General features: G+C 72.5%; 37 protein-coding genes, 1 pseudogene and 2 riboswitches. Of the genes and pseudogenes, 19 read left to right on the top strand and 19 right to left on the bottom strand.

Going from position 1 to position 47288, the window contains the following annotated elements:
• The 8 genes from ACZ4V6_RS31175 to ACZ4V6_RS31140 form a co-directional block, all read right to left on the bottom strand.
• On the bottom strand, nt 1-1187 hold a 1187-nt coding region (locus tag ACZ4V6_RS31175), incomplete at its 3' end, for an ABC transporter ATP-binding protein (RefSeq protein ID WP_467833892.1).
• Nucleotides 1184-2281 (bottom strand): ABC transporter ATP-binding protein, encoded by a 1098-nt coding sequence (locus tag ACZ4V6_RS31170; protein WP_467833890.1) that lies wholly within the window; start codon nt 2279-2281, stop codon nt 1184-1186. The genes ACZ4V6_RS31175 and ACZ4V6_RS31170, both read right to left, overlap by 4 nt.
• On the bottom strand, nt 2278-3285 hold the full coding sequence (locus tag ACZ4V6_RS31165; protein ID WP_467833888.1) for an ABC transporter permease: 1008 nt from the start codon (nt 3283-3285) through the stop codon (nt 2278-2280). The genes ACZ4V6_RS31170 and ACZ4V6_RS31165 overlap by 4 nt, the downstream gene beginning before the upstream one ends.
• Before the next feature lie 69 nt (nt 3286-3354).
• On the bottom strand, nt 3355-5106 hold the full coding sequence (locus ACZ4V6_RS31160) for an ABC transporter substrate-binding protein (RefSeq protein WP_467833887.1): 1752 nt from the start codon (nt 5104-5106) through the stop codon (nt 3355-3357).
• Between the two features lie 59 nt (nt 5107-5165).
• Complete coding sequence (locus tag ACZ4V6_RS31155) at nt 5166-6164, bottom strand: ABC transporter permease (RefSeq protein WP_467833885.1); 999 nt, start codon at nt 6162-6164, stop codon at nt 5166-5168.
• Nucleotides 6165-6520: 356 nt separating this feature from the next.
• Nucleotides 6521-7306, bottom strand: a complete 786-nt coding sequence (locus ACZ4V6_RS31150; protein ID WP_467833884.1) for an enhanced serine sensitivity protein SseB C-terminal domain-containing protein — start codon at nt 7304-7306, stop codon at nt 6521-6523.
• Nucleotides 7307-7498: 192 nt separating this feature from the next.
• Nucleotides 7499-8302, bottom strand: a complete 804-nt coding sequence (locus tag ACZ4V6_RS31145; protein WP_467833882.1) for an enhanced serine sensitivity protein SseB — start codon at nt 8300-8302, stop codon at nt 7499-7501.
• An 81-nt stretch (nt 8303-8383) separates the two neighbouring features.
• Nucleotides 8384-9049, bottom strand: coding sequence for an AAA family ATPase (locus ACZ4V6_RS31140; protein WP_467833880.1), 666 nt, complete (start codon nt 9047-9049; stop codon nt 8384-8386).
• Between the two features lie 179 nt (nt 9050-9228).
• Nucleotides 9229-9322, top strand: a riboswitch (glycine riboswitch).
• Nucleotides 9323-9439: riboswitch (glycine riboswitch) on the top strand.
• A 43-nt stretch (nt 9440-9482) separates the two neighbouring features.
• Here ACZ4V6_RS31140 and gcvT point away from each other — a divergent pair.
• The 7 genes from gcvT to ACZ4V6_RS31105 all read left to right on the top strand — a co-directional run bounded on the left by gcvT (nt 9483) and on the right by ACZ4V6_RS31105 (nt 16794).
• Nucleotides 9483-10601, top strand: coding sequence for a glycine cleavage system aminomethyltransferase GcvT (gene gcvT, locus ACZ4V6_RS31135; RefSeq protein WP_467833879.1), 1119 nt, complete (start codon nt 9483-9485; stop codon nt 10599-10601).
• Nucleotides 10602-10714: 113 nt separating this feature from the next.
• Nucleotides 10715-11092, top strand: a complete 378-nt coding sequence (gene gcvH / locus ACZ4V6_RS31130) for a glycine cleavage system protein GcvH (protein ID WP_239763002.1) — start codon at nt 10715-10717, stop codon at nt 11090-11092.
• Nucleotides 11093-11106: 14 nt separating this feature from the next.
• Nucleotides 11107-12369: a serine hydroxymethyltransferase gene (gene glyA, locus ACZ4V6_RS31125; RefSeq protein WP_467833878.1), complete on the top strand. Its 1263-nt coding sequence runs from the start codon at nt 11107-11109 to the stop codon at nt 12367-12369.
• A gap of 92 nt (nt 12370-12461) precedes the next feature.
• On the top strand, nt 12462-13829 hold the full coding sequence (locus ACZ4V6_RS31120) for an L-serine ammonia-lyase (protein WP_467833877.1): 1368 nt from the start codon (nt 12462-12464) through the stop codon (nt 13827-13829).
• A 291-nt stretch (nt 13830-14120) separates the two neighbouring features.
• Nucleotides 14121-14516 carry a hypothetical protein gene (locus tag ACZ4V6_RS31115; RefSeq protein WP_467833875.1) on the top strand — a complete coding sequence of 132 codons (396 nt, stop codon included), beginning with the start codon at nt 14121-14123 and terminating at the stop codon, nt 14514-14516.
• 172 nt (nt 14517-14688) lie between these two features.
• Entirely contained in the window at nt 14689-16107 is a 1419-nt protein-coding gene (locus ACZ4V6_RS31110; RefSeq protein ID WP_467833873.1) for an MFS transporter, read from the top strand.
• Between the two features lie 129 nt (nt 16108-16236).
• Nucleotides 16237-16794 (top strand): glycoside hydrolase family 25 protein, encoded by a 558-nt coding sequence (locus tag ACZ4V6_RS31105; RefSeq protein ID WP_467833872.1) that lies wholly within the window; start codon nt 16237-16239, stop codon nt 16792-16794.
• 8 nt (nt 16795-16802) lie between these two features.
• Here the strand turns inward: ACZ4V6_RS31105 and ACZ4V6_RS31100 are convergent.
• The 3 genes and pseudogenes from ACZ4V6_RS31100 to ACZ4V6_RS31090 all read right to left on the bottom strand — a co-directional run.
• A pseudogene (locus ACZ4V6_RS31100) lies at nt 16803-17489 on the bottom strand (NADPH-dependent F420 reductase); the annotation flags it as partial.
• A 157-nt stretch (nt 17490-17646) separates the two neighbouring features.
• The gene (locus tag ACZ4V6_RS31095) at nt 17647-17859 is read right to left on the bottom strand and encodes an EF-hand domain-containing protein (protein ID WP_077799447.1); all 213 of its coding nucleotides are present in this window, start codon (nt 17857-17859) and stop codon (nt 17647-17649) included.
• A 59-nt stretch (nt 17860-17918) separates the two neighbouring features.
• Entirely contained in the window at nt 17919-18833 is a 915-nt protein-coding gene (locus ACZ4V6_RS31090) for a helix-turn-helix domain-containing protein (RefSeq protein ID WP_467833870.1), read from the bottom strand.
• A 46-nt stretch (nt 18834-18879) separates the two neighbouring features.
• Between ACZ4V6_RS31090 and ACZ4V6_RS31085 the strand changes: the two genes are divergently transcribed.
• Entirely contained in the window at nt 18880-19584 is a 705-nt protein-coding gene (locus ACZ4V6_RS31085) for a GNAT family N-acetyltransferase (protein WP_467833869.1), read from the top strand.
• Here the strand turns inward: ACZ4V6_RS31085 and ACZ4V6_RS31080 are convergent.
• From ACZ4V6_RS31080 to ACZ4V6_RS31050, 7 genes are all read right to left on the bottom strand, one after another.
• Nucleotides 19538-20149 (bottom strand): ADP-ribosyltransferase, encoded by a 612-nt coding sequence (locus tag ACZ4V6_RS31080; RefSeq protein WP_467833867.1) that lies wholly within the window; start codon nt 20147-20149, stop codon nt 19538-19540. The two genes, ACZ4V6_RS31085 and ACZ4V6_RS31080, sit on opposite strands and share 47 nt — an antisense overlap.
• Before the next feature lie 79 nt (nt 20150-20228).
• Entirely contained in the window at nt 20229-21410 is a 1182-nt protein-coding gene (locus tag ACZ4V6_RS31075; protein ID WP_467833865.1) for a YVTN family beta-propeller repeat protein, read from the bottom strand.
• Nucleotides 21410-22207 carry a polysaccharide deacetylase family protein gene (locus ACZ4V6_RS31070; RefSeq protein ID WP_467833863.1) on the bottom strand — a complete coding sequence of 266 codons (798 nt, stop codon included), beginning with the start codon at nt 22205-22207 and terminating at the stop codon, nt 21410-21412. The genes ACZ4V6_RS31075 and ACZ4V6_RS31070 overlap by 1 nt, the downstream gene beginning before the upstream one ends.
• A gap of 241 nt (nt 22208-22448) precedes the next feature.
• Nucleotides 22449-22952, bottom strand: coding sequence for an ATP-binding protein (locus ACZ4V6_RS31065; RefSeq protein ID WP_467833862.1), 504 nt, complete (start codon nt 22950-22952; stop codon nt 22449-22451).
• A 274-nt stretch (nt 22953-23226) separates the two neighbouring features.
• Nucleotides 23227-23994, bottom strand: coding sequence for an enoyl-CoA hydratase/isomerase family protein (locus ACZ4V6_RS31060; RefSeq protein ID WP_467833861.1), 768 nt, complete (start codon nt 23992-23994; stop codon nt 23227-23229).
• Nucleotides 23995-24087: 93 nt separating this feature from the next.
• Nucleotides 24088-25347, bottom strand: a complete 1260-nt coding sequence (locus ACZ4V6_RS31055) for a L,D-transpeptidase (protein WP_467833859.1) — start codon at nt 25345-25347, stop codon at nt 24088-24090.
• 143 nt (nt 25348-25490) lie between these two features.
• Nucleotides 25491-26732: a L,D-transpeptidase gene (locus ACZ4V6_RS31050; RefSeq protein WP_467833857.1), complete on the bottom strand. Its 1242-nt coding sequence runs from the start codon at nt 26730-26732 to the stop codon at nt 25491-25493.
• Nucleotides 26733-26894: 162 nt separating this feature from the next.
• Here ACZ4V6_RS31050 and glgX point away from each other — a divergent pair, with 162 nt between their 5' ends.
• The 10 genes from glgX (at nt 26895) to ACZ4V6_RS31000 (ending at nt 43514) form a co-directional block, all read left to right on the top strand.
• Entirely contained in the window at nt 26895-29153 is a 2259-nt protein-coding gene (glgX, locus tag ACZ4V6_RS31045; protein WP_467833856.1) for a glycogen debranching protein GlgX, read from the top strand.
• Nucleotides 29154-29481: 328 nt separating this feature from the next.
• Entirely contained in the window at nt 29482-29577 is a 96-nt protein-coding gene (locus ACZ4V6_RS31040) for a putative leader peptide (protein ID WP_467833854.1), read from the top strand.
• Between the two features lie 58 nt (nt 29578-29635).
• Entirely contained in the window at nt 29636-31036 is a 1401-nt protein-coding gene (locus ACZ4V6_RS31035) for a sulfatase family protein (protein ID WP_467833852.1), read from the top strand.
• A gap of 130 nt (nt 31037-31166) precedes the next feature.
• The gene (locus ACZ4V6_RS31030) at nt 31167-33080 is read left to right on the top strand and encodes an ABC transporter ATP-binding protein (RefSeq protein ID WP_467833850.1); all 1914 of its coding nucleotides are present in this window, start codon (nt 31167-31169) and stop codon (nt 33078-33080) included.
• A complete protein-coding gene (locus ACZ4V6_RS31025; RefSeq protein ID WP_467833849.1) occupies nt 33077-34945 on the top strand; it encodes an ABC transporter ATP-binding protein in 1869 nt (622 codons plus the stop codon). The genes ACZ4V6_RS31030 and ACZ4V6_RS31025 overlap by 4 nt, the downstream gene beginning before the upstream one ends.
• Complete coding sequence (locus ACZ4V6_RS31020; RefSeq protein ID WP_467833847.1) at nt 34942-36852, top strand: ABC transporter ATP-binding protein; 1911 nt, start codon at nt 34942-34944, stop codon at nt 36850-36852. Before ACZ4V6_RS31025 ends, ACZ4V6_RS31020 begins: the two co-directional genes overlap by 4 nt.
• Nucleotides 36849-38645 carry an ABC transporter ATP-binding protein gene (locus ACZ4V6_RS31015; protein WP_467833845.1) on the top strand — a complete coding sequence of 599 codons (1797 nt, stop codon included), beginning with the start codon at nt 36849-36851 and terminating at the stop codon, nt 38643-38645. The genes ACZ4V6_RS31020 and ACZ4V6_RS31015 overlap by 4 nt, the downstream gene beginning before the upstream one ends.
• Nucleotides 38646-38937: 292 nt before the next feature.
• Nucleotides 38938-40965 carry a M4 family metallopeptidase gene (locus ACZ4V6_RS31010; protein ID WP_467833843.1) on the top strand — a complete coding sequence of 676 codons (2028 nt, stop codon included), beginning with the start codon at nt 38938-38940 and terminating at the stop codon, nt 40963-40965.
• A 309-nt stretch (nt 40966-41274) separates the two neighbouring features.
• Nucleotides 41275-42924: a M4 family metallopeptidase gene (locus ACZ4V6_RS31005; RefSeq protein ID WP_467833841.1), complete on the top strand. Its 1650-nt coding sequence runs from the start codon at nt 41275-41277 to the stop codon at nt 42922-42924.
• An 80-nt stretch (nt 42925-43004) separates the two neighbouring features.
• On the top strand, nt 43005-43514 hold the full coding sequence (locus ACZ4V6_RS31000; RefSeq protein WP_467833839.1) for a DUF1990 family protein: 510 nt from the start codon (nt 43005-43007) through the stop codon (nt 43512-43514).
• A gap of 28 nt (nt 43515-43542) precedes the next feature.
• On the opposite strand, the gene ACZ4V6_RS30995 is transcribed toward ACZ4V6_RS31000, so the two are convergent.
• Entirely contained in the window at nt 43543-46161 is a 2619-nt protein-coding gene (locus tag ACZ4V6_RS30995; RefSeq protein ID WP_467833976.1) for a glycosyltransferase family 1 protein, read from the bottom strand.
• 452 nt (nt 46162-46613) lie between these two features.
• On the opposite strand from ACZ4V6_RS30995, the gene ACZ4V6_RS30990 reads away from it, so the two are divergent.
• A partial coding sequence (locus ACZ4V6_RS30990) for a maltotransferase domain-containing protein (protein WP_467833838.1) occupies nt 46614-47288 on the top strand: 675 nt, incomplete at its 3' end.

Here is a 47288-nt window from a genome sequence, read left to right as displayed (position 1 = left end):
TCGGTCCCCGCGCTCTCCGCGCTCTCCGTCTCCGCGGCCACCGCCGCCGAGGTCTGCGCGGACTTCGCCAGGGCATCCTCCGAGACCGTCTCCGCCGCCTCCTTGGCGGCGGTCAGCAGGACGACGTCCTGCGGTGCCTGGTCCTCGAAGTTCTCCGGGTGGTGGCAGGCCACCCGCTGGCCCGGCCGCAGCTCCTTCAGCGGCGGCTCGGTGGTCTTGCAGATCTGCGTCGCCTTCCAGCACCGGGTGTGGAAGCGGCAGCCGCTCGGCGGGGCGATCGGCGAGGGCACGTCGCCGCGGAGCAGGATGCGCTCGCTCTTGGCGCCCCGGCGCTTCGGGTCCGGCACCGGCACGGCCGACAGCAGGGCCTTGGTGTACGGGTGCATGGGCGCCTCGTACAGCGAGGTGCGGTCGGCGAGCTCGACGATCTTGCCGAGGTACATCACCGCGATCCGGTCCGAGACGTGCCGGACGACGGACAGGTCGTGCGCGATGATCACGTACGTCAGGCCGAGCTCCTGCTGGAGGTCGTCCATGAGGTTGACGACCTGCGCCTGGATGGAGACGTCCAGCGCGGAGACGGGCTCGTCCGCGACGACCAGCTTCGGCTTCAGGGCGAGCGCGCGGGCGATGCCGATGCGCTGGCGCTGGCCGCCGGAGAACTCGTGCGGGTAGCGGTTGTAGTGCTCGGGGCTCAGGCCCACCAGCTCCAGGAGCCGCTGGACCTCCTTCTTCACCCCGCCCTCGGGCTCCACGCCCTGGAGGCGGAACGGCGCCGAGACGATGCCGCCGATGGTGTGGCGCGGGTTCAGCGAACCGTACGGGTCCTGGAAGATCATCTGGATGTCCCGCCGCAGCGGACGCATCCCGGCCGTGTTCAGCCGCGTGATGTCCTTGCCCTCGAAGTGGATCGAGCCGCCCGTCGGGTCCTGGAGCCGGGTGATGACCCGGCCCATGGTCGACTTGCCGCAGCCCGACTCGCCGACCACACCGAGGGTCTCGCCCTTGCGCACCTCGAAGTCGATGCCGTCGACGGCCTTGACCGCACCGGTCTGGCGCCGCAGGAGGCCCTTGCGGATCGGGAAGTGCTTCTGCAGGCCCTCGACCTTGAGCAGCACCTCGCGCTCCTCGGGAGCGGTGGCCTGGGCCGGGACCGTCGTCGCGTCCGTCTTCTTGGTCTCACTCACAGCTTCGGCGCAATCTCTTCGGTCCAGATCCGCGTGCGGTCCTCCGGCGAGAGGTGGCAGGCGGAGAAGTGTCCGCTGCCGACCGGCTGGAGCTCCGGGCGCACGGTACGGGTGACGTCCCCCTTGGGGACGTCAGCGTACGGGCAGCGGGGGTGGAAGGCGCAGCCCGAGGGGACGTTGATCAGGCTCGGCGGCGAGCCCTTGACGGGGATGAGCCGCTCGGAGGTCTCGCGGTCGACGCGCGGCATCGAGCCGAGCAGACCCCAGGTGTACGGGTGCTGCGGCCGCTCGAAGACGTCGTCGACCGAACCGCGCTCCACGCACCGGCCGCCGTACATCACCAGGACGTCGTCGGCGATCTCGGCGACCACGCCGAGGTCGTGGGTGATGAGGACGACCGCGGAGCCGAACTCCTTCTGCAGGTCCCGGACGAGGTCGAGGATCTGCGCCTGGACGGTCACGTCCAGGGCGGTCGTCGGCTCGTCCGCGATGAGCAGCTCGGGGTTGTTGACCAGCGCCATGGCGATCATCGCGCGCTGGCGCATGCCGCCGGAGAACTCGTGCGGGTAGTTGTCGACGCGCTTGCCGGGCTCGGGGATGCCGACCCGGTCGAGCATCTCGATCGCCCGCTTGCGCGCGGTCTTCTTGTTGACGTCGTGGTGGACCCGGTACGCCTCCACGATCTGGCTGCCGATCGTGTAGTACGGGTGCATCGCGGACAGCGGGTCCTGGAAGATCATCGCCATCTCGCGGCCGCGCAGCCGGCGCACCTCGTCCGGGTCGGCGGAGACGAGCTCCTTGCCGCCCAGCCAGATCTCGCCGGACATCCGCACGTTCTTGCCGCGCGAGCCGAGCCGGTGCAGGCCCATGATCGCCAGCGAGGTGACGGACTTGCCGGATCCCGACTCGCCGACGATGCAGAGGGTCTTGCCCTTCTCCACCTGGAAGCTGAGCCCGTCGACGGACTTCACCAGGCCGTCGTCGGTGGGGAAGTGCACCTTGAGGTCGCGGACCGCGAGGAACGCGTCGGGCGCGTCCGAGGGCGGGGTCGTGGGCTCACCCACGGCGGCCCCGGTCTTGGAGAGTTCGGTCACGAGAGCCTCACGCGTGGGTCGGCGGCGGCGTACAGCAGGTCCACCAGGAGATTGGCGATCACGACGAAGAAGGCTGCGAGCAGGGTGACGCCGAGGATCGGGGGGAGGTCGTTGTCGGTGATGCCCTGCACCGCGTACTGGCCGATGCCGGGCAGCGAGAACACCTTCTCGGTGATCACGGCACCGCCGAGCAGCAGGCCGAGGTCCATGCCGAAGACGGTGATGATCGGTGTCAGCGCGGCCCGGAGGCCGTGCCGGGCCACGACCCTGCGTTCCCGCAGGCCCTTGGCGCGGGCCGTGCGGATGAAGTCCTCGTTCATCGTCTCCAGCATGCCCGAACGGGTGAGCCGGGCGTAGATGGCGGAGTACAGCAGCGCCAGGGAGCACCAGGCCGGGAAGAGCGTGTTGGCCCACTGGGCCGGGTTCTCGGTGAGCGGCACGTAGGTGCGGCCGAAGATGGGCCACTGGAAGGTGAACAGCAGGAGCAGCAGGTTGCCGGTGAAGAACATGGGCAGGGAGACGCCGGCGAGCGCCACGCCCATGAAGGTGCGGTCGAAGACGCTGCGGGGCTTGAGTGCGGAGACCACGCCGATCAGGACACCGGAGACCAGCCACAGCACGGCGGCACCGCCGGCCAGCGAGAGGGTCACCGGGAGACGCGAGGTGAGCTGCGGCCACACCTCGACGTGGGTCTTGAAGGAGTAGCCGAAGCAGGGCGCGTTGCAGTTCGCCGTCGTGGGGCCCAGGTTGTAGGTGGCGCCGCTGACGATCCCCTTGATGAAGTGCCAGTACTGGACGTACAGGGGCTGGTCCAGACCGAGGTTCTGCTTGACCGCGAGGATGTCCGCCTTCGTCGGGCTCTTTCCGATGTACTGCTGCGCGAGCTGGTCGGCGGTCTGACCGGCGAGCCGCGGCAACAGGAAGAAGATCGCGAAGGTGACCGCGGTGACGACCAGCAGCAGGATCACTGCCGCGAACGTCCGACGGAGGATGTACGAGATCACGGGGACCGGCGCTGGTGCCCGCGGGCCGCGAAGCCCGCGGGCACCAATGCCTTCACCTGCCTTCCGGGGCTACTTCTTGGTCGTGCCGATGTTGAGGTAGTCGTACTGACCGCTGAACGCCGCCGTGGACACCAGGTTGGTGAAGGTGGTCGGGCGGTACAGCAGGACCTTGAAGTAGGTCAGCGGGACGAGGGCGGCCTGCTCCATCGCACGCTTGTCGATCTGGCCGTACAGCGAGTTGCGCTCGGTGTCGTCCTCGGTGGCGATGGCCTTGCCGAGCGTCTCGTTGATCTGCTTGTCGTTCAGGTACGAGATGTTGGTGTTGCCGGACGGGCCGATCGCTCCACCGTTGAGGATCTGCTGGAGGAAGCCGTAGCCGGACGGCCAGTCGGCGCCCCACTGCATCATGTGCAGACCGATGTTCTGCTTCTTGTTGAACTCCGGCACACCGATGTAGTCGGTGAAGTACTTGCCCGACGGGTACTGCTTCAGGCTGGCGTTGATGCCGACCTTCTTCAGCGAGGCGATGATCGCGGTGGCCGCGTCGACCTCCTGCGGGCGGTCGCTGCGCGCCGAGATGTTGGTGGTGATGGCCGTCTTGCCGCAGGCCTTCAGCTGCTCCTTGGCCTTGGCGACGTCGCCCTTGTTGCCGGCGGTCGGGTAGGTGTCCGCCTTCTGGTAGCCGGTGATGTCCGGCGGCAGGACGGTGGTCGCGATCTCACCGCGGATCGGGCCGCCCAGGGCGGTCTGCACGGAGACCTTGTCGACGGCGTACTCGACGGCCTTGCGGCACTCGAGCTTGTCGAACGGGGCGACCTGGGTGTTGATCGCCATGTAGACGAGGCGGCCACCGTAGGTGTTGTCGGTGTTGGCCTTCAGGTCGGCGTTGTTGACGACCTTCGCCTGCGTCGCGGCCTGGACGCCCGTGCCGCCGAGGTCGATCGCGGTGCCGGCCTGGACGTCCTGGTCGATCGTCTCGGGGTTGACCTTGAGCTTGACGACGACCTTGTCCGGGTACTGCTTGCGCAGCGGGTCCGTCTTCGGGTCCCAGTTCTCGTTGCGGACGAGGACGGCCTGCTTGCCCTCCTCGTAGCTCTCGAACTTGTACGAGCCGGAGGACACGATGTTCTTGACGTAGTCGATGCCCTTGTCCTTGGCCTTGGGCACCGGAGCCGTCTGCGGCGTCGCGACCAGGTAGTCGAACTCCTGGAACGAACGGTTGAGGTGGAAGACGATCGTGGTGTCGTCCGGCGTCTCGATGGACTTCAGGCCCTCGGGGCTCTTGTCCTTGTAGGGGCCCTTGTACTTGTCGCCGCCCTCCATGAACTGCTGGAAGTAGTTCGGGCCGAGGGAGAGCACGTCACGCGCGAAGTTGGACCGCTCGACGGCGTACTTGACGTCCTTCGAGGTGATCGGGGTGCCGTCCTCGTACTTCAGGCCCGCACGCAGCTTGTACGTCCAGGTCTTGCCGCCGTCGCTCGGCACGCCCTTGCTCTCGGCGAGGTCCGGGACCAGCTTGTTGCCCTCTTCGCCCGCGCCGGGCTGGAAGGTCATCAGCGGGCGGGCGTACAGCCGGCTGAGGTTGTACATGTACGCGTAGTACGTGTTGCCGGGGTCGAAGGAGTCCGGGACGTCCGAGTACTCGTACGTGACCGTCCCGCCCTTCTGGGTGGAGGCGTTGACGACACCCTTGGTCGCGGCGTTGGCCTCAGCCGACTTCTTTCCGTTGTTGTCCGAGTTGTCATCGGCCTTGCTGCAAGCCGACAGCAGCAAGCTCGCACTGCCGATGGCCGCGACCGCGGCCAGCGCTGACCTTCGCATGATGGTCTGCTTCCCCTCCATTGTTGGCAAATCCTTGGTGCCCCCGTGGCAGCCGCGGGTCAGCGGCTGCGCGGGTCGAGAGCGTCACGAAGACCGTCGCCGAGCAGGTTGAACGCCAGGACGGTCACGAAGATGGCGAGGCCGGGAACGATCATGTACTGGGGGTCGACCTGGTAGTACTCGACCGCGTCGTTGATCATGCCGCCCCACGAGGCCTGCGGGGGCTGGATGCCGACGCCGAGGAAGCTCAGGGACGCCTCGAAGATGATGTTGGTCGGGATGAGCAGCGTCGAGTAGACGATGATCGGCCCCACGAGGTTCGGCAGCAGCTCCCGGAAGAGGATGTACGGGCCCTTGGCCCCCATCCCGCGCGAGGCGTCGACGAACTCCCGTTCCCTCAGGGCCAGCGTCTGGCCCCGGACGATGCGCCCCAGATAGGGCCAGTTGAAGAAGCCGATCACGAAGACCAGCACCACGATGTGCAGCGGCAGGCCCTCCAGTCCGAAGGCGCCGCCCTGCAGGGTCGCCGAGATGGCGATCGCGAACAGCAGGAGGGGGAAGGCCAGGAAGGTGTCCATCAGCCGGCTGATGATCGCGTCGACGCGTCCGCCGTAGTAGCCGGCGACGACGCCGAGGACCGCGCCGATCGTGTTGGACAGGATCGTGGCGCCGAAGGCGACGACCAGCGAGACCCAGGAGCCCTCCAGGATGCGGGTGGCGATGTCCCGGCCGAACTTGGGCTCCACACCGAGCGGGTGGTCCCAGCTCATGCCGCCGAAGTCACCCTTGGGCAGCGAGGTGTTGGGGTCGATCAGGTCCTGGTTGAGGGCGTTGGGGTCCAGGCCGAAGAGCGCCTGGAGGGGGCGGGAGAGGACCGCGAGGAGGACCAGCAGGATCACGATGACCCCGCCGGCCATGGCCACCTTGTCCTTCTTGAAGCGGGACCAGGCGATCTGTCCCAGGGAACGGCCCTCGATCTGCCCCTTCTCGGCACCGGCGAGGACAGCCTCGGGCTGTGCCTCGGCTTGCGCCCCGGTGGTCTCGATCGGTGCGGTCACAGTGACCCGACCCCTCTCGCCGGCGGTGACCGGCCTACGCCCGCCGTGGATTACGGCTTTGTCGACTTGCTCTCGATCACGGGATCGAACGATCCGTGTCTTTCTCGGGAGTCTTCAGCGTCGTCACGATCACCCGCCAGGTCTGGCTGGGAAAGTATGCGCAACCGTGATGCACTGCTAGGGATTCCGTTATCCGAACAGTGGGTAACAGCCTTCGAACGAAGGACAGTTGGGACACAACAGCGGAATCGACGATCTTCGCGACCATCCGCCGTCATCTACGCGCGAAGAAGTGTGTCCGTCGTGTGAAGGACGCGGAACGCCGTCGACACGGCCGGCGGGGGTCCGTCGCCCCGTCAGTAGCCGCCGCGGGCCGGCGGGTAGCCGTACCCGGCGGCGGGGGCCGCGTGGGCCTCGCGGTCGTAGAAGGGGCGGGCGTTGGCGCGCAGCCACAGGGCGACCGGGTCGTGCGCGTCGGTCATCGCCACCGTCGACACCGGCAGCCCCTCCGGCACCGCGCCGACGGACTGCTGCATCATCGCGCGCACCGCGTCCACGGCCGGCGGCGACGTGTCGTACACGTCCAGGCCGATGGCGAGGTAGGGCGCGCCCAGCGACGGCTGCACCCAGGCGCGGCGCAGTGCGCGGACCGCCGGGGTGCGGTGGGCGTTCTGCGCGAGCAGGGCGTAGAACTGCGGGATCTCGATGGCCGGTTCGGACAGGCGCAAGGGGCCGGCGGGCTGGCGGTCCAGGCCGGAGGCGATGCGGCGCAGGTCGGGCCAGGGGATGCCGACGCCACCGCCGGGGGCGTGCGGGTTGAGCCAGAGACCGTAGTGGTCCGGATAGAGGGCGCGGGCCACTTCCAGGCCGTCGACCACCTCGTACGACCGGTTCCAGCCGCTGGCGGAGAGCTCCTGGGCGGAGGTGACGCAGGGCGCGTAGCCGTAGCCACCGACCTCCATGTTCCCGTACTGGGCGTCCGGGGAGCCGGCCTGGCCGTGCCACAGCAGCATCCAGACCTGGCCGGTGGCGGGGGTGGCGAGCGCGCGCAGCAGGGCCTCGTAGGCGTCGTAGCGCCCGGGCGTCACCTGGCGCAGCATGTGCTCGACCTGCCCGGTCGCGGCGGTACCGCTCGCGCTCACCTTTTACCGACCCTTCGAGAACCGTCTCCTGTCGTGGACCCAGCTTAGGGCTCCCCCCGCGGCGGTGGCTCCGGAGTTCCGGGGGGTGTTGTCCGCCGGCGGGTGCGGGGGCCTCGTGGCCGGTCGCGCCCGCGCGGCGGAGCCGCAGGTGTCACGATCCCCGCCGCTTCGGGGGCGCTCCCCGTCCGGGGTTCACACGTCCCGGTCGTAGAAGGGGCGTACGTGTGACCGCATCCAGTCGCAGACCGGGTCCTGGACCGCTTCCAGGAGGACCAGGTTGACCGGCCACCTGACCGGGACCGCGCCGAGGGCGCGGCCGAGGGCGTCCAGCGGGAGCGCGCGGGCGTCGCCCTCCCAGTGGGACAGCTCCACGCCGACGAACATCACCGGGTCGGCGGTCTCGACGGCGGCCAGGCAGCGGCGGGCGGTGCGGACGACGCCGACGGCGGTGAACTCGGCGCGGGCCGCGGCCAGGAAGTCGACCGGGTCGTCCTGCCAGTCGGGTTCGAACAGGCGGACCCGGCCGCCGGACGCGGCCCCGTCCAGCGGGGTGCGTCCGGCCCGGCACAGCTCGGCCACGGCGGCCGGCGGCAGCGGGACGCCGACCACGCCGTCCGGGTTCACGGCGATGCCGACCTGCGGGGGCAGGCCGCGGGCGAACTCGACGGCGGGGGCGACGGTGTACCCCATGTGGGGGCCGGCGGCCCGGCGGAGCTGCTCCTCGGAGCTGAACACCGGCACGTGGGCCTGGCCGTCGATCTCCATCGTGGGCAGGTCGAGGGGGCCGGTGTCCGGGCCGCCGCCGTTGGGCAGCGGGACCCAGACGAAGCTGCGGCCGAGCACCTCCACGATCCGGCCGCCCGCGCCCGGCACGCCGAGGGAGGCCGACAGGACCTCCTCCAGTTCGTTGCCGGGCCATCCGCCGTGCGGGTGGGGATGCGCCGGCGCCGGGAACTCCGGTGAGAGGTCCGCCGGGAAGTCCGCTGGGAAGTCCATCTGCCTACCGCCTGCCTGGGTACCGCTGCTGTGGCTGAAAAGGCTAACCCGTTCGGCCCCACCGGCCCACGGACCGTCACCTCAGCCCGTGAAGGCGATCCGGTGCAGCGCGTCGGCCGCCGCCCGGTCCAGGACGACCGCCGAGGCGCAGCCGGCCGGCAGGCTGCCCTCGGTCACGGAGGCCAGCAGCCGGGCGGTCGCCGCGCGGTGCCGCAGGAAGGCGTACCGCGAGACGCCCCGGCCGCGCTCGCGCTGCCCGGCCAGGGCGTCGTCGGCGCCGACGTCGAGGAGCAGCAGGTGCAGGGCGCCGCCGCGGCGGCGGGCCTCGCGGGCCAGCCAGCCGCGCACCCAGGTCTGCGTGCCGCAGTCGTGCACGACGACGCCCCGGCCGGAGCGCAGGGCGCGGCGCAGCCCGGCGTAGTGGGCGAGGCGCACGAGGGGCCGGTAGAGGGCGTAGGGGAGGAGGCGCGGCACGCGGCGGTCCCAGCGGTCGCGGGCGTCCTGGGAGTCGATGCGCAGGCCGCGCACGGTGCGCCGCATCAGGGTGGACTTGCCGCTGCCGGGCAGGCCGGTGACCACCACCAGGTCGCGGGGCCCGAAGAGCAGGGCGCGCGGGCCGCGGCCGTCGCGGTCGCGCAGGTCGCGGACGACGGGTGCGGGCAGTCCGGCACGCGCCTCCCCGGCCGGGGCGGGCCGCTTCGGCAGTGCGATGCCCGAGGTCGTTGCGCAAGCCGTGGTCCTGTTCACCGTGATCGTCCTCCCCTGGGGCGGTTCACGAGTTCCCGTCCCCGTCGAGTGTAAAGAGAAGGTAATGCGGCGGTCTCGCGTTTTCGTGCGCTTACTGCCACGAGCCGGTTACAGATCACGGTCTGCCACGAACAGGCCCGGCGTGCAATGATGGCGGCGCCAACTGCATACCGGCCGTTTGAATCCGCGCGGGAGAGTCCCCGGCCGCGCCGGGGCGCCGAAGGAGCAAGTCCCTCCCTTGAATCTCTCAGGCACCGTTACCGCGCGGGCGAGGCACATCTGAAAAGCGGGCCGCCGCTCCACGGCTGCCCCACCCAAGGTGCAAGTCCTGACCGCCGCACTCCGGTGGTCACGGCGAACCTCTCAGGTTCCGATGACAGATGGGGAGGACCGACCTCGCCCGTGCCGTCCTGTCCTGGGAGACGACCGACCGATGAGCAGTACCGAACTCCGCCGTACCGCGCTGGATGCCACGCATCGCGCGCTGGGCGCGACCATGACCGACTTCGCCGGCTGGGACATGCCCCTGCGCTACGGCTCCGAGCGCGACGAGCACGTCGCGGTGCGCACCCGGGCCGGTCTCTTCGACCTCTCCCACATGGGCGAGATCACCGTCACCGGCCCGCGCGCCGCCGACCTGCTGGACTTCGCGCTGGTCGGGAACATCGGCAGCGTGAAGCCGGGCCGTGCCCGCTACACCATGATCTGCCGCGAGGACGGCGGCATCCTGGACGACCTGATCGTCTACCGCCTGGGCGAGACCGAGTACATGGTGGTCGCCAACGCCTCCAACGCCCAGGTGGTGCTGGACGCGCTCACCGAGCGGGCCGCCGGCTTCGACGCCGAGGTCCGCGACGACCGCGACGCCTACGCGCTGCTGGCCGTGCAGGGCCCCGAGTCCCCGGGCATCCTCGCCTCGCTCACCGACGCCGACCTGGACGGCCTGAAGTACTACGCGGGCCTGCCCGGCACGGTCGCCGGCGTCCCGGCGCTCATCGCGCGCACCGGGTACACCGGCGAGGACGGCTTCGAGCTGTTCGTGAAGCCGGAGCACGCCGTCCGGCTGTGGCAGGCGCTGACCGAGGCGGGCGAGGGCGCAGGGCTGGTCCCGTGCGGCCTGTCCTGCCGGGACACGCTCCGCCTGGAGGCGGGCATGCCGCTGTACGGGCACGAGCTGACGACGGAGCTGACGCCCTTCGACGCCGGGCTCGGCCGGGTGGTGAAGTTCGAGAAGGAGGGCGACTTCGTGGGCCGCGCGGCGCTCGAGCAGGCCGCTTCCCGGGCCGAGGCGAACCCGCCCCGCGTCCTGGTCGGCCTGGTCGCCGAGGGCCGCCGCGTCCCGCGCGCCGGGTACGCGGTCGTCGCCGGCGGCGAGGTGGTCGGCGAGGTCACCTCCGGCGCCCCCTCCCCCACGCTGGGCAAGCCGATCGCCATGGCGTACGTCGACGCCGCCCACGCGGCCGCGGGCACCGCCGGGGTCGGCGTGGACATCCGGGGCACCCACGAGCCGTACGAGGTCGTGGCGCTGCCTTTCTACAAGCGCCAGAAGTAGACACCGGGCGCGCGGGGGCCCTTCGTCGCCCCCGCCCGGCCCGCGCCGCCCACCAGTGGTCCCAGCAGTCCCCCCGTCATCAGCACTGTCCCGCGTACAGGAGAATTCAGGCCATGAGCAACCCCCAGCAGCTGCGCTACAGCAAGGAGCACGAGTGGCTGTCGGGCGCCGAGGACGGCGTCTCGACGGTCGGCATCACGGAGCACGCGGCCAACGCGCTCGGTGACGTCGTCTTCGTCCAGCTCCCCGAGGTCGGCGCCACCGTGTCCGCGGGCGAGACCTGCGGCGAACTGGAGTCGACCAAGTCGGTCTCCGACCTGTACTCCCCCGTCTCCGGCGAGGTCACCGAGGTCAACGAGGACGTCGTCAGCGACCCGTCGCTGGTGAACACCGCGCCCTTCGAGGGCGGCTGGCTGTTCAAGGTGCGCGTCAGCGAGGAGCCGGGCGACCTGCTCTCCGCCGACGAGTACACCGAATTCGCCGGCGCCTGAGGAGACACGGACGCATGTCGCTTCTGAACACCCCCCTGCACGAGCTCGACCCCGACGTCGCCGCCGCCGTCGACGCCGAGCTGCACCGCCAGCAGTCCACCCTCGAGATGATCGCCTCCGAGAACTTCGCGCCCGTCGCGGTCATGGAGGCGCAGGGCTCGGTCCTCACCAACAAGTACGCCGAGGGCTACCCCGGCCGCCGCTACTACGGCGGCTGCGAGCACGTCGACGTGGTCGAGCAGATCGCCATCGACCGGGTCAAGGCGCTCTTCGGCGCCGAGCACGCCAACGTGCAGCCGCACTCGGGCGCCCAGGCCAACGCGGCGGCGATGTTCGCCCTGCTCAAGCCCGGCGACACGATCATGGGTCTGAACCTCGCCCACGGCGGGCACCTGACCCACGGCATGAAGATCAACTTCTCCGGCAAGCTCTACGACGTCGTCGCCTACCACGTGGGCGACGACGGCCAGGTCGACATGGCCGAGGTGGAGCGCCTCGCCAAGGAGAACAAGCCGAAGCTGATCGTGGCCGGCTGGTCGGCCTACCCGCGGCAGCTCGACTTCGCCGCGTTCCGCCGGATCGCGGACGAGGTCGGCGCGTACCTGATGGTCGACATGGCGCACTTCGCCGGTCTGGTCGCGGCGGGCCTGCACCCGAACCCGGTTCCGCACGCCCACGTGGTGACCACCACCACCCACAAGACGCTGGGCGGCCCGCGCGGCGGTGTGATCCTCTCCACGGCCGAGCTGGCCAAGAAGATCAACTCCGCCGTCTTCCCCGGTCAGCAGGGCGGCCCGCTGGAGCACGTGGTGGCCGCCAAGGCCGTCGCCTTCAAGGTCGCGGCGAGCGAGGACTTCAAGGAGCGCCAGCGTCGTACGCTGGAAGGCGCCCGGATCCTGGCCGAGCGCCTGGTGAAGGACGACGCGAAGGCGGCGGGCGTCTCCGTCCTGACCGGCGGCACCGACGTCCACCTGGTCCTCGTGGACCTGCGTGACTCGGAGCTGGACGGCCAGCAGGCCGAGGACCGCCTCCACGAGGTCGGCATCACCGTCAACCGCAACGCCGTCCCGAACGACCCGCGCCCGCCGATGGTGACCTCCGGTCTGCGCATCGGCACGCCGGCCCTGGCGACCCGCGGCTTCACGGCCGAGGACTTCGCCGAGGTCGCGGACGTGATCGCCGAGGCGCTGAAGCCGTCCTACGACGCGGAGGCCCTCAAGGCCCGGGTGAAGGCCCTGGCCGACAAGCACCCGCTGTACCCGGGTCTGGACAAGTAACCGGCAGTACCGCACGAGGGGCGCCGGGCCGGCCACAAGCGGGCCCGGCGCCCCACCCCCCTCCTGCACCACCCCCGTATTGAGGAGTTCCCGTGGCCATCTCGGTCTTCGACCTGTTCTCGATCGGCATCGGCCCGTCGAGCTCGCACACGGTCGGCCCGATGCGCGCGGCGCGCATGTTCGCCCGGCGCCTGCGCAACGAGGAACTGCTGGACTCGGTGGCCTCGGTCCGGGCCGAGCTGTACGGCTCGCTCGGCGCCACCGGCCACGGCCACGGCACGCCCAAGGCGGTGCTGCTCGGCCTGGAGGGCGCCTCGCCGCGCACGGTGGACGTGGAGACGGCGGACGACCGCGTCGAGACGATCAGGGCCTCGAGCCGCATCCGCCTCCTCGGCGAGCGCGAGATCCCCTTCTCCTACGACGACGACATGGTCCTGCACCGCCGCAAGGCCCTCCCGTACCACGCCAACGGCATGACGCTGTGGGCGTACGACGCGGCGGGCACGGAGGTGCTCTCGAAGACGTACTACTCGGTCGGCGGCGGCTTCGTCGTGGACGAGGACGCGGTGGGCGCGGACCGCATCAAGCTCGACGACACCGTACTGAAGTACCCCTTCCGCACCGGTGACGAGCTGCTGCGCCTGACCCGGGAGACGGGCCTGTCGATCTCCGCGCTGATGCTGGAGAACGAGCGGGCGTGGCGCTCGGAGGAGGAGATCCGCGAGGGTCTGCTGGAGATCTGGCGCGTGATGCGGGCGTGCGTGGACCGCGGCATGTCACGGGAGGGCATCCTGCCGGGCGGCCTGAAGGTCCGCCGCCGCGCCGCGAACACCGCGCGCAAGCTGCGCTCCGAGGGCGACCCGCAGGCGCTCGCCATGGAGTGGATCACGCTCTACGCGATGGCCGTGAACGAGGAGAACGCGGCCGGCGGCCGGGTCGTCACGGCGCCGACGAACGGGGCGGCGGGCATCATCCCGGCGGTCCTGCACTACTACGTGAACTTCGTCCCCGGCGCCGACGAGGAGGGCGTGGTCCGCTTCCTCCTGGCGGCCGGCGCGATCGGCATGCTCTTCAAGGAGAACGCCTCCATCTCCGGCGCCGAGGTCGGCTGCCAGGGCGAGGTCGGCTCCGCCTGCTCCATGGCGGCGGGCGCGCTCGCCGAGGTGCTGGGCGGCAGCCCCGAGCAGGTCGAGAACGCCGCCGAGATCGGCATGGAGCACAACCTGGGCCTCACCTGCGACCCCGTGGGCGGCCTCGTCCAGATCCCGTGCATCGAGCGCAACGGCATGGCCGCGGTGAAGGCGGTCACGGCGGCCCGGATGGCGATGCGCGGCGACGGCTCGCACAAGGTGTCCCTCGACAAGGTCATCAAGACCATGAAGGAGACGGGCGCCGACATGTCGGTGAAGTACAAGGAGACGGCGCGGGGCGGACTGGCGGTCAACATCATCGAGTGCTGAGGCCGCGGGCCCCGGCCGGCGCCGTGACGCCGTGCGAGGAGCCGGGAGACCTCCCCTCCCGGCCGCCGGCGCCTCCCCTCCCGGCCGCCGGCGCCTCCCCTCCCGGCCGCCGGCGCCTCTTCGTCCGGCCCCGCCAGGGCCGCCCGGCCCGTGGCCGTGACCGGGCGGCGGCGCGGGAAGCGGCGGCGGAAGGTGCGCGGGGCCCGGTGTGGCGGCCCCCGGACGGGGCAGCACGAAGGAGACCGCGCCGGGCACGGCGCGGGGAAGCACGGTACGAGCGGAGGTTCGTGCGTGGACTGGCTGTTCATCGTCAAGCCCGCGGAGACCACCCCGGACGGCGGATCGTCCGCCAAGAGCCACATGCTGGAACTCGCCGAGACCGAGCCCCGCCGGGAGTGGTGCCTGTCCAGGTGGCGGCGGATGGCCGCGGGCGACCGCCTGTGGATCTACTTCGCCAGTCCGGTGCGGGAGGTCGCCGCGGTGGCCGAGATCGAGGACGAGCCGTTCGAGGCGGCCGGGAACCCCCGTCAGCCGTGGCGCGTCCGGGCGACGCTCAGCCCAGCGGCGACACGCCGGCTGAACCGCGACCCCGTCCCGCTGCACATGCTGACCAACCGGCACCCGCAAGGGATCACCCGCGTGAAGGACGCCGACCTGGCGCTCCTGCTGCGGCACGCCGGGCTGTAACGCCGCCCCGGGTCCCTTCGGCCTCCCCGGACCGAGCGGGCCGGGCCCTGCCGGGCCGCCCGCTCCCCCGGGCGCCCCTGCGTCTCACATCGTGGCACGGACTTTCCGTCAGGCAAGACGTCCTGAGATCGTTGCAGCTCACACACATGTTCCACGCGTGAAAGACCGAGCCATGCCCGCATCCACCACCGGTCCAGCCGAGGCACCCGTCAATCCGCGGTCCCGTGTCCTCATCGCCAGCCTCATCGGCACGACGATCGAGTTCTACGACTTCTACATCTACGCGACCGCCGCCGTACTGGTCTTCCCCGCGCTCTTCTTCCCGAACAGCGACCCGACCACGGCACTGCTGTCGTCCTTCGCGGTCTTCGGCGCCGCGATGGTCGCCCGCCCGATCGGGGCCGTCTTCTTCGGGCACCTCGGCGACCGGCTGGGCCGCAAGAAGACGCTGGTGATCTCGCTCCTCACCATGGGCATCGCCACCTTCCTCATCGGCGCGCTGCCCACCTACGCGCAGGCCGGCTGGGCCGCCACCGCGCTGCTCGTGCTGATGCGGCTCGCGCAGGGCTTCGCGCTCGGCGGCGAGTGGAGCGGCGCCGCCCTGGTCGCCACCGAGAACGCGCCCAAGGGCAAGCGCGCCCTGTACGGCACCTTCCCGCAGCTGGGCGCCCCGCTCGGCTTCATCATCGGCAACGGCCTGTTCCTGATCATCGGGGCCCTGCTGCCGTCCGCGGCCGGCGCCGACCCCACACAGCCCTCCGAGGCCTTCACCAGCTGGGGCTGGCGGATCCCGTTCCTGTTCTCCGCCGTGATGGTCGCCATCGGCCTGTGGGTGCGCTCGCGGCTCGTGGAGTCGGCCGTGTTCACCAAGACCCAGGAGACCGGGAAGGTGCGGAAGCTGCCGCTGGCCACCGTGGTCCGGGGCCACTGGAAGCAGCTGATCCTGGGCACCTTCATCATGCTGGCGACGTACGTGCTCTTCTACCTGATGACCACGTTCTCGCTGAGCTACGGACGCACCGCCGAGGACGCCGCCGTGCCCGGCCTCGGGTACAGCTACACCACCTTCGTCCTGATGATGATCTTCGGCGTGCTGTTCTTCGCCGCGTTCACCCTGGTCTCCGGCCCGCTCGCCGACAAGTACGGCCGGCGCACCACCCTGATCTGGATCACCGCCGCGATCGTGGTCTTCGGCCTGGTCTGGGTGCCGCTGATCGACCTGGGCACGCTCGGCGTGGTGCTGTGGCTCGTGCTCGGCTTCACGCTGATGGGCATGACGTTCGGCCCGATGGGCGCGCTGCTGCCCGAGCTCTTCCCGACCAGCGTGCGCTACACCGGTTCGGGCATCTCGTACAACGTCAGTTCGATCCTCGGGGCGGCCGTCGCGCCGTTCATCGCGGTGGCGCTGTGGGAGACCGGTGACGGCTCGCCGTGGCTGGTCGGCGTCTACCTGTCGGCGATGGCGGTGCTGACGCTGATCGCACTGCTGCTCGGCAAGGAGACCAAGGACGTCTCCCTGGACGAGGGCGAGGCCACCGCCGCGGACCACGACGGCACGCGGGCGGCCCCGGTCGCCTCGTCCGCCTCCTGATCCGACCGGCGCGCACCAGCACCGTACGCCGAGCGCCTTCACGCCCGGCGTACGGCCGTCGATCCCGGGCATAACCACAACCTCCGCCCCCGGGGAACTTCAGCCCCACCGGCATCCGAGGGAGTCCTCATGCTGCGCGGCATCGACGTGAGCGCCTACCAGTCCTCCAGCTACGACACGGACGGCCTCTCCTTCGTCTTCATCAAGGCGACGGAGGGCCGTTCGTACGTGAGTCCCAGACTCGCGGCCCAGACGGACCGGGCGCGCGACGCCGGGCTCGTCGTCGGCTTCTACCACTTCCTGTGGCCGGGCAACCTGACCGCCCAGGCCGAGTACTTCCTGTCCAAGGCCCCGGAGAGGAAGGGCGACGTCCTCGCCGTCGACTGGGAGACGACCGGCGAGGGCACCCGTGCGAGCAACGCCGAGAAGGACCGCTTCATCCGGAAGCTGAAGGAGCTGCGGCCCGACAACCGGGTGATCCTGTACTGCAACCGTCATTTCTGGCTCGAGGTCGACACCACCTCGTACGCCGGCGACGGCCTCTGGATCGCCGACTACGTGACGGCGGGCGAACCGCGCATCGAGGCCGAGTGGCGCTTCCACCAGTACACCGACGACCCGGTCGACACGAACGTGGCCGACTTCGCGAGCAGGACCGCGCTGGAGGAGTGGGCGCGGGGCGCCTGAGCGGGCCGTCAGCCCCGGAAGTCCGCGGGGCGTTCCGGGGACGCCTGAGCCAGTGCCCCGGTGACGTCGTCCACGCCCGCGCGCAGGCCGTACACCGGGGTGCCGGGCTGCTGGCGCCAGGAGTCGTCGACGCCGCCGGCGTCCACGGTGTCGAAGCCGAGCTCGTCGATCAGGGACCGGACCTTCGCCTTGGCCGCCTCGTCGTCGCCGGCCACCGGGAGCGCCATGCGGTCGGGGTCGCCGGCCGGGCGCGGGCGGTCCAGGATGTCCTGGGCGTAGGTGCCGTTGAAGGCCTTGACCACCGGGTGGCCGAGGTGACGTTCGGTCCAGCGGCTCTCGGTGAGGCCCTCGTCCTCGATGCCGGCGATCCGGCCGTCGCGCTGCGGGTAGTAGTTGCCGGTGTCGATGACCGCGACGTCGTCGGCGGCCCCGTCCAGGACGCCGGAGGGCAGGTCGGGGATCGCCCTGAGGGGGATCGTGACGACCACGATCTCCGCGCCGCGCGCCGCCTCCCCGACCGGTACGGGGGTCGCCCCGGTCTCCTCGGCCAGCGCGGTGAGGGTGTGCGGGCCGCGGGAGTTGGCGACGGAGACGTCGTGCCCGAGGGCGGTCAGCCGCCGGGTGAGGTTGCCGCCGATGTTGCCCGCGCCGATGATGCCGATCTTCATGGTCCGACTCGCCTGGCCTTCCGGAGGTCGTGTCCTACGGGTCCGGCGCGTCCACCGCGCCGGTGATCGGCGGCAACCTCCGGGCGCCGCGGGCTATTCCGGCGCCGCCCGGCATTCACCCGGGGGGCGGCATGACGAGGGGGCGCCCGCCGGAGGTCCGGACGGGCGCCCCCTCGGGCGTCGCCTACTTGTTGAGGTGCGCCCAGAACTCGTCGAACGACAGCATCTTGTCGCCGTTGAGGTCGCGGCCGGCGATGATCGCCTCGGCCACCGACTCGGTGACGTTCCAGTCACCGCCCTGGGCCAGCGCGGTCTTGAACTCGGCAGCGGTGATGAACCCGTCACCGTCCGTATCGATCCGCTCGAACTGCTTGCGCGCTTCCTCGATGTCCGCCACCGATCAGCCCCTCATCCGTGCTCCGGCCGTGCTGTCGCACGCCACTGACGCAGGTCAGATTAGCTGCCCGTCCGGGCCTCCAGCGCGGCGACCACCCACCCGAACTCCTCCTCGTACGTCGGCTGGGGCCCCAGACCGCTCACGGCGGCCGACAGTTCCCGGTACCGGCCGACCCGGCTGTCCGTCATCGCGGTCAGGCGTTCCAGGACGGCGGCGGGGTCGGCGTCGCCGAGCAGCGGGCGCAGGACGTCCCCGGCCCCGGGCGCATCAGGGGCGACGCCCCGGCGCAGCGCGTCGCCCGCGAGCCGCACGAGACGGCTGACGAACCACATGGAGGTGCCGGCGGGGACGTCCGGCCCCCGGTCGGCCGCGTTGAACTCCACCATCGAGCGCATCAGCGCCCGGAAGCCGGGGTCCTGGATCAGCTCGGCCAGTTCCACCCAGGCGTCCACCTGCTCCGGCGTCGGGTCGTCGGGCAGCGTGGCCGCCGTGAACCGCAGCCGGCGGCGGACGTCGGGGTCCGCCGTGTCGATCCCGTCGAAGAGCTCCGTCATGAAGTCGTCGACGATCCGCCCGCGTTCGGCGGCGGACAGTCGCGCCAGTCTGTTCATCAGGGTCGTCTCCTTCGCGGTCGAGCCGCGTCGCGCCACGGACGACAGCACCGCGCGGGTCACCTTCAGCGACGCGATCTGCGCGTCCAGCGCGCTCACGTGTGCCGCCGCGACCTGCGCGACCGTCGTCTCGCCGGACAGGACCCGGTGTACGGCGTCCAGGCCGAGGCCCAGTTCGCGCAGGGTGCGGATCAGCTCCAGGCGGGCGACGGACGCGGCGTCGTAGAGGCGGTAGCCGCCGGCGGAGCGGGTCACCGGGGGCAGGGCGCCCTCGTCGGACCAGTAGCGGATGGTGCGCACGGTCAGTCCGGTGGCCCGCGCCAGCTCGCCGATGGTCATGAGTCCGGTGCCGTCGTCGGTCATGTCTGGGAGTCTGGGCCCTCCAGTGGGTGGAGACTCAAGGAGCACGGTGACGGAGAGCCTGCGGGAGATCCTGGACGCGGCGGCACGGGGTGTCTTCCCCCCGCCGGACGGCGGGACGACGGTGGTCGCGCAGCCCGGTCCGCGGGACGCGGGCGTCATCGCCTTCACGGCGCACTCGGTCGTCTTCACGGACGAGGACGAGGGGTGGGTGCGCGAGGCGCTGGACTCCCTGGAGTGCGACCCGCTCGCCGCGACGATGCACGCGCGGTTCCTGGCGGCCCTCATGGAGCGGACCGGGCGGACGACCGACACGGTCGACGTGCTGCTGACCGGGGCGCCGCTCGCGGGGCGCCCGCCGCTCGCCCTGACGGAGGTCGTCGATCCCGGGCATCCGCGGGTGGTCTCCGCGCGACGGCGGCGCGACGACGTACGGGTGTGGGCGGCGGACGGCGGGGTGCTCGTGCTGGGGCGCGGGGTCGCCGGGCGGCTGGAGGTCGCGGTGGAGGTGGCGGAGGACGCGCGGCACCGAGGGCTGGGGCGGCGGCTGGTGACGGCGGCGCGGCAGCTGGCCGGGGGCGAGCCGGTGTGGGCCCAGGTGTCGCCGGGGAACGCCCGCAGTCTGCGGGCGTTCCAGGCGGCGGGCTACCGGCCGGTGGGGTCGGAGGCCCTGTTCCTCCTGCCCGGGGGGCCAAAGGGCCGGGCGGTCAGTGCCAGGGCTCGTAGTGCGGGTTGCTCTCGCACCCGCTCATGATCTCGGTCCTGGTCTGCTTGTCGACCGGGCAGACGCCGATGACGTACCGCCGCTGGATGCCGCCGGGGAAGGCGACCTCGACCTGGTCGGCCCACCTGTGGGTGTCGCCGATGGTCTTGTTGACGTCGATGCCGCCGGGCGCGTCGATGTAGTAGTTGTAGCCGGACTTGTACCAGGTCTTGTACAGGTCGTGGTCGTAGGTCGTCGACACGTACGGCGAGGGCTGGTTGACCAGGACGTACTTCTCGACGTCGTACTGGCCGTTCTCGACGTCCTTGGCGTGGAAGCCCTCCTCGAAGACGACCTGCGGGCCCCTGCTGTCGCTGCGGTAGAGGGTGCCGCAGGTGGTGCGCCAGACCGGTTCGGGGGTGATGCGGTCGACGTCGACGCCCCGGTCGGCGGCGGCCTCGAGCTTGTCGTCGAACCGGGGGCAGGCGGGGGCGGCCTTCGCGGGTGCCGCCGCCGGGGCCGCCGCGCCGGGGACGGCGGCGGCGGAGGTGGCGAGGACCGCGGAGGCGGACAGGACGGCGGCGGCGGCCCGGCGCCGCAGACGAGTGGTGATCATGCGGGTACGATCCCGGCTCCGCGGCGGTGGCCCGCGGATCATCACCCGATGGCGGCGTGTTGGCCGAATCCCCTTGCCGTCAGCGGAAGATGCCGGTGTGGCCGAGCGAGTAGCGGCCGGGCTGCGGGTAGACGGCGAGGCCGTGCGGGCCGTTGCCGACCTTGATCCGGGCCAGTTGTCCGCCGGTGCGGGTGTCGATGGCGTACACCTCGGCGTCGTAGCGGCCGGAGAGCCACAGGACCTTGCCGTCGGCGGAGACACCGCCCATGTCGGGGCTGCCGCCGTCGGGCAGGCGCCACTTCCTGGTGAGCTTGTTCTCGGTGAAGTCGAAGACGGAGACGGTGCCCTCGCCCCGGTTGGAGACGTACATCTCGCGGGAGTCGCGGCCGACGTAGAGGCCGTGGGCGCCCTTGCCGGTGGGCAGGAGGGTGGGGGTGGTGAACGCGTCGCCGTCGAGCACCCACATGCCGTCGGCCTTCATGTCGGCGATGTAGAACCTCCTGCCGTCGGGTGAGATCTTGACGTCCTGCGGCATCGCGCCGTCGAGGGGCAGCTTCTGCTGGGCGACGACCTCCATCTTCCGGGTGTCGACCTTGAGCAGTTCGCCGCTGAACTCGCAGGAGACGACGAAGTAGCGCCCGTCGAGGGAGAAGTCGGCGTGGTTGACGCCGTAGCAGGTGACGGGGACGGTCTTCTTCACCTTCATGGTGTGCGGGTCGCGGAAGACCAGTTCCCGGTCGAGGGAGGCCATGACGACGGCGTACCTGCCGTCGGGCGTGAAGTACAGGTTGTACGGGTCGTGGACGTCGACCGGCGCGCCCGCCCTGCCCGTCTCCGGGTCGATGGGGGTGAGGGTGTGGCCCCGGTTGTTGTTGACCCACAGGGTCTTCAGGTCCCAGGACGGCACCACGTGCTGGGGCTGCCGGCCGACCGGGATGGTGTCGACGACCTCGTAGGTCTTCGGGTCGATGACCGTGACCGTGTCGGACTCGGTGTTGGGGACGTAGACCCGGGAGGGGAAGCCCTTGACCGCCGGGGAGAGCTTGTCCGGGCGGTCGGCGGCGTAGACGTCCTTCGGGTCGAGGACGGGCGGCATGCCGGGCAGGCCGTCGACGGCGGGCTTCCGCTCGGCGGGGGAGGCCTTGGCGGCACGGGTGCCCGGGGGTGTCCCGCCGGGCTGCTGCCGTCCGTCGCCGCAGGCGGCGAGTGCGGCGAGGGCGAGGCCCGCGATCAGGGTGCGGGTGAGGGTTCTGGCGTGCATCAGCCGATCAGCTCCGTGGTGGTCACCGCGCGCAGTCCGCGGCGGTCGAGTTCTTCCAGTACGGCGGGGAGCGCGGCGACCGTGTCCGCGTAGCCGAAGTGCAGGCTCACCACGGACCCGCCGCGGACCGCGCCGAGCACGGAGCGGGCGACGGCGGGGGCGCCGGGCGAGGTGAAGTCGAGGGGGTCGACGTCGTAGGACAGGACGTGCGGGTAGCCGGCGCGGACGGCCAGCCGTTCGACGAGCGGGGAGGCGCGGGCGGCGCGGGAGGGCCGGAACCAGGTGCCGACGGAGCCGGTGAGGCGCTTCAGGCGCCGGGCGCAGTCGGTGATCTCGGCGTACGCCTCCGCCTCGGTCATGGCGTTGACGTCCAGGTGGTGCTGGGTGTGGTTGCCGAGGTCGTGGCCGCCGTCGAGGATGCGGCGGGCCAGTTCCGGGTGGGCGTCCAGCCAGGTGCCGACGGCCAGTACGGTGACGCGGGCGCCGTGCCGTTCGGCCTCGGTCAGGATCGCGCGGGCGGTGGCGGGGTCGCCCTGGCCGTGGAAGGTGAGGGCGACGCGGGGGCGGTCGCGGGGGCCGTGGGCGATCTGGACGGGGCGGCCGGGGAAGCGGCGGGGAGCGGGCGCCGTGAGCACGGTGGCCACGCCGGGCGTGCGGGGCGGGGACGGTGCGGAGGCGGAGGGGTGTGCGGCGGGGTGGGCGGTGGCGCCCTTCGTGCCGCATCCGGTGGTCAGCGCTCCCGCGGCGAAGAGTCCGGCGCACGCCGCCAGTGCGGTTCGGCGGTCGGTCGTGGTCACCGCACCATTTAAGGCGCGTCACGTCCGGAAACGGGTGATTCGTCCGAACGGCGGCCGGTCTCCCGGGAGGCGACGCGGTGCGGGCCGGCGGGCGCGGCGCGGGCCGGCGGGCGCGGCGCGGGCCGGCGGGCGCGGCGCGGGCCGGCGGGCGCGGCCAGCGAGGTGCGGGACGGGGCGGCGGGTGCGGTGCGGTCCGGCGGGTGCGGCGCGGGCCGGCGAGGTGCGGGACGGGGCGCCGGCCTCAGCGGTCCGTCACCCGCATCTCGAACCAGGTGGTCTTCCCGCGCGGCAGCAGATCCACTCCCCAGCGGTCGGACAGCTTGTCGACCAGGAAGAGTCCGCGTCCGCTGACGTCCGTCTCCTGGACCGGCATCAGGCAGGGCAGTCCCCTGGAGGGATCGCGCACCTCGACGCGGATCCAGCCGGGGCGGCGGCGCATGTGGAGGCCGAAGGCGCGGGCGCCGGTGTGCCGCACGGCGTTGCCCACCAGTTCGGAGACGAGCAGGACGGTGTCCTCCGTCACCTTGGGGGACACCTTCCACCGGCGCAGCGCCACCACCTGGGCCAGCCGGCGGGCGGTGGCGGCGGACTCGGGCCGGGACGGTAACCGGACCTCGCGCTCCGTCGGATCGCCGAACAGCTCCAGCGCCCTGAGCGCGTGTTCGTCCTCGACCGCCGGCGACCAGCGCGCCGCGGTCGCACGTCCGGCTCCCCGCGGCTGTTCCGTACCCTCCAGCCCCGCCATGCCCCCATCATGGCTGCCTTCGGTGGGCTCCGGGGCCGTTCCCGGTGAATGCGCCGGAGCAAAGCCGGAGCGCCACGAGGGGCGTGTGGCATGTGCCAGGGGCAGTTCGGGACTGCAAACAGCGTTGTTGACCTGCACGAACCGTCCGGCCGGAGACCGGCGTCGGGCTCCCTCGACAAGGCGCGCTCACCGGTGCGCCAAGACTGCCACGAACCGCCCCGTCGAGGGATCCTGGATCAGACACCGCGCCGATGACGGCGCACGGTCCCGGTGCTCAGACGAACTTCGCCTTTCCGGGGCCCTCCTCCACGAAGCTGCGCATGCCGCGTTCGCGGTCCTCGGTGGCGAACAGGCCCGCGAACCAGTTCCGTTCGACGGCGAGGCCGGTCTCGATGTCCGTCTCCAGGCCGGTGTCGATCGCCTCCTTCGCCGCGCGCAGCGCGATCGCGGGTCCCTTGGCGAGACGGGCGGCCCAGGCGTGCGCCTGCTCGTAGACCTCGGCGGCGGGCACCACGCGGTCCGCCAGGCCGATCGCCAGCGCCTCGTCGGCCTTCACCTGGCGGCCGGTGAAGATCAGGTCCTTGGCCTTGGAGGGGCCGACCAGCCGGGACAGGCGCTGGGTGCCGCCCGCGCCCGGGATCAGGCCGAGCAGGATCTCGGGCTGGCCGAACCTGGCGTTGTCCGCGGCGATGCGGAAGTCGGCGCAGAGGGCGAGTTCGCAGCCGCCGCCCAGCGCGTAGCCCGTCACGGCGGCGACGACCGGCTTGGGGATGCGGGCCACCGCGGTGAAGGACTCCTGCAGGGCACGGGCGCGCACGATCATCGCCGCGTGGTCCATCACCTGCATCTCCTTGATGTCCGCGCCTGCCGCGAACACCTTCTCGCCGCCGTGGATCACCACGGCGCGCACGTCCTCGCGCCGCGTGGCCTCCTCGGCGAGCTCCTTCAGCCGGTCCTGCGTGGCGACGTCCAGCGCGTTCATGGGCGGGCGGTCCAGGCGCAGCGTGCCGACGCCGTCCGCGACTTCGAGATGTACGGTCATGCTCCGCAGGTTAGCGGGGGTTAACGGCTGCGGCCCCGGTGCCGTACCTCACATCGAGGGCACCGGGGCCGTACGCGGCTCGCGCCGGCAGGCTCAGGCCTTCCACTGCTCCCAGGACATGTTCCAGCCGTTGAGGCCGTTGTCCGGGGCGATGGTCGCGTCGTCGGAGTTCTCGACGACCACCACGTCGCCGACGAGCGAGTTGTCGAAGAACCACGCGGCGGGCGTCTCGTCGTCCCAGCCGCCCTGCACGTCGCGCAGGCCGACGCAGCCGTGGCTGGCGTTGCGGTTGCCGAAGGCGTCGCCGCCCCAGTAGTTGCCGTGGATGAAGGTGCCGGAGGTGGACAGGCGCATGGCGTGCGGGACGTCCTTGATGTCGTACTCGCCGCCGTAGCCGACCGTGTCGCCGTTCATGCGGGTCACGGCGAGCTTCTCGGTGATGACCATCTTGCCGTTCCAGGTCTCGTACCCGGGGGCGCCCGTGGTGACCGGGACGGTCTTGAGGACCTTGTCGTCCCGCACGACCCGCATCGTGAGCTTCTTGGCGTCCACGACGGAGACCTGCTTGCGGCCGATGGTGAAGGAGACCGTCTTGTCCTGCTTGCCGTAGACGCCCTCGCGGCCCTCGACGCCGTCGAGGGCGAGGTCGACGGTGACCTTGGTGCCGGCCTGCCAGTACTCCTCCGGGCGGAAGTCCAGGCGGTCGTTGCCGAACCAGTGGCCCTCGACCTCGACGGCCGGCTCGGTCCTGATGCGGATGGCCTTCTCGACGTCCTCGGGGTTGGTGATGCCCCGGGTGAAGCGGATGGAGAACGGCATCCCGACGCCGACCTTCGAGCCGTCCTCCGGGGTGAAGGTGCCCATGAAGGTGTTCTCCGGCGTCAGCGTGGTGAAGCGGGAGTCCTCCGCCGCGGTGCGGCCCTCGGAGTCCTTGGCGACCGCGTGCACGGTGTAGGCGGTGGAGGCGGCCAGGTGGGTGGACGGCGTCCAGGTGGCGCCGTCCCCGGATATCTCGCCCTCGACCGGGTCGCCCTCGGCGTCCTTGACCACGACCTCGGTCAGCTTGCCCTTGGCGGCGGCGACCTGGAGGGCGCCGCTGGTGTCGACCGACGTCGCGCCGTTCGCGGGCGCGATGGTGACGACCGCCTCGGACTGCTTGCCCTGTGCGGCGGTGGCGCCCTTGCCGGACCCGTCCCCGCCCTTGCCGGACCCCGGGTCCGCACCGCCTCCGCCGCACGCGCTCACCGCCAGCAGCACGCCGAGCATCAGCGCCGGCAGCCCCCTGCCGGTCCCCTTGCCGCTCCGCCCCCGGATGCCGGCCGACGTCGTCCCCGATATCGGACGCACGTTCACCTTGTCTCCCCTCGCCGGGCCTGCTCCGGCCCGCGCCCCAGTGCGCACGCTCGCGCACCGGCGCATCGTAACCGCAGGCCAGGGACGTTGCGGCCAAGGGAATTGTCACTGTTCCGTACCGAGTTGGCGCCGTGGGGACCGGGTCACCGGACCGCGCTGCCCGCCTTCCACGCCGCCCAGCCCATGTTCCACCCGCCCAGGCCGTTGTCGGGGGCGACCGTCTTGTCCCTGCTGTGGACGACCTCGACGACGTCGCCGATCAGACTGCGGTCGAAGAACCAGCCCGCCGGGGTGTCGGACCCGCCGCCCTTGACGTCGCGCAGGCCGACGCAGCCGTGGCTGACGTTGACCCGGCCGAAGGTGTCGGCGGGCGCCCAGTAGTTGCCGTGCAGGAAGGTGCCGGAGCTGGTGAGGCGGATGGCGTGGGGGACGTCCGGGATGTCGTACTCGCCGCCGAAGCCGACCGTGCGGCTGTTCATGCGGGTGACGTCGAGCATCTCGGCGACCACCATCTTGCCGTTGTAGGTGGGCGTCGTCGGCGCCCCGGCGGTGATCGGCACGGTGGCCAGCAGGGTGCCGTCCCTGCGCACCTCCATGGTCCGCTCGACGGCGTCGACGAGCGAGACCTGGCTGCGGCCGACGGTGAAGGAGAACGCCTTGTGCTGGAGCCCGTAGACCCCCGGCGCGCCCTCCACGTCCCGCAGCCTCAGGGCGACGGTGACCTTCGTGCCGGGCTTCCAGTAGTCCTCGGGCCGGAAGTCGAGCCGGTTCCTGCCGAACCAGTGGGGGCGGATCTCGGTGGCGGGCTTCGCGGTCACCGAGACGGCGCGTTCCACGGCGGCGCGGTCGGTGACCTCGCGGTTGAACTCCAGCGAGACGATCATGCCGGTGCCGACGACCGAGCGGTTCTCGGGTGCGACGTAGGCGATGAAGCGTTCCTCGGGGACGTAGGTGGTGAAGGTGGTGTGCCGGGCGGAGCGGCGGCCGTGGCCGTCCAGGGCCACGGCGTCGACGGTGTACTTCGCGGCGAGGGCGAGCCGGCCGTCGTCGGGCTTCCAGCTGCGGCCGTCGGCGGAGATCCGGCCGGGCACCGGGGTCTCCTGCGCGTCCTGCGCCTTGACGACCTTCACCGATTCCAGGCGCCCCTCGGGCACCCGTACCGACAGTCTCCCCTCCGGCCGGACGTCCTTGCTCCCGTCGTCGGGGGTGACGCGGATGACGGCCCCGGGGGCGGGCGGCTTGCCGAACACCTCACCGAAGCCGGAGCCGATGCCGCTGCTGCCGCCCGAGGTGCATCCGGCGGCCCCGGCCAGCAGTCCTGCCCATGTCATGACGGCGGCCAGGACGGCCCCCGCGCGCCGCGCGCGCCCATGTACGTGCCTCACACCCACCCGTAACGACCGGCCGGCCCTGGGGAAACGTGAGTGCGAGCCACGTGGTGGGCAGAACAGTGGGGAGGACGACGCGACGGGGGGCAGCGGTCGGGACACCGTGCGCCCTCCTCCCGTCTCCGCCACGTCGTTCCACGAGCCGCAGGAGGCTGACAGGTGTCCAGCGCAGCCGAGCAGGAGGCGGTGGCCGGGAAGCGGGCCGCCGAGGACGGGCGCCCCGCCGTCGTGGTGAACGGCGCGCGGCGTGCCGCGCCGCCGCCCGCCGTGCCGGCCTGGCCGGGTACGCCGGTGCCGCTGGGCGCCCGGTTCCGGGAGGGGCCGGACGGGGTGCCGGGGACCAACTTCGCGCTGTGGGCGGGCGGGGCGGAGGCGGTCGAACTGTGCCTGTTCGACGAGCGGGGTCCCGGCGGCGGGGAGAGGCGGGTGCGGCTGACCGAGCTGACGCACGAGATCTGGCACGGCTTCGTGCCGGGCGTGCTGCCCGGCCAGCGCTACGGCTACCGGGTGCACGGCCGCTGGGACCCGTGGACCGGCGCCCGCTGGAACCCGGCGAAGCTGCTGCTCGACCCGTACGCCCGCGCGGTGGACGGCGAGTTCGCGCTGCCGCCCGAGGTGTACGGGCACGTCCGCGACTGGCCCGAGCAGCACGTGGCGGACACCGTGCGCGACGACCGGGACTCGGCGCCGTTCGTCCCCAAGGGCGTCGTCGTCCACGACGACGACGACTGGTCGGACGACCACAGGCCCAAGACGCCGTGGGCGGACTCGGTCATCTACGAGCTGCACGTGCGCGGTTTCACCAAGCTGCACCCCGGCATACCCGAGGAGCTGCGCGGCACGTACGCGGGCCTCGCGCACCCGGCGGCGACGGAGCACCTGGTGAGGCTGGGCGTGACGGCCGTCGAACTGCTGCCGGTGCACCAGTTCGCGCACGAGGACCACCTGCTGAGGCGGGGCCTGAGGAACTACTGGGGCTACAACTCGATCGGCTACTTCGCCCCGCACGCCGCCTACGCGGCCTCCGGCACCACCGGTGAGCAGGTCGGCGAGTTCAAGCGGATGGTGCGCGCGCTGCACGCGGCGGGCATCGAGGTCATCCTCGACGTGGTCTACAACCACACGGCGGAGGCGGGCGAGCTGGGCCCGACGCTCTCCCTGAAGGGCATCGACAACCGCGGCTACTACCGCCTCCAGCACGACGCGCGCCGCTACGCCGACTACACCGGCTGCGGCAACACCCTGCACGTCGTCCAGCCGCACGTCCTGCGCCTGATCACCGACTCCCTGCGGTACTGGGTGACGGAGATGGGCGTGGACGGCTTCCGCTTCGACCTGGCGGCGGCGCTGGCCCGCTCGATGCACGACGTTGACATGCTCTCCCCGTTCCTGGCGGTGATCGCGCAGGACCCGGTGCTGCGCCGGGTGAAGCTGATCGCCGAGCCGTGGGACGTCGGCTCGGGCGGCTACCAGGTGGGCGCGTTCCCGCCGCTGTGGACGGAGTGGAACGACCGCTATCGCAACGCGGTGCGGGACTTCTGGCGGCACGCGCTGCCGGACGTGCGGGAGATGGGGTACCGCCTGTCGGGCTCCAGCGACCTGTACGCCTGGGGCGGGCGGCGGCCCTACGCCTCGGTCAACTTCGTCACCGCGCACGACGGCTTCACGCTCCGCGACCTGGTGTCGTACGAGCGCAAGCACAACGAGGCCAACGGCGAGGGCAACCGGGACGGCGCGGACGACAACCGGTCCTGGAACTGCGGTGCGGAGGGCGAGACGGACGACGGGGGCGTCCGCGCGCTCAGGCGGCGCCAGCTGCGCAACCTGCTGACCACGCTGCTGCTGTCGACCGGCGTGCCGATGCTGGTCGCGGGCGACGAGATGGGGCGCACCCAGCGCGGCAGCAACAACGCCTACTGCCAGGACAACGAGATCGGCTGGGTGGACTGGAGCCTGCTGGACGACCCGGACTGGCGGCCCCTGTTCGAGCTGACCTCCCGGCTGATCGCGCTGCGCCACCGCCATCCGGTGCTGCGCCGCCGCGCCTTCTTCTCCGGCCGCGCGCACTCCGCGGACGGCCTGCGCGACCTGGCCTGGTTCACCGCGCGGGGCACGGAGATGACGGAGGGCGACTGGTACGCCCCCGCCGCCACCCTCGGCATGTACCTGTCCGGCCGGGACATCCCCGGCCGGGACGAACGCGGCGCGCCGGTCACCGACGACAGCTTCCTGGCCGTCCTGCACGCCGGTGAGGGGCCGGTGGAGTTCGTGCTGCCGGCGGCGCCGTGGGCGGAGCGGTACGAGGTGGTCGTGGACACCGGCAGGGAGGAGCAGTCCCGGGCGCCGGGCGAGGAGCACGCGGCGGGGGGCCCGATCACGGTGCCGGGCCGGACGGTGCTGCTGCTCAGGGTGGGCTGAGCGGCGCCGTCCGGGGCCCGGCCGGATCACCGCTTCGGGGAGTCCGGCAGCTCGGCGTCGGACCGGTCCCGGTGGGTGGGGGACAGGCCGTGCCCGGCGCCCGGGCGGCTCCGCGCCCGGCACGATCCGGGCGGTGCGCCGGCCGGTGCGCCCGGTCCGGGCCGAGGCGTCGGCGGCGCCGGGCACGACGGGGGCGGGCCGTTCCCTTTGGGGCGAGGGCCGACGCGGTCCGGTCCCGGCCCGGCGTGTTGCGGCTCCTTGTCGGCTTCGTGAACGCGCCGGCGATCTTCTTGACCGGGGAACGGCCCGGCTGGCAGCGTCCCGGAGCATGAGGTCCGTCGCCGTTCCGAGGTGCGTGCGCGCCGCGCTCGTGGCGCGGCGCCATGTCGACCTGTGCCGCCAGTCCAGCGCCGTCTGTCGCTGACCCGCGCCCTCACGCGCCTGCCTCCCCTCTTACCTCTCTCTTCTCCCCTGGATCACGCATGCCCGAGATATCCCGTCGTGTCTTCGGCGGCCTGGTCGGCGGCGGGGCGGTGACGGCCGTCGCCGGTGCGTCCCCCACCGCCTCGGCCGCCCCCGCCGAACGCCCGTTCCGGTCCCGCCCCGCCTCCCGTCGTCCGCACAGACGCCCGAACATCCTGTTCGTCCTCGGCGACGACCTCGGCTGGGCCGACCTGTCGTCGTACGGCGCCCCGCACATCCGGACGCCGAACCTGGACCGGCTCGCCGCGCAGGGGGTGCGGTTCACCAACGCCTACTCCGGCTCGGCGACCTGCTCCCCGACCCGGTTCAGCCTGTACACGGGCCGCTTTCCGGGCCGCACGAAGGGCGGTCTCGCCGAGCCCATCGGCAATCGCACCCAGGGCCTGGACCCGAACCACCCGACCCTCGCCTCGCTGCTGAAGAAGGCCGGCTACGCGACCGCCCTGATCGGCAAGTGGCACTGCGGCTGGCTGCCGGACCACAGCCCCACCAGGTCGGGCTGGGACGAGTTCTTCGGCAACTTCGGCGGGGCCCTGGAGTACTTCTCCAAGCTGGGCCAGCTCGGCGACTACGACCTGTACGAGGGCGACGCCACCTACAAGGACCTGCGGTACTACACCACGGTCCTCACCGAGCGCGCCGTCGAGTACGTCGGCCGCGACCACGACAGGCCCTGGCTGCTGAACCTCAACTTCACCACCCCGCACTGGCCGTGGCTGACCGAGGACGACGCGGAGACGGGCGCCGAGATCGCGGCGGAGATCCGCGCCGGGAACGTGCTGGGCGGGCTGCTGCACAACGACGGCGGCTCGGTGGAGAAGTACCGGGAGATGGTCGAGGACCTGGACGCCTCGGTCGGCCGGGTGCTCACCGCGCTGCGCCGCTCCGGCCAGGAGGAGAACACGCTCGTCGTCTTCGCCAGCGACAACGGCGGCGAGCGCTTCTCGTACCAGTGGCCGCTGAGCGGCGGCAAGTCCGAACTGCTGGAGGGCGGCATCCGGGTGCCGACCGTCCTGCGCTGGCCGGCCGGCGTCGACGCCCGCCAGGTCAGCCACGAGCCCGTCTACTCCCCCGACTGGACGGCCACCCTGCTGGAGCTGGGCGGCGCCCGGCCGGACCCGGCGTACCCGCTCGACGGGCACAGCTTCGCCGGCTACCTGCTGCGCGGCGAGAAGGCGCCCGAGCGCGACCTGTTCTGGCGGGTGCGGGGCAACCGGGCGCTCAGGCGCGGCGACTGGAAGTACTACCGCGACGCGGACGGCAGGGACCACCTGTTCGACCTGGCCGCCGACGCCCGCGAGCAGGCCGACCTCGCCGCCGACCGGCCGGGGCTGCTGGCCGAGCTGAAGGCGGCCTGGGAGAAGGTGGACGGCACGCTGCTGCCGTACCCGGCGTCCTGACCGGCGCGGACGGACGGGGCGGGCCCGCGCGAAGGGGCGCGTCGCCCGGCCGGCCGGTGCCTCCGTACGACCCCGGCGACGGTGGAAACTCGGTGGGCAGCGTCAGTGGCGAACCGTAGGCTCGCTGCTGATGTCCACGACACCTGTATCCGCCAAGGACCGTTCCTCCGTGCGATCCCTGCTGCGTCTGTGGCCGTACGTGCGGCCCGTGCGGGCGCGGCTGTCGGCCGCCGCGTTCGTGGCGGTCCTCGCCTCGTGCGTGGGGCTGGTGATCCCGCTCGTCCTGAAGTGGATGGTGGACGGGCCGGTCGCCGACCGGGACCCGGCGGGCGTGTGGCTCGGCGCGCTGTACCTGCTGCTGCTCGGGCTGGCGGAGGCGCTGCTGTTCGGGCTGCGGCGCTGGCTGGTGGCCCGGCCGCTGGCCGGCGTCGAGGCGGGGATGCGGGCGGACCTGTACCGGCACCTGCAGCGGCTGCCGGTCGCCTTCCACGACCGGTGGGCCTCGGGACAACTGCTGTCCCGGGGGACGACGGACCTGATGCTGCTGCGCATGTTCCTCGCCTTCCCGCTGACGTTCCTGCTGGTCAACGGGGTCACGATCCTGATCGGCGTGGGCATCATGCTGGTGCAGGACTGGTCGCTGGGGCTGGTCATCCTCGGGCCGGCCGTTCCGGTGGTGATCACGTGCGCGGTCTTCGAGAAGAAGTACTCCGAGGTGGCGCGGCGCGCGCAGGACCAGGTCGGGGACCTGACGACCGTGGTCGAGGAGAGCGTGCTCGGCATCCGCATCATCAAGGGCTTCGGACGGCACCGCAGCCAGGCCCGCGCCTTCCACGAGCTGTCGCACACGCTGCGGGGGACGGAGCTGCGCAAGGCGCGGCTGCTGGCGGCGATCTGGGCGGTCATCGTGACGCTGCCGGAGCTGGCGATCGGTGCGGCGCTGGTGGTCGGGGCGGTGCAGGTGGCGGACGGGACGCTGTCGGCGGGGACGCTGGTGGCGTTCCTGTCGACGGCGCTGGCGCTGCGGTGGCCGGTGGAGTCCATCGGGTTCCTGCTGGCGATGAGCCAGGAGGCGGCGACGGCCACGGACCGGTACTTCGAGGTGATGGACGCACAGGTCGAGGCGCCGGGGGGCGGGACGCGCGGCCCGGCGCTACGAGGTGCCTCCCCCACTCTCGGCCTCGCTCGAGCGGGGGGACCCCCACCGCCCACCCGTGCCGCCCCTGGGGGTACCTTCCAGGCCGTTCAGGCACTGGGGGAGGCACGACTGCCCGCAGCTACGGCGAGGGCGGGTGGGTTGCGGTTCGAAGGGGTCCGCTTCCGCTACCCCGACGCTCCCCCCGGCTCCCCGCCCCTCCTCGACGGCGTCGACCTGCACATCCGCCCCGGTGAGTCCATGGCCCTGGTCGGCGCGACCGGCAGCGGCAAGACCACGCTGACCGCGCTGATCCCCCGGCTGCACGAGGTGACCGAGGGGCGGATCACGCTGGACGGCGAGGACATCGCCGCCCTGCCCCGCGAGGAGCTGCGCGCCCTGGTCGCCGTGGCCTTCGAGGAGCCCACGCTCTTCTCGGCGAGCGTCGGCGAGAACGTGCTGATGGGGGCCGGCGAGGGCACCGGCCCCGACGCTCTGGAGCGGGCGCTCGCCGTCGCGCAGGCCGACTTCGTGCACGCCCTCCCCGAGGGCACCGGCACCCAGGTCGGCGAGCAGGGCCTGAGCCTGTCCGGCGGGCAGCGGCAACGCCTCGCGCTCGCCCGGGCCGTGGTCGGCGCACCGAGGTTCCTCGTCCTCGACGACCCGCTGTCCGCGCTGGACGTGCACACGGAGGCCGCCGTCGAGGCCGCCCTGCGCCGGGTGCTCGCCGACACCACCGCGCTGATCGTGGCGCACCGCCCCTCCACGGTCCTGCTCGCCGACCGGGTGGCCCTGCTCTCCCGGGGCCGGATCGCCGCCGTCGGCACCCACCACGAACTGCTGCGCACGAACGCCGAGTACGCCCATCTGATGTCCGGCGCGGGGGAACAGGAGGAAGACCTGCGATGACGGCCCCCATCACGTCCCCGCCCGCTCCCGGCGAGGCGGAGGACCCGCCCCGGTCCCAGGGCGCGAAGCACACCGGCGACGACTTCGACCGCGACGTCCTGCCCAGCCCGCCGGGCGCCACGGCGGCCCTGCTGCGCTCGCTGCTGGCGCCCCTGCGGGTCCGCGTCGCGGTCACGGCGCTGCTCCTGCTGCTCCAGCAGGCGGCCGTGCAGGCCGGTCCGCTGCTGGTGGCGTACGCCATCGACCGGGCCGTGCCGGCCTTCCGCGACCACGACCACGGGCCGCTGATCGCGGTCGGCGCCGGGTACCTGCTGTGCTCGCTGGCCGCCGGCGCCCTGCAGTACGCGTTCATCGCCGCGTCGGCCCGCGTCAACCAGGACGTGCTGCTCGACCTCAGGGGACGGATCTTCCGGCACGCGCAGGCGCTCAGCGTCGACTTCCACGAGCGCTACACGTCCGGGCGGCTCATCTCCCGCTCCACCACGGACGTGGAGTCGCTGCGGGAGCTGCTCGGCGAAGGGCTGCAGGAGCTGGTCACGGTCGTCCTGTCCTTCGTCTACATCTCGGCGACGCTGCTGTGGCTGGACCTCGGGCTCGGCGCGGTCGCGGTGGCCTCGTTCGTGCCGCTGTACGGACTGGTGCGGCTGTACCGGCGGCGCGCGGGACGCGTGTACCGGCAGCGGTCCACGGCGATCGCGGCGGTGATCGTGAAGTTCGTGGAGACGATGAACGGCATCCGGCCGGTGCGCGCCTTCCGCCGGGAGGCCGCCAACGACGCCGACTTCGCCGTGCTGAACCGGCGGCACGAGCGGACCAACGGCGACGCGCTGCTGGAGATGGCCCGGTACGTCGTCGGCTCCCGGCTGGTCGCCAACACGGCCGTCGCGGGGATCGTGCTGTGGGGCGCGTACCGGGTGGCGGACGGCACGCTGGCGCTGGGCGTGCTGGCGGCGGCGGTGCTGTACCTGCGCCGGCTGTACGACCCCATCGACCGGCTCGGCATGTTCCTGAACTCCTACCAGTCGGCGGCGGCCTCGCTGGAGAAGATCGCCGGACTGCTGGCCCAGACGCCGTCCGTGCCCGAGCCGGCCGCGCCGAAGGAGCTGCCGCCGCCGGGGTCCGAGCACCCCGGGCGCGAGGTCGTCTTCGACTCGGTCCGCTTCGGCTACCGCACCGGCGGCGAGGTGCTGCCCCGCTTCGACCTGACGATCCCGGCCGGGCAGACCGTCGCCGTGGTCGGCTCGACGGGCGCGGGCAAGTCGACGCTGGCCAAGCTGCTCGCCCGGTTCTACGACCCCTCCGACGGGCGGGTCCTGCTGGACGGCACCGACCTGCGCGACCTCGCCGTGCCCGAACTGCGGCGCGGGGTGGTGATGGTGACGCAGGAGGCGTTCCTGTTCTCCGGCACGGTCGCCGAGAACATCGCCATCGGGCGTCCGGAGGCGACGCGGGAGGAGATCGAGCGGGCCGCGAAGGCGATCGGCGCCCACGACTTCATCGCCGCGCTGCCCGACGGCTACGACACCGACGTCCGCAAGCGGGGCGGCCGGATCTCCGCCGGTCAGCGGCAACTGGTAGCGTTCGCGCGGGCGTTGCTCGCCGACCCGGCGGTGCTGATCCTGGACGAGGCGACCAGCTCGCTGGACGTCCCCGGGGAGCGGGCGGTGCAGCGGGCCATGGCGACGGTACTGAAGGGCCGTACGGCGGTGGTGATCGCGCACCGGCTGTCGACGGTGGAGATCGCCGACCGGGTGCTGGTGATGGAGCACGGCCGGATCGTGGAGGACGGCGTCCCGGCCGAACTGATCGCGGGCACGGGCAGGTTCGCGGACCTGCACCGGGCGTGGCGGGACAGTCTCGCGTGAGCGGCGCCGGGGGGTGGCGCACGGGCGGCGCCTCGATCGACGCCTACGAGGATCCGGGCACGCCCGACGTCCGGGGCGGCTGGCGGTACCTGTGGTGGCTGGTCGGGCGGCAGTGGCGGCGCTGTGCGGCGGGGGCGGTGCTCGCCAGCACCTGGATGGTGCTGCTGGCGGCGACGCCGTACCTGATGGCGCGGGCGGTCGACCACGGGCTGGAGCACGACGACCTGGGCGCGCTGGCCGGCTGGACGGCGGCACTGGTGGCGGCGGGGGCCGTCAACGCGTGGCTGGGCATCCTGCGGCACCGCGTGATGACGCGGGTCCGGATGGACGCCAACTTCCGCACGGTCAAGGTGGTCGTCGGACACGCGACCCGGCTCGGCGCGGCGCTGCGGCGGCAGGTGGGGACCGGTGAGGTCGTCACCATCGGGGTGGGCGACGTGCAGACGATCAGCCAGTCGCTGACGGCGGTCGGGCCGGGCTTCGGGGCCGTCGTGGCGTACGCGGCCGTCGGCGGCCTGGTGCTGTCGGTGTCGGCGCGGCTCGCCCTGGTGGTGCTGCTCGGGGTGCCGGTGCTGGGTGTGCTGATGGGGCCGCTGATGGGCCGGTTGCAGGGCCGGGAGACCGAGTACCGGGAGCGGCAGGGCGTGCTGACCGCGCGGATCGGCGACCTGGTGGGCGGGCTGCGGGTGCTGAACGGGCTGGGCGGCAAGAACCTGGTGGCGGACGCCTTCCGGCGGGATTCGGCGCGGCTGCGCGAGCAGGGGTACCGGGTCGGGGCGGTGACGAGCTGGATCCAGGCCCTCGGGGTGGGGCTGCCGACGCTGTTCCTGGGTCTGGTGACCTGGCTGGGCGCCCGGCTGGCCGCGCGCGGGGAGATCAGCGTGGGCGAGCTGGTGTCGGTGTACGGCTATGTCGTGGCGCTGGGCTGGCCGGTGATGTTCCTGATCGAGATGAGCCAGCAGCTCAACCGGGGCGTGGTGGCCGCCCGCCGTGTGGTCGCGTTCCTGCGGCTGGAGCCCGAGCCGGACGAGGGCACGCGCGAGGCCCCGGCCAAGCCGTCGGTGCTGTACGACCCGGAGTCCGGGGTGCGGGTGCAGCCGGGACGGCTGACCGCGCTGGCCGGGGCACGGCCGGCCGACGCGGCCGACGTGATCGACCGCCTCGGCCGGTACGCCCCCGCCGGCGTCACGTGGGGCGGCGTCCCCCTGGCCGGGATACCGCTGGCGCGGGTACGGGAGCGCATCCTGGTGGCGGATGCGGAGGCCGACCTGTTCGCGGGCACCCTGCGCGACGTCGTCGGCGCCGGCGGACCGGGCTCGGGGGACGCGTGCGCGGGCGGCGGTGAGCGGCCCCGCCGCGTGGGCGCGACCGGCCGCCACGAGCCCGCGGACGCCCGGCGGCATGCCGGGGCGCACCCGGAGGCGCACCTGTCCCGGGCCATGAGCGCGGCCGCCGCCGACGACATCGTCCGGGGTCTGCCCAAGGGGCTGGACACCCCCGTCGCCGCCCAGGGCCGCAGCCTCTCCGGCGGCCAGCGCCAGCGCGTCCGGCTCGCCCGCGCCCTGCTGGCCGACCCGGAGGTGCTGCTCGCCGTCGAGCCGACCTCCGCGCTGGACGCCCACACCGAGGCGGTGGTGGCACAGCGGCTGCGGGCGGCGCGCGAGGGCCGTACGACGGTGGTGGCCGGCACGTCCCCGCTGGTGCTCGACCGGGCGGACGTCGTGCACTGGCTGGTCGACGGCAAGGTGGCGGCCACCGGCAGCCATCGCGAACTGCTCGACGCCGAGCCGGGTTACCGGCGGCTGGTCGCGCGGGACGCCGAAGACACCGCGGACGCCGAAGAAACCGAGGACACCGAGGAAACCGACGGCACCCGGGGCGCCCGGGGCGAGGAGGCCGTGCGATGACACCGCGGGCACCGGGCACGCCGGGACAGCTCCCCGTCGCCGAGCGCGCCGCCGTGCGCCGGGCGGTGGCCGGTCTGGTGCGCGCCGACCGGCGGGCGTTCGCCGCGCTGCTCGGCCTGAACGCGCTCGCGGCCCTGGCCGGGCTCGCCGGGCCGTGGCTGCTGGGCCGGATCGTGGACGAGGTGCGGGCCGGGGGCGGGGTGGACGCCGTCGACCGGATGGCGCTCGCCATCCTGGTCTGCTCGACGGCCCAGCTGCTGCTGGCCCGCTGGGCCCGGTACGTGGGACACCGCTTCGGCGAGCGGACCCTGGCCCGGGTGCGGGAGCGGTTCGTGGACCGGGCCCTGGCGCTGCCCGCGTCCGTGGTGGAGCGCGCGGGCGCCGGGGACCTGACGACGCGGGGCACCGCCGATGTGACCACGGTCGGCACGATGCTGCGCGACACCGGCCCGGAGCTGCTGGTCAACGCCGTGCAGGCGCTGTTCCTCGGCGCCGCGGTGTTCGCGCTCTCCCCGCCGCTCGGCGTCGTCGCGCTGGTACTGCTGCTGCCGGTTCGGTGGGCGCTGCGCTGGTACCTGCGGCGGGCCCGGGACGGCTACCTCGCCGAGGGGGCGGCCAACTCGGACGTCGCCGAGGTGGTCGCCTCGACGGTGGCGGGTGCCCGCACGATCGAGGCCTTCCGGCTGGCCGGCCGGCGTGTCGCGGCGAGCCGCCGGGCGCTGGAGGACTCGCGGCGCGCCCGGTTCCACACCCTGTACCTGCGCAGCGTGCTCTTCCCGGTGGTCGAGGTGTCCTACGTCGTGCCCGTGGGGGGCGTGCTGCTGACGGGCGGGGTCCTGCGGGCGTACGGGGTGGTGAGCGTGGGGACGGTGGTGGCCTGCGCGCTGTATCTCCAGCAGCTGACCGTGCCGCTCGACGAGGTGCTGATGCGGTTCGAGGAACTCCAGCGCAGCGGTGCCTCCTTCGCCCGGGTGGAGGGGCTGGCCCTGGCTCCGCGGGCCGCGGTGGACGCTTCTGCGGTCCCGGCGGACGACCGCATCGACGTGTCCGGGGTGCGTTACTCCTACGACCGGGGCGGCGAGGTGCTGCGCGGGGTGGACCTGACCGTGCGGCCGGGTGAACGGCTGGCCGTCGTGGGGCCGTCCGGGGCGGGCAAGTCCACGCTGAGCCGGCTGCTGGCGGGGGTCGACGCGCCGGACGAGGGCTCGGTGACGGTGGGCGGGGTGCCCGTGGCCGCGCTCGCCCCGGAGCGGCTGCGCCGGCAGGTCGTGCTGGTCACCCAGGAGCACCACGTCTTCCTGGGCACGGTCCGCGACAACCTGCTCGTCGCCGAGCCGGACGCGACCGACGACGCGCTGTGGGCCGCCCTCGCCGCGGTGGGCGCCGAGGAGTGGGTGCGGGAGCTGCCGGACGGCCTGGACACCGAGCTGGGCGGCGACGGTGGCCGCACCGACGGCTCCCGGGCCCAGCAACTCGCCCTCGCCCGGGTGGTTCTGGCCGATCCGCACACGCTGATCCTGGACGAGGCCACCGCCCTGCTGGACCCGACGACGGCCCGGCACACCGAGCGTGCGCTCGCCGCCGTGCTGGAGGGCCGCACGGTCATCGCCATCGCGCACCGGCTGCACACCGCGCACGACGCCGACCGCGTGGCCGTGATGGAGGACGGCCGGCTGACCGAACTCGGCACGCACGACGAGCTGGTGGCGGCCGGTGGCGCGTACGCGGCGCTGTGGGGGTCGTGGCACGGCCGGGCGCCCTCCGTCGGCGGTACGGCGGCGGCCGTCGACTGAGCGGGCGGTCAGTAGGGGAACCCCGGGCAACGCATCCGTATATCGAACATGAACGCCCGGACAACGAACGATTTCCGGCCAACTTACTGACGCGGTCCTGACAAGGGGCGAGATCCCCTGTCACTCTTCCCACGGCCGCTCCACAGCGCCCCCACAGCTTCCTGCCGGCGCCGTGCCGTGGCCAGCTCCTTGCACGTGGTTTCTGCGTACCGCCTAGCTCTGCCCGGCCGGCTCACCCGCCGTCCGGTCTCCCCTGGCCGCGCGACCCGCGGCCACGCAGAAGGAGTCAGTGTTGAGCAGCAGCACTCCCCACAGACGCACCTCCCACACCACGCACCGCCGCGCGGCGGGCGTCGCCCTCGCCGGTGTCGCCGCGCTGATCGCCACGGCCTTCCAGGCCGGCGGCGCCACCGCCGCCCCGCGGCCGGCCCCCGCCCCGGGCGCCGAGTCCGTCAAGCTCACCCCGGCCCAGCGCGCGGAACTGATCCGGGGGGCTGACGCGGCCAAGGCCGGGACGGCCAAGGGCCTGGGTCTGGGCGCCAAGGAGAAACTGGTCGTCCGGGACGTGGTCAAGGACCGCGACGGCACGCTGCACACCCGCTACGAGCGGACCTACGACGGGCTGCCCGTCCTCGGCGGCGACCTGGTCGTCACCACCGCCGCGTCGGGGAAGACCGAGCGGGTCGTGAAGGCCGCGGCCAAGGCCATCGAGCCGGCCACCGTGACGCCGAAGATCACCGCCGCCAAGGCCGAGCAGCAGGCGGTCTCCGCCGCGAAGGCCGCCGGCGCCGAGCGGCCGGACGCCGACCGCGCCCCGCGCAAGGTGATCTGGGCGGGCAACGGCACGCCGGTCCTCGCGTACGAGACGGTCGTGGGCGGCCTCCAGGAGGACGGCACGCCGAACGAGCTGCACGTCGTCACCGACGCGGCCACCGGCGCCAAGCTGTACGAGTACCAGGCGATCCACCAGGGCACCGGCAACACCATGTACAGCGGCACGGTGACGCTGGGCACCGCGCAGTCCGGGTCGTCGTACACGCTGACCGACACGGCGCGCGGCAACCACAAGACGTACAACCTCAACCGCGGCACCTCCGGCACCGGCACGCTGTTCTCCGGCCCCGACGACGTCTGGGGCAACGGCAGCGCGTCCAACGCCGAGACCGCCGCCGCCGACGCCCACTACGGCGCCGCGCTGACCTGGGACTACTACAAGAACGTCCAGGGTCGCTCCGGCATCCGCGGCGACGGCGTGGGCGCGTACTCCCGGGTCCACTACGGCAACAACTACGTCAACGCCTTCTGGTCGGACAGCTGCTTCTGCATGACGTACGGCGACGGTTCGGGCAACACCCACCCGCTGACGTCCATCGACGTGGCCGCGCACGAGATGACCCACGGCGTCACCTCCAACACCGCCGGCCTCAACTACAGCGGCGAGTCCGGCGGCCTCAACGAGGCCACCTCGGACATCTTCGGCTCCTCGGTCGAGTTCTACGCGAACAACTCCTCGGACGTCGGTGACTACCTCATCGGCGAGGAGATCGACATCAACGGGGACGGCAGCCCGCTGCGCTACATGGACAAGCCCAGCAAGGACGGCGCGTCCAAGGACTCCTGGTACTCCGGCATCGGCAGCATCGACGTGCACTACTCGTCGGGCCCGGCCAACCACTTCTTCTACCTGCTGAGCGAGGGCAGCGGCACCAAGACCATCAACGGTGTCACCTACAACTCGCCCACCTCGGACGGCCTCCCGGTCACCGGCATCGGCCGCGCGAAGGCGGAGAAGATCTGGTTCCGCGCGCTCACCACGAAGTTCACGTCGACCACCAACTACGCGGGCGCCCGCACCGGCACCCTCGCGGCGGCCGGTGAGCTGTACGGCACCGACAGCGCCGAGTACAAGGCGGTGCAGGACGCGTGGGCGGGCATCAACGTCGGCTCGCGCTCGGGCGGCGGCACGCCCGGCGGCTCGACCTACGAGAACACCGCCGACGTGAACATCCCCGACTACGGGTCCGCGGTGACCTCCTCGATCACGGTCTCCGGCCGCACCGGCAACGCGCCGAGCAACCTCCAGGTGGGCGTGGACATCGTGCACACCTGGCGCGGTGACCTGCAGATCGACCTGGTGGCCCCGGACGGGTCGACGTACCGCCTGAAGAGCAGCGGCTACGACCCGGCGGCGGACGTGCACGAGACCTACACGGTCAACGCCTCGTCGGAATCGGCCAACGGCACCTGGAAGCTGCGCGTCCAGGACCGGGGCCCGTCCGACACCGGATACATCGACGCCTGGCGGCTGACCTTCCCGTAGGCCCGCACCGTCCCACCCCAGACAGGGCGCCGTCCCCGGAGGTTCGACTCCCCGGGGCGGCGCCCTCCCCATGACCGCCCGTTTTTTGCCAAGCCCATACACGGGCGGGGTTGCGTTTTTGCCGAGGTCACAAGGGTTCACGTTTCCGCAACATTCACCTGACCGTCGACTTTCGGCCAACATCATTCGACCCCGATGACATGTACGCGGCATCGGTGCCACTCTTCCGTCACCCGCCGCACAACTTCGCAGTCAACGCCGGCCGGCCACCCCATGCCGAGTCCGGACTCCCCCACCGAAGGAGCTTGTGTGTCCTCCCTCTTCGCGCGCCACAAGCGCAGCACGCTGGCCGTCGCCACCGCCGTCGCCGCCGGCGCGCTGCTCACCACCGGCCTGACCGCCGGCAGCGCCACCGCCGACACCGCCGCGCCGAAGGCCCTGCCGGGCGCCCCGGTGCTGCTGTCGGACTCCGCCCGCACCGCGCTCATCCAGGAGCAGCAGCAGTCCGCCGCCACGACGGCCCGGCAGATAGGCCTCGGCGCCAAGGAGAAGCTGGTCGTCAAGGACGTCGTCAAGGACGTCGACGGCGCCGTCCACACCCGCTACGAGCGCACCTACGAAGGACTGCCCGTCCTCGGCGGCGACCTCGTCGTCCACCAGGCGAAGTCCGGCGCGACCCAGGGCGTGACCAGAGCGACGAACGCCGCCATCAAGGTCGCCACCGTGACGCCGAAGATCACCGCAGCCAAGGCCGAGCAGCAGGCGCTGGGCGCCGCCGAGGACGCCGGGTCGTCGCGGACCGCGGCCGACTCCGCGCCCCGCAAGGTGATCTGGGCGGCCGACGGCAAGCCGGTCCTCGCCTACGAGACCGTCGTCGGCGGCCTCCAGGACGACGGCACCCCCAACGAACTGCACGTCATCACCGACGCCGCCACCGGCGCCAAGCTGCACGAGTACCAGGGCATCGAGACGGGCTCCGGCAAGAGCCTGTACTCGGGCACGGTCAGCCTCGGCACCTACAAGTCGGGCACCACGTACCAGCTGTACGACACCGGGCGCGGCGGCCACAAGACGTACAACCTGGCCCGCAAGACCTCCGGCACCGGCACCCTGTTCACCGACGCCGACGACGTGTGGGGCACCGGCACCGCCTCCAGCTCCTCCACCGACCAGACGGCCGCCGTGGACGCCGCCTACGGCGCGCAGGTCACCTGGGACTTCTACAAGAACACCTTCGGCCGCAGCGGCATCAAGAACGACGGCAAGGCGGCCTACTCCCGGGTCCACTACGGCAACCAGTACGTCAACGCCTTCTGGTCCGACAGCTGCTTCTGCATGACCTACGGCGACGGCTACGGCAACACGAACCCGCTGACCTCGCTGGACGTGGCCGGGCACGAGATGAGCCACGGCGTCACCTCCAACACCGCCGGCCTCAACTACAGCGGCGAGTCCGGCGGCCTCAACGAGGCCACCTCGGACATCTTCGGCACCGGCGTGGAGTACTACGCGGCCAACTCCGCCGACAAGGGCGACTACCTCATCGGCGAGAAGATCGACATCAACGGCGACGGCACCCCGCTGCGCTACATGGACAAGCCCAGCAAGGACGGCGCGTCCAAGGACTACTGGTCCTCCACCCTCGGCAGCGTCGACGTGCACTACTCGTCGGGCCCGGCCAACCACTTCTTCTTCCTGCTCGCCGAGGGCAGCGGGGCGAAGACCGTCGACGGGGTCAGCTACAACTCCCCGACCTACAACGGCTCCACCGTCACCGGCATCGGCCGCGCCAAGGCGCTGCAGATCTGGTACAAGGCGCTGACCACCTACATGACGTCGACGACCAACTACAAGGCCGCCCGCACGGCGACCCTGAACGCGGCCTCGGCCCTGTACGGCTCGACCAGCACCGAGTACAAGACGGTGGCCGCGGCCTGGACCGCGATCAACGTGAACTGACCGGTACCGGCCCGACACCGGCACCACGGGCGGCCCCCGGGAACCACCGGTTCCCGGGGGCCGCCCTACGCTTGGTGCCCATGTCCTTCACGTACGACGACGTCGGCGCCACCCGCGAGCAGGGCCACTGCCCGCCCGGCTTCCGCCCCATGCACGTGCGCACGCGCCTCGGGGAGGGCGAGGCGGTGTTCCGGCGGGCGGCCGAGGCCGTGCTCACCTGGGAGATGCACCGGGCGATGGGCGTCGGCATCGACGCGAGCGCGGACCGCGCCGCGCCCGGCGTCGACGTCACCGTCACCCTCGCCGGGATGATCAAGGCGCCCTGCCGGGTGGTGTGGACGCTGGAGGAGCACCGCCGGGCCGGCTGGGCGTACGGCACGCTGCCCGGCCACCCCGAGTCCGGCGAGGAGGCCTTCGTCGTGGACCGCACCGGCGACGGCACGGTCTGGCTGACCGTGTCCGCCTTCAGCCGCCCGGCCAAGTGGTACGCGAAGGCCGGCGGCCCGGCGACCCGGGGCTTCCAGCACGCCTACGCCCGCCGCTGCGGCACCGTCCTGCGGCGACTGAGCGGCGGCGAGGACGAGGACTGAGCCCCGCCCCCGGCGCCGGCCCGGACGCTCACCTCATCAGCAGCCCCGCCGCCTCCCCCAGCTCGTCCGACGGCACCGCGACCAGCCCCGCCTCCGCCGGGGACGCCAGCAGCCGGTGCGCGGGGAGGATGCGGACCGTGTAGCCGAAGGGACCGGTGCGGTCCAGGGCGAGCGGGCCCTCGTACACCCAGCGGCCCTCCAGGTCGGGGCCGCCCACCGGTTTCAGCGGCGCGGTCGCCGCGTCCGTGATGCGGTCCTCGGAGTCCACCCGGCCGGAGACCGCCTGCACCTCCACGTCGTCCGGGGCGAGATCGCCGAGGTTCACCCGCACCCGCAGCCCGAGCGTCGAGCCGAGCTCCGCCGTGGCGGCGGGCGCCGACGTCTCGACGTGGTCGACGCTCACGCCGGGCCAGGCCGCCCGCAGCCGGGTCTTCCACTCGGCGAGCGCCCGGGCGGAGTCCGGGTCCATCGCGCGGTGCGCCTCGGCCGCCGGGGCGTACAGCCGCTCGACGTACTCCCGGACCATGCGGCCGGCCAGCACCTTCGGGCCGAGCAGGCTCAGGGTCCTGCGGACCATCTCGATCCACCGGTCGGGCAGCCCGCTCGCGCCCCGCTCGTAGAAGCGGGGGGTGATCCGCTGCTCCAGCAGGTCGTAGAGGGCGGCGGCCTCTATGGCGTCGCGCCGGTCGGCGTCGGTACCGGCACCGTCGGCGGTGGGGATCGCCCAGCCGAAGTCCGGCTGGTACCACTCGTCCCACCAGCCGTCCAGGACCGACAGGTTGAGGCAGCCGTTGAGCGCCGCCTTCATCCCGCTGGTCCCGCACGCCTCCAGCGGCCGCAGCGGGTTGTTCAGCCAGATGTCGCAGCCCGGGTAGAGCTTCTGCGCCATCGCCATGCCGTAGTCGGGCAGGAACACGATGCGGTGCCGCACCCGCGGGTCGTCCGCGAACCGCACCAGCTCCTGCACCAGCCGCTTGCCGCCGTCGTCCGCCGGGTGCGCCTTGCCGGCGACGACGATCTGGACCGGCCGCTCGGGATGCAGCAGCAGCTCCGTCAGCCGGTCGCGGTCGCGCAGCATCAGCGTCAGGCGCTTGTACGACGGGACGCGCCGCGCGAAGCCGATGGTGAGCACGTCCGGGTCGAGGACGTCGTCGATCCAGCCCAGCTCGGCCGCCCCCGCGCCGCGCTGCCGCCAGGAGGCGCGCAGCCGTTCCCGCACCTCCTCGACCAGCTGCTCGCGCAGGGTGCGGCGCAGCTCCCAGATGTCCTGGTCGGGGATGTCGGCGACCGAGTCCCAGCGGTCCGAGCCGCCGACGGTCAGGGCGTCCTCGGCGCGCTGCACGCCGATCTGCCGGGCGCCGAGCCGGAACACCTCGGGGGCGACCCAGGTCGGGGCGTGCACGCCGTTGGTGACGGAGGTGATCGGCACCTCCTCGGCGTCGAAGCCGGGCCACAGTCCGGAGAACATCTCCCGGCTGACGCCGCCGTGCAGCAGGGAGACGCCGTTGGCCCGCTGGGCCAGGCGCAGGCCCATCACGGCCATGTTGAACAGGCCGGGCTCGCCGCCGGGATAGGTCTCCATGCCGAGCCTCAGGACGCGCTCGGCGTCGATGCGCGGCAGCTCGGCGCCGGGGCCGAAGTGGCGGGCGACCAGTTCACGGTCGAAGCGGTCGATGCCGGCCGGGACGGGCGTGTGGGTGGTGAAGACGGTGCCCGCCCGGACCGCCTCCAGCGCCGAGTCGAACTCCAGTCCCTGATCACAGAGTTCGGCGATGCGTTCCAGGCCGAGGAAGCCGGCGTGGCCCTCGTTGGTGTGGAACACCTCCGGCTCGGCGTGGCCGGTGAGCCGGCAGTACGTCCGTACCGCCCGGACACCTCCTATGCCCAGCAGCATCTCCTGGAGGAGCCGGTGTTCGCTGCCGCCGCCGTAGAGCCGGTCGGTGACGCCGCGTTCGCCGAGGTCGTTCTCCTCGACGTCCGAGTCCAGGAGCAGCAGCGGGACGCGGCCGACCTGGGCCAGCCAGATCCGGGCCCGCAGCTCCCGGCCGCCGGGCAGGGCGAGGGCGACGTGGGCGGGGGCGCCGTCGGACTCCTTGAGCAGGGCCAGCGGCAGCTCGTGGGGGTCGAGGACGGGGTAGTGCTCCTGCTGCCAGCCGTCCCGGGACAGGGACTGGCGGAAGTAGCCGTGCCGGTAGAGCAGGCCGACGCCGATCAGCGGCGCCCCGAGGTCGCTGGCCGCCTTGAGGTGGTCGCCGGCCAGGATGCCGAGGCCGCCGGAGTACTGGGGCAGGGCGGCGGTGATGCCGAACTCGGGCGAGAAGTAGGCGACGGCGGCGGGCAGCCGCCCCGGCTGGGCCTGGTACCAGCGGTCGCCGGTCATGTAGTGGTCGAGGTCGTCGGCCGCCGCGGCCAGCCGGCGCAGGAACCGGCGGTCCTCGGACAGCTCGGCCAGGCGGGCGGCCGGGACGGTGCCGAGCAGCCGCACCGGGTCGCGGCCGCAGGCGGCCCAGCGCTCGGGGTCGACGGACTGGAAGAGGTCGCGGGTCTCCGCGTGCCAGGACCAGCGCAGGTTGCGGGCCAGCTCGCTGAGCGGCCGGAGGGGGTCGGGGAGAACGGGACGGACGGTCAGTCGACGGATCGCCTTCACACTCCACCTCTGCGCGTTCGCTCGATTGGACGGGATGCGCATCACCCCGTCGCTCATGACGTTACCGGCGTCGCTCCGTCCCTCGCCGGGCGCTTCGTCCCGAGACCTCCGAATCGGCCCGAACGGCCTCGCCTTCGACACGCCGGTGCGGGCCGGCCCGCACCGGCGTGTCGATATGGCCGGATCTTTCCCCATCGGCCTTCTTGTGACATGCCGGCCCGCACGAAAAGCTGCACATGTCGCGGAGACACTGATTGCGGGAGCGCCGCGCGGGAAGGCGTTCGGTCAGGGCCCACCGCATGTGTCGACATACGCGCGAGTAGTTAACAAAGTGCCGGATTGCCCACCCGAAAAGCATGGGAAGGCTCCTGCGGTACACCCCCGGAAAAACCCGCAGGACCCACCTCCCCAGAGTCATCCGCCCACCCTCGTTGACGCGGACAGGAGCGGTCATGCCCGCCACGCACCACTCGTCAGCCCCCACCGCACCCGGCGCCGGGGCGGTCCCCGGGCGCCCGGCCGATGCCGGCCCGGCGGCCCCGGTACCGCCCTCGGCCGGGGACTCGACCGTCGTCGGGCGCATCCCCGTCCTCGACGTGCGCCCCGTCGTCCAGCACGGACGCCGGCCCGCCAAGGCCGTGACCGGCGAGACGTTCGAGATATCGGCCACCGTGTTCCGGGAGGGGCACGACGCGGTGGCGGCCAACGTCGTCCTCAGAGATCCGCGGGGCCGGCCGGGCCCGTGGACGCCGATGCGGGAGCTGGCCCCGGGCACCGACCGCTGGGGGGCCACGGTGACCGCCGGGGAGCCCGGCCTGTGGTCGTACACCGTCGAGGCGTGGGGCGATCCGGTCACCACCTGGCGGCACCACGCGCGGATCAAGATCCCGGCCGGTCTCGACACGGAGCTGGTCCTGGAGGAGGGCGCGCGGCTGTACGAGCGCGCCGCCGCGGACGTACCGGAGAGCGGGGGGCGCCGGGACCTGCTCGCCGCCGTCGACGCGCTGCGGGACGGGACGCGCCCGGCCGCGTCCCGGCTGGCGGCGGCGTTGACGCCGGAGGTGGACGCGGTGCTGGCCCGCCACCCCCTGCGGGAGCTGGTCACCTCCTCCGACCCGCTGCCCCTG

Source organism: Streptomyces sp. NPDC029152, assembly GCF_055564355.1.
This window is presented reverse-complemented; position numbering and strand designations above follow the sequence as displayed.

Coding starts and splice junctions, on each gene's coding strand:
- ACZ4V6_RS31075 (WP_467833865.1), bottom strand. CDS start 21,410: ATGCACGCCAGAACCCTCACCCGCACCCTGATCGCGGGCCTCGCCCTC.
- ACZ4V6_RS31030 (WP_467833850.1), top strand. CDS start 31,167: ATGTCCACGACACCTGTATCCGCCAAGGACCGTTCCTCCGTGCGATCC.
- ACZ4V6_RS31145 (WP_467833882.1), bottom strand. CDS start 8,302: ATGGACTTCCCAGCGGACTTCCCGGCGGACCTCTCACCGGAGTTCCCG.
- ACZ4V6_RS31060 (WP_467833861.1), bottom strand. CDS start 23,994: ATGACCGTACATCTCGAAGTCGCGGACGGCGTCGGCACGCTGCGCCTG.
- ACZ4V6_RS31065 (WP_467833862.1), bottom strand. CDS start 22,952: ATGGCGGGGCTGGAGGGTACGGAACAGCCGCGGGGAGCCGGACGTGCG.
- ACZ4V6_RS31080 (WP_467833867.1), bottom strand. CDS start 20,149: ATGATCACCACTCGTCTGCGGCGCCGGGCCGCCGCCGCCGTCCTGTCC.
- glyA (WP_467833878.1), top strand. CDS start 11,107: ATGTCGCTTCTGAACACCCCCCTGCACGAGCTCGACCCCGACGTCGCC.
- ACZ4V6_RS31110 (WP_467833873.1), top strand. CDS start 14,689: ATGCCCGCATCCACCACCGGTCCAGCCGAGGCACCCGTCAATCCGCGG.
- ACZ4V6_RS31090 (WP_467833870.1), bottom strand. CDS start 18,833: ATGACCGACGACGGCACCGGACTCATGACCATCGGCGAGCTGGCGCGG.
- ACZ4V6_RS31105 (WP_467833872.1), top strand. CDS start 16,237: ATGCTGCGCGGCATCGACGTGAGCGCCTACCAGTCCTCCAGCTACGAC.
- ACZ4V6_RS31035 (WP_467833852.1), top strand. CDS start 29,636: ATGCCCGAGATATCCCGTCGTGTCTTCGGCGGCCTGGTCGGCGGCGGG.
- gcvT (WP_467833879.1), top strand. CDS start 9,483: ATGAGCAGTACCGAACTCCGCCGTACCGCGCTGGATGCCACGCATCGC.
- ACZ4V6_RS31015 (WP_467833845.1), top strand. CDS start 36,849: ATGACACCGCGGGCACCGGGCACGCCGGGACAGCTCCCCGTCGCCGAG.
- ACZ4V6_RS31025 (WP_467833849.1), top strand. CDS start 33,077: ATGACGGCCCCCATCACGTCCCCGCCCGCTCCCGGCGAGGCGGAGGAC.
- ACZ4V6_RS31160 (WP_467833887.1), bottom strand. CDS start 5,106: ATGCGAAGGTCAGCGCTGGCCGCGGTCGCGGCCATCGGCAGTGCGAGC.
- ACZ4V6_RS31000 (WP_467833839.1), top strand. CDS start 43,005: ATGTCCTTCACGTACGACGACGTCGGCGCCACCCGCGAGCAGGGCCAC.
- ACZ4V6_RS31040 (WP_467833854.1), top strand. CDS start 29,482: ATGAGGTCCGTCGCCGTTCCGAGGTGCGTGCGCGCCGCGCTCGTGGCG.
- gcvH (WP_239763002.1), top strand. CDS start 10,715: ATGAGCAACCCCCAGCAGCTGCGCTACAGCAAGGAGCACGAGTGGCTG.